This window comes from Bacillus sp. bc15 (assembly GCF_900142585.1).
GTDB classification, from domain to species: Bacteria; Bacillota; Bacilli; order Bacillales; family Bacillaceae_G; genus Bacillus_A; species Bacillus_A cereus.
The window spans coordinates 1,648,903-1,694,611 of record NZ_FRBJ01000001.1; the positions used below are offsets into that span (position 1 = coordinate 1,648,903).

Here is a 45,709-nt window from a genome sequence, read left to right on the forward strand (position 1 = left end):
TTTAGTTCTCCAGTATGACTATCAATGGAATACGCAGCTACACCGCCAGATTCGCCTTCCTTAACAACAGAATAGAGATATTCATTATTTTGGTTAATCGTTACATATGTAGGGTTATCCAGCTTAGCGGCAAGTGTTACATTACTAATTTTTTTTGCTTCTGTGTCTAAAGTAAACTTATATATTCCTTCGCTATTTTCTTTCGTGTAAGTTCCAACATATCCAATAAACTCTTTGTTATCCTTCATTTTCATAACCCTCTCTCCCTATATTTTACGTTCATCATGCTTCTTAAAATATTTTATGTTGAAAGAGTATCCAAAAAAATCGGAGTACTTCTTTATACGTTACCATATTTTCTTGGTAAATAGCTTTTAAACCCACTTTTTTTGATACGCTGCTATACTTTCATATTCTTCTTCCAATTGACGGGACAGACGAATATAGATTGGCGTTAAATCTTTATATTTTTCCACACTTTCCATGTTTGGCTCATGATGAAAATCTGCACCTACCATTTCAGAAACTACGGATAATGTATCTATTTCACCTAAACTATATAAACCGAGGATTGCAGCTCCTAAGCAAGAGCTTTCAAAACTTTCCGGAACATATACGTCTTGATGGAAGATATCCGCCATCATCTGTCTCCAAAGTTCCGACCTTGCAAAGCCGCCTGTCGCTTGAATTTTTTTCGGTTCGCCAATTAACTCTTTTAAAGCGAGAAGAACGGTATACAAGTTATAAATTACTCCTTCTAAAACAGCACGGATAAGATGTTCTTTCTTATGATGCAATCCGAGTCCAAAGAAAGATCCTCGTGCATTTGCATTCCATAAAGGAGCTCTTTCCCCTGCTAAATACGGGTGAAATAATAAACCGTCAGATCCAGGATTCACTTTTGCCGCTATTTCAGTAAGTACTTCATATGGATCTTTCCCTAAACGCTTCGCAAGTTCAATCTCTGAAGTGCCTAATTGGTCACGAGCCCATCTGAAAATCATACCGCCGTTATTTACTGGTCCACCGATTACCCAATGGTCTTCAGTTAACGCATAACAAAAAATTCTACCTTTCGGATCTGTTACAGGACGATCTGTTACAGCACGTATCGCACCGCTTGTACCAATGGTAACAGCCACAACGCCAGGATCTATTGCATTTACACCTAAATTAGATAGTACTCCATCACTCGCTCCTACTACAAAAGGCGTAGAAACAAGTACATTCATCTCTTTGGCAAGCTCTTCATCTAATCCTGTTAAACTGTGCGTTGTTGGAACAAGTTTAGAAAGCTTTTCATCTGTAATTCCCGCAACATGTAAAGCCTCTTCATCCCATTTTAAAGATTTCAAATTAAACATCCCTGTCGCTGACGCTATAGAATAATCAATTACATACTCTTTATATAACTTGTAAAAAACATATTCTTTAATAGAAATGAATTTATAACTTTTTGCGAATAACTCTGCCTTCTCATTCTGTAGCCAAACTAATTTCGAAAGCGGTGACATAGGATGAATTGGTGTGCCAGTACGAAGGTAAATTTCATGACCATTCATATCATTCTTTATTTTCTCCGCCCAGCTTGCACTTCTATTATCTGCCCAAGTAATACATCCCGTTAATGGATTCCCCTTTTCATCTACAGCAATGAGACTATGCATTGCCGAACTAAAAGAGACACAAAGAATATCACTTGGCTGTACACTACTTGATCGTATAGTTTCTTTAATCGTATTTATTACTGCACGAAAAATTTCTTCTGGGTCTTGTTCCGCTGTTTCAGGCGTAGGAGAATATAAAGGATATTCAATTCCATGACTAGCAATAACAGATCCATCAGTAGAAAATAGAACTGATTTTGTACTAGTTGTCCCAATGTCTACACCAATCATATATTTTGAGCTCACCATTTCTTCCTCCTAACAAAAAATCCCTATAGTATCCTAATAATATAAGAACCATAAAAATACATTTATTTTATCTATTCATAACGTTATGTGCTAAAGTTATCTCTCTACATTCATATAAAAATATCCTTATTTTAAACAAACATATCGAGTAGTAAAACTCCTCCAAAAGCGATAAATGAAAGTAACGTTTCTAATACTGTCCATGTTTTAAATGTTTCTTTCACTGTTAAACCTAGGTATTCTTTTACCATCCAAAAACCAGCATCGTTTACGTGTGAAAACATTAATGCTCCTGCACCTGTTGCCATAACGAGTAACTCTAAGTTCACACCTGTTGTATTTTCAACGATTGGCGAAACGATACCCGCTGCTGTTGTTAAGGCGACTGTCGCTGACCCTGTCGCAATTCGAATTAAACCAGCTACTATAAATGCTAATACAATTGGAGATAGAGCTAAATGTTCAGACATTTGAGCAATAGCATTCCCTACCCCACTATCGATAAGAATTTGCTTAAAACCCCCGCCGGCACCAATAATCGCAACAATTGAACCGATTGGTAATAAGCTATCTTCTGTTATCTTCTTAATAGCTTTTTTATCGATACCTTGACGAAATCCAAGAAAATAGAACGCCGCAAAACATGCAATCAATAGTGCAATGATAGGACTACCGATTAATGTGATAATCTTCATCAAAGTATTAGAAAGAGGCACATAAGGAGCTGCTGCAGCTAAAACCATTAACATAACAGGTAACAATATAACTAAAAATGAAACTCCTATTCCTGGTAATTTCGTTGATTTTGTATTTACACGAATCAATTCTGGCTCATTTTCAGGAATTACACGTTTGTGAATCCATTTCGCAAATATAGGACCTGCAATAATCGCTGCAAAAAATGTAATAATGAGTGAATACATTAGTACATTCCCAAGATTCGCTTTATAAATACCAATTGCAACTATGGCCCCTGGATGCGGAGGAACAAGACCGTGCACGACAGATAGCCCAGCAATTGCTGGTAATGCTATTAATAAAATATTTTGTTTCGTTGTTTTATGAATTGAAATTACTAACGGCAGTAATATTAAAATGCCTACTTCAAAAAACACCGGGATTCCAATAATAAAACCTGCAATTAACATAGCCCATGGTAAGTTTTTTATCCCAAAGGATTTAATAAAGAACTCTGCCACTTGCATTCCAGCACCTGACTCTGCCATCATTTTCCCTAAAATTGTACCTAATACTAAAATACCTACTAAATGCCCTAGAACACTTCCCACTCCTGTTTCATAAGCACTCACTATTTTATCCATTGGCATTCCAGACATAATTGCTAAAAACAAACTTGCAACCGTTAAACTAATAAACGCATGCCATCTCCACCACGACACCCCTAAAATAACAATTACGATTGATAATAATGTAATCATTAAAAGGTACATATTCATACTCAATCCCCCTTTATGTAAACCCTTTCATAATTACTATATAATTAAAAGAACCTATATAGTTCTTACGTGAGTAAAAGATACCTTTACATATTGCTATACACTTAAAAGCATCTTCACATCATAATGATTTATATAAAAAGAATCTCCCTTATTAGAGATACACTATAACTCATCTCTCTAATAAGGGGATTTCTCTTTAATAATTATAATGTTATTGTGATAAATGCTTCGCGCGATCAATTTTTCCTTTTTTAAAAGTGAATGACACTTTCTTCTCTGCTGTTTTCACGTAGTAAGACTACAAACTCAGGATCCAGTTTAAACGATGAAGTTACTTAGGATTTGTCCTCTCATGAAAAGCAATTTTCGGAAAGCACCTTCACTTTCATGCATTATAATTTAGGAGCTTTCGCCCAATCCGCAGCAAACTTCTCAATACCTTGGTCTGTTAATGGGTGCATAGCAAGTTGTTCAATTACTTTATAAGGAATTGTTGCAATATGAGCACCTGCCATCGCTACACGAGTTACATGATCTGGATGTCTGACAGAAGCCGCAATAATTTGTGTATCTAATTGATGAACATCGAATAATTCAGCAATTTTAGCAACTAATAATACACCATCTTCAGAAATATCATCTAAGCGTCCTAAAAATGGAGAAACGTACGTTGCACCCGCTCGAGCAGCTAAAAGTGCTTGGTTCACAGTGAAAATAAGTGTAACGTTCGTTTTCACACCTTTTTCAGTAAGATAGCGACAAGCTTCTAATCCTGCTAGCGTCATTGGAAGTTTTATCGTGACGTTTTTATCGCCACCGTTAATTTTAATTAATTCTTCTGCTTGAGCAATCATTTCTTCAGCTGTAACAGCATCTGGAGTTACTTCTGCCGAAACAGACTCAACTTTAGGTACTGCCTGACAAATTTCTGCGATACGGTCTTCAAACTTAACGCCCTCTTTTGCTACTAAAGAAGGATTCGTTGTAACACCAGCTAAAACTCCAAGTTTATATGCTTTTTTTATGTCCTCAAGATTTGCAGTATCAATAAAAAATTTCATGATCAATTCCCTCCAGTTTTTAAACGTTGATGAGTTACATGTTTAATATGCTTATCCCGTAAAAGCCCGATTGGTATGGAATAAAGCCCCTATTTATTAAAGTTTCACTTTATTTCTTTTCTACTGCATGTCCGCCAAATTCATTGCGCAGAGCTGCTACAACTTTTCCTGTAAATGTATCATTGTCTAATGAGCGGTAGCGCATTAATAGAGACATTGCGATAACAGGAGTTGCTGTTTGAAGGTCTAATGCTGTTTCTACTGTCCATTTTCCTTCACCAGAAGAATGCATAACACCCTTAATTTCATCCAGTTTTGCATCTTTAGAAAATGCATTTTCTGTTAATTCCATTAACCAAGAACGAATTACTGAACCGTTGTTCCATACTCTTGATACTTTTTCATAATCGTAGTCAAATTCACTTTTCTCTAGAATCTCAAATCCTTCACCAATAGCAGCCATCATACCGTATTCAATTCCGTTATGAACCATTTTTAAGAAGTGACCACTACCAGCTTTTCCAGCATATAAGAATCCATTTTCTACAGCAGTATCGCGGAAGATAGGTTCAACGATGTCCCAAGCTTCTTGATCTCCTCCGATCATGTAACAAGCACCATTACGAGCGCCTTCCATTCCGCCAGAAGTTCCTGCATCCATAAAGTGAATGCCATCTTTCTTTAATTGCTCATATCGGCGGATAGACTCTTTATAATGTGAATTACCAGCTTCAATTAAAATATCTCCTTTTGATAAAAGTGGTGTAACCTCATCAATAACAGAATCAACAACAGCGTGTGGTACCATTACCCAAAGAATTCTTGGTGATTGTAATGACTGAACAAGTTCACTTAAACTAGATGTACCCGTTGCCCCGTACTCTTTCATTTCTTCTACTGCGCTCGTATTTAAATCAAATGCTACTACTTCATGTTTATGATCCATTAAATTTTTCCCTAAATTTAATCCCATTTTACCTAACCCAATTAATCCTACTTGCATAATATAATTCCTCCTCAAATCATCTTTTATTAAAAATCCATATCACTACAATCTGGAATACCTTTCAGCACTGAAATGTTAGTATGTACAGAAAGGTATTCACAGTCATAGCTTAAGAATTCAACACATTTTTTGTAATTTGAACAACATTTTCTGTCGTAAATCCAAATAGATTCATGACTTCAGCTCCAGTTCCTGAAGCTCCAAATGTTTCAATTGATAGTACTTTTCCTTCTTGTCCTACATAACGTTCCCAACCTAGAGATACACCCATCTCAAGAGATACTCGTTTCGTTACAGAAGACGGAAGAACGGATTCTTTATATTCGTTCGATTGGCGATCGAATAACTCCCAGCTCGGCATTGCAACGATGCGAACAGAAACTTGTTCTTCTTCTAATTTTGCTTTCGCACTAGCAGCTAAGGATACTTCAGAACCTGTCGCAATTAAAATTACATCCGGATTTTCATTTGTTTGTGTTAATACGTAAGCTCCTTTAGAGAGATTCTCTATGTTCGCTTTCGTTTCATTAAACACCGGTAAATTTTGACGGCTCAGTACTAAAACGACTGGACCATCCGTTTGCTGTAAAGCATACGCCCAAGCACTTGCTGTTTCATTTGCATCTGACGGACGGATAACTGTTAGACCAGGAATTGCTCGAAGCGCTGCCAATTGTTCAATTGGTTCATGCGTTGGACCATCTTCTCCTACAGCAATCGAATCATGTGTAAATACGTAAGTAACAGGTAAATTTTGCAGTGCAGCCAGTCGAATCGATGGACGAAGGTAATCATTAAATACAAAGAATGTACTTACGAAAGGTTTTACTCCTCCATGGAGAGCCAGTCCATTCGCTGCCGCGCCCATTGCATGTTCACGTACACCGAAGTATATATTTCGTCCAGCATACGATTCTACCGCGTACACAGCTTCACCTTTTATATCTGTCATAGTGGAATGAGAAAGATCTGCACTTCCACCGAAAATAGAAGGAATCGATTTCACATAATGATTAATAGCTTCCCCACTTGCAACACGAGTGGAAATCGTTTTTTCAATATCAAAGGATAGAATGTCTTTCGCTTCAATTAAAACATCACCTGTAATCGCTTTTTCTAATTCATCTGCTAGTGCAGGGTTCGACTCTCTGTATGAGTTGAACTGCTCATTCCAGTCATTTTCTTTTTCAATACCTTTTTGTTTCAGTTCATTAAAATGAGCTTTTACTTCTTCAGGTACAAAGAAATCTTCCTCATAATCCCAACCATACACTTGTTTTGTCGCTGTTGCCTCTTCTACGCCAAGCGGATTACCATGTGCTTTGTTCGTTCCAGCAACTTTTGGACTTCCATAACCTATAATAGTTCTAATTTCTATAAGAGTAGGTTGATCCGTATTTTCTTTCGCTGATTGAATAGCTTTTGTAATAGCATCGACATCGTTTCCATCTTCAACTCTTACATATTGCCAATGTACAGATTCTGCCCTTTTCTGAATATCTTCAGAGAAAGCAATGCCTAATTCACCATCAAGTGAAATTTCATTTGAATCATACAGTACAATTAACTTGCCAAGTTTCATATGTCCTGCCATTGACATCGCTTCATAAGCGACACCCTCCATTAAGTCACCATCTCCGACTAAAGCGTACGTATTGTGATTTATAATAGAGTGACTATCCTTATTGAACTTCGCCGCTAAATGCGCTTCTGCCATTGCCATTCCGACAGCATTGGCAATCCCTTGTCCTAACGGGCCTGTCGTCGCTTCGACTCCAGAAGTATGACCAAACTCAGGATGTCCTGGTGTTTTACTATTTAACTTTCTGAAGTTTTTCAAGTCATCAATTGAAACATCATATCCAGCTAAATGAAGCAGGCTATATAACAGACTAGATCCATGTCCCGCCGATAAAACGAAACGATCACGGTTAAACCATTCTGGGTGATTAGGATTGTAATTTAAATGATTCGCCCATAATGCATAAGCCATTGGTGCTGCTCCCATCGGAAGACCTGGATGACCTGAGTTTGCCGCATTAATAGCATCAATCGATAACGTACGAAGTGTATTCACTGCTAATTGATTTATGTTTTGTGTCATAGTAATCGTCCCCCTAAATGCTTTCATGAAAGAAAGTACTTATTTTTCCGTCTCTTGATCTAACCACCATTTAAATCCACTTTCTTGCAACAGTTCATTAGACGCTTCTGGACCATATGAACCAGACTCATATTCATGAAGCGGTAATAAGTTTTCCTCGAACGCTTCAAGAATTGGTTGTACCCATTCCCATGACAATTCAACTTCTCTCCAATGTGCAAAGAATGTAGCGTCTCCACTCACAGCATCATGAATGAGTCTCTCATACGCTTCAGGTACTCCCACATCCGCCTGGTCACAAGTAAAGTTAATACGCATCGGTTCAATTTCTCCATTTTTCAATGGATTTTTACTATTTAACTGTAATGAAACGTTCTCACCTGGGCTAATTTCAATTATTAATAAGTTAGGTTCTGCATTTGGATTATTATCTTGATATTGCTGTTTTAACGTATTTTTAAATTCGATTACAATACGAGTAGACTTTTCTTTCATTCGTTTTCCTGTTCGTATATAAAATGGAACGCCAGTCCAAAACGGATTATCGATCCACAAGCGAGCAGCAACAAATGTGTCTATGTTAGAAGAAGGATTTACTCCTGGTTCCTCTTTATATGCTACAACTTGCCCGCCTTTTATCTCTCCTGAAGCGTATTGACCGCGAACGATATGGTTTTGAACGTCTTCTTTTTTCACTTTACGAAGCGTCTCCATTACTTTTCGTTTTTCCTCTCGAATTTCACACGCATTAACCTTTTCCGGCAGATTCATAGCAGTCATCATTAATATTTGTAACATATGATTTTGAACCATATCTCGAATGGCTCCTGCCTGGTCATAATATCCTGCCCTTTCTTCAACCCCAACTGTTTCACTAGCTGTGATTTGTACATTCGCTATATGTTCTTTATTCCAAATCGACTGGAGAACAGGATTTGCAAATTCTAGCGCTTCAAGATTTTGAATCATCGGTTTACCTAAATAATGATCGATACGGTATATCTCGTCTTCTTCAAACGTGCGACTAAGCTTATCATTAAGCTCACGAGCAGATGTAAGGTCGTGCCCAAACGGTTTCTCAATCATCAGGCGTTTCCATCCATCCGTTTTATCAAGTTCGCTTTCCTTAATATTTAAAGCAATCGTCTCGAAAAATTCAGGAGCAACGGAAAGATAAAACATTCTATTACCTTTTATATGTAGTTCTTCTTCCCTTTCACGAACGACTTGTAATAATCTCTCATAGTCTTCCGGCTTACTCACATCTAATGGACAATAGCGAAAATTATCTAAAAAACCTTCCAGTTCCGGAGTACCTTCTTCCCTCTGACGAGAAAACGTCTCTATTGATTCTTTTATTCTTTCTTGAAAATCTTCATGAGATACTTGACGTCTTCCAAGCCCGATAACAGATATTTGCTTTGGAAGCTTTTGATCTCTATATAAGTTATATAGCGCGGGGTAAATTTTGCGTTTCGCTAAGTCCCCTGTCGCTCCAAATAAAACAAAGGTCATTGATTCCAAGTTCAGTCCCCCTCTTGTTGTATAATCCTCGTCAATATACTAAAAATGAATTGTACAGAAGCTCATACTCTTATACTTCCTGTTTTTATAAAAAACAAAGAGTTATCTAATTCCAATTCTTTTTATACCTTTCGCTCTCTCATTGTCCCCAATATTAATAGTGGCAATTCAAAGCATTTCTACTGCAACTTACTTATTTATAGAACTTAACGAAATATTTTATATCTAATTACTTTTAGTAATTAAGTAATCCTATGTCTAGTATATTAACCACATAAATTATTATCGTCAATAAAAATGTCTTGAATTAAATACTATTTATTTTGTAATACTTTTCTAAGTGTATTCCTAGTTACCATTCATTTTCAAAGATAATGATTGATATAATAAATATCAGTTTCATCAAAATCTTCAATTAATTTCCGGTTAAACTCGCGAGCAGACGTTACATTATAATCAAAAGGCTTCTCTATAATAAGACGGTTTAATCCTTTTGTAGTCCACAATCCACTCTCTTTAATATTTAAAGCAATCACATCAAATACTTCTGGTACAACAGATAGATAAAACATACGGTTTTCAGGAATGTTTAATTCTGTTTCACGCTTTTTTACAAGGCTCAGCAAATTTTGATAGCCCACTATATTTGCTGTATCTAATTGACAATAACGAAATGTGCTAATAAATCCCTCTACTCCTGATTGGTCATCAGTAGATATTCTAGAAAATGTAGTAAGGGATTGTTCTACCTTTGTTTGAAATTCTACATCTGACATTGCCCTTCTGCCAATGCCGATAATCGAAATAGATTGTGGTATATTTTGATTACTAAATAGTTTATATAAAGCAGGGTAAATTTTGCGTTTCGCTAAATCCCCTGTCGCTCCGAATAAAGTGAAACTTTAATCAGTGGAGGTTTTGTTCATCCCCACTGATTATTAGCCTTCACCAATCGGGCTTTTACGAGCAGCCCAACTCCCACCTAACTTCTTTGCTTTCGCTGAATTTTGAGGCGGGGGTCTTACTGCCCGGCGAATAGCGGGATAAACATAATGAATAAATCATGCTGCAAAAATAACATCTACCCTTTCTTCAAAAAGCTTTACAGTAGTTTTTAGAAGTACGTTACATTATTTCATTTCATGCACTTTCCTCTTCTTTATATAAAATTCTCACTAACCAAATTCAAAATATTATACTTATTTTTCGTACTTTGCTATGCTATAACCACAAACAGGAGGTATAAACTATGAAAGCACAAATTATCCATTCTTTTGGGGATTCATCTGTATTTCAATTAGAAGAAGTTTCAAAACCGAAACTTTTACCAGGTCATGTTCTAATCGATGTAAAAGCAACAAGTGTAAATCCAATCGATACAAAAATGCGTAGTGGTGCCGTTTCAGCCGTCGCTCCTGAGTTTCCAGCTATATTACACGGCGATGTAGCTGGTATTGTTATTGAAGTAGGAGAAGGTGTTTCGAAATTCAAATCAGGGGATAAAGTATACGGATGTGCCGGAGGTTTTAAAGAAACTGGAGGTGCACTTGCAGAATTTATGCTTGCTGATGCACGATTAATTGCTCACAAACCTAACAATTTAACAATGGAAGAAGCTGCTGCTCTACCATTAGTTGCAATTACAGCTTGGGAATCTTTATTTGATCGTGCAAATATTAAACCTGGTCAAAATGTTCTCATTCATGGAGCTACTGGTGGCGTAGGACACGTAGCCATTCAACTAGCTAAATGGGCAGGCGCTAAAGTTTTCACAACAGCTTCTCAGCAAAACAAAATGGAAATAGCCCATCGTTTAGGAGCCGATATAGCTATTAATTATAAAGAAGAATCTGTTCAAGAATATGTACAAAAACATACGAATGGAAACGGATTTGAAGTTATATTTGATACAGTAGGCGGCAAGAATCTTGATCATTCTTTTGAAGCTGCTGCGGTCAATGGAACTGTCGTAACTATTGCAGCTCGTTCAACCCATGACCTCTCTCCTTTACACGCAAAAGGACTCTCTCTGCACGTTACTTTTATGGCGTTAAAAATATTACATACAGATAAGCGTAATGATTGCGGAGAAATCTTAACGAAAATAACGCAAATTGTAGAAGAAGGAAAACTTCGTCCATTGCTAGATTCTAAATCTTTTACGTTTGATGAAGTTGCACAAGCACATGAATATTTGGAGTCAAATAAAGCAATAGGTAAAATAGTTTTGAAAAACGTTTGGTAACTTTCACTAAATAATACAAATAACAAATGTTTGTTGTTGGAAAATAACAGCGAGATCGCTTCGCCTTATCTTTTTCTTAAAAGGCGTGCCACAACCTTAAAAGCTTTCCATCCTTTACAACAAGTAAAAAAATAACAGCTAAATTTTGAGGCGGGGTCTTACCGCCCGGCAAATAGCGGGATAACATTCAAAAACCTTGCAGAAAAATTCTACAAGGTTTTTGTCTATAAATACAAATTAATCACTATATTAAAATGAAAGAGTTTGTAATTCATCACAATAATATTAAATATACGCTGCTTTAAAGGCTTGTTGGACAGCTTGTACTTCTAATGAGTCTTTACCATATAAGTTCGTTGCTACACGAATACAAGCTTCTTTTAATTCTTTAAAATCAGAAGTCATATTTAATTCATCCGTATTTGCATAATAGAAAATATCAAACATTTTATCTTCTCCAATGCCATGTACGTTTACTCCATTATGGCTTCCACCACTAGCAACCAAGTAAGCTACTTTATTAATAATGCTAGAGTTCGTGTGTACACCACCATGATCGTGGTCAGCATCAATAGGTAAGTTATTATAATGCCTATAATCCTCTGGATATCTAGAAGAGATAGATGATGGGTTTTTCATATCTCTAAAAATACGACCTGATTGTTCTCCCATTGTCCAATTGAACTTTCCGTTATTGGCATACTTTTCAACTGCTACTCCTAAAATATCAGATAACGCTTCATTAATTGCACCAGCTTCTCCTGCGTACTCAAGTCCAGACTCATTTCTTGTAACCGCGTGTGTAAATTCATGTCCTGCCACATCAAATGCTCTAACAATTGGATCTCCGTATACTAGCATAGCTCCATTACTAAATGCATTAAACCACTGCTTAGGATTTCCTTTATTCGTACCATTTGTGTTCCAACCATGAACGACAGAAATTACTTTTTGTCCGTTATTATCAAAGCTGTTACGGCCATATTTTTCTTGATAAAAATCATATACTTTCGTTGCTAAATAATGGGCACTAACTGCTTTAGGATCTGTAAAATTTGTAGAATTACTTGTTACTAAATCATCGAGATAACCCCATACATTTCTTCTATAATTATTATAATCTTTATAATTAGCAGTATATGTTTCAATTCCCTTACCACGAGAATAATCTGCAAGCATGTACGTTCCATCACTTCTTTGTGTAATTCCAAACGTACGATTAATACCTAAGTCATCTTTTCCTGTACCTGTTAATTTTGAAGGATCTGTTGATTTATTTGATGTCGCAGATTGGACAATACTACTCTCTACTTGTATACCCAATTTTTGAACGAGTTCTTTTAATAGATTACCACCAAAAGCATCAATTAATACTGTACCGGATACATATTCAGGTGTAGATGCACTAAAAGTAATTTGATATGCGTTTGTAGCTTTATTTGTATTTTCATCTACATATACCACTTGTTTAATTTCTGGTTCTTCGATAAATGTGAGATCATTTCCATAGATGTTGAAAAGCTGTTTCTTTGCATCCTCTTCTGATAGAGTAATAGGTTGTTTCAAATCTTCCTGTTGTTGTAAATTTTGGGCACTATCTCCCGAAACGCTCGTAAGTACACCATCATCATTAATATGTACTGTTAGTTGATATCCGTATACATCACGTCCTTCATACGTTTGTTGAAGACGTACCAATGTAGTACCATCATAAGATTTACGACTTTGCGTAACATTATAATTAACTTTGGATTCCGTATTAACTTGCTTTGATGATAATGCTTGTTCTGTTTTTCCTTTTAGTGCATCCTTTGCTACATTTTCTGCCGAATTTTGAGAAGGTGCTGTTAAATTACCTGTTCGGAACGTATCTTCCTTTGTTTCCACTTTTAAATCTTCTGTTTCCGCATGTACTCCTCCATAAGGCATAATCGCCGATAACACCACTCCTGTAGTTAAACCTACCTTTACGAAATTATTCATATTTTTACCCCTTTATAATCGTATTATTAAATTAAATAAATGTATTTTAGAATTTTAAGCATAGATAAAAAATTTTAACTATAGCCAATCGTTTTTACATACCTCTACATACATAGGTTAATAGATTGGTTTGCTACTTTTTTAGATTCAATTCATTTCTCAAAAATTATTCATTATATAAGCTATCTTTATATTTATTCATATACGTTATTTTTTGTGGTTCTGATAACATATTTATTGCCATCCACACATTCTTTTTCATTTCTAATTTTTGCATTGGTATCTTTTTTAAAACCGGATTATTTATAATCGCTTCCATTTCTTCATCAATTCTTTGTATAAGATTTTCTTCTGGATTATTTTGCAAAGAAGTATTTTTCAATCCCCATTTTGTTATTATAAATTCATTCGTTTTATTCATAGGATTAATAATAGTAGCTTTACTAGTTAATCGTTTTTTTATTTCATCATGATAGATTTTAATTCTATATCCCTCTTTTAGTGGAATGATATCTTTTACAATTGTTACATTTGTTCCTTCCATTTCCTTCGTATAAATTTTTTCACCTTTTTCATTAAAGACCTCTATCGATGCATATTTTTCACCTGCATAATAGTTATGAGGCGTTTTAGTAGTAATCGTAAAAATAGCTCGATTTTGCTCTAAGTCTGTATTTAATACGGCAAACTGGTCATCTCCTAATCCTAGGAATTGAATCGTTTCATTTACCAACTTACTCACTTTCATTTCGTTAATATCAATCTTTAGACTATTATCTTTTTCTTTTACATAGGCATAATACGAACTGAAATGGTACATACTATTCGTTTTCCCACCTGAAATTTCAACCGTATACACTCCATTTGGTACGTCTTGTAAATTGATATCTGTTGTTTCAATTGTTTTCTCTTGAATAACTGTATTCCCTTCTTTTAATTTAATTTTTCCTCCTTTTAATGTATCTATTTCATTTGTATTTAAATGGATATGCAAATTCCCTTTTAGCCTAAGTGGAGCAATTTGCTGATTCGTAACTATTTCGAAGTTGGAGTTTATCGGAATATCAGGATCAACTATAGCTCTTGCTTTCGCTAATTGTGATTCAGGCACTATATAAGCTAAAGAAGTAACAGCCGGAAAACCTTTCGCCCTATTCATCTCTATTTGTTTGTGATTAAGCTTAAAGCCCCACCTTTCAAAAACAGGTGTAAAATCAACTTGTCCATTCTCACTATAATACTGATTCATTAAATCTGGTAAAGAATGGTCACCTTTTTTGAAAGCAGCATTGCTAGCTAGTTTTCGATAACCTTGATACATTTTTGCAAATGCTTCATCGCCAGCTTTTTGTTTCGCCATTGTTAAAAGAATAAGTTTTTGTCGTAAATCTAAATCATCATAATTTTTATTTTCTTTCATTAAAGCATTATATAAATTCCGTTCTACCTGTTCCTTTTTCCCGAAATTAAACAACCAACCAACTTGATCTGCTTTTTTGCCGTATTTACTATATTGATATTGAACACCAAATAGATTATTAGAAACTTCTCCTGTAAATATTCCTTGATTATCAAAACCAGCTTGGTATCCATGAGCGATTTCATGTAAAGTTCCCCAACTTAGTTTATCTAACCACATCTTTGTACTATCTGTACTATTCGCTGTCCAATTTGTGCCATAATAGGCACCGCCAGCACCAGATATATCTGCTTTTAAGAAATAACGATTTTGACTTTTTTTATTTTCAAACGTTGAGCCATCTAAACCAATAATTGAATCATACATCACAAAAATATCTTCATAATACACAATTAACTCATCCAATGATTGAAAATCTTTTAAAGATCTTACTAACTCTTTATCTTTTTTAGGTACAAATAATTGAAAACTCTCCCCTTGAAGTAACGCATACTCTCCATCAAATTGATCCCATGTACTAAAAAATTGAGATACACTTCCTTGTTGTTTATAAATGGGAAGGGGTTTAGTAGCACTTTCATTCCCTACTTGGTACTCAAGTACAGCGTGCTCTTCACCATACGGAGTATCTATGAAAGGAACTAAAGACGTATCACCTTGGATAGTAACCCATTCATTTCCTACTTGTATGGATTTTTCATTTTTTGAGTCATTAGACAATAAACGTAATGTTAATTTGTCTTTAAAATTAGGATTTGTTTGTCTTACCTTTAATGGTGTATTTCTCTTCAAAATAAATCCTAAATCTTGTCGATCATGATATTTCCCCTTACTTATGCCCGCCTGAAATATCCAAGTAGGCTCTTCTAAACTAGTAATTTTTTTTGCATTTATTCGTTCATCAGCATGTAAGTGTATATTTCCTATGAGGAAAAACATTGTATACATTATGCCTATAACAAGTAATCTTTTCATTTGCATATCTCCTTTTCTATTTTTTATATACAAAATACAATAAAACAAATTCCTCCTTCGTTACTTAAAACTGTAGTCCATAAGTTATTTCCCAGTGTAATTATTATAGTTACATTAATTCATGATTATCAATCATTAAATATATGTAATTTTACATATACAAATATTTAACATTCGACAATAAAATATCTTTGCCTATACTCCTTTATCACTTTCAAAAATGAATTAAAAAAACACGAAGACTTAAATGTCTTCGTGTTTTTTTAATATATATATCGTTACACTTGTGATTGAATTCATAACTAGAATCTTTTTACTCATTCCTTATGAATAATGTTTATTATTTATGAAATTTCACACGCTCTTCAAGTGGTTGGAATTCTTTTTCACCTGGTGCAGCTGTTGGATTACCAAATGGCATTTGTGCAATTAGTTTCCAATTAGCAGGGACATTCCATTCTTGTTTTACCTCATCGTCAATTAATGGATTATAATGTTGTAATGATGCCCCTAATCCCTCTGCTTCTAAACCTGTCCACACGACTAATTGGTGCATACCTGATGCTTGGTGTGACCAAATTGGGAAGTTTTCAGCATATGCAGCAAACTTTTCTTGAAGCGATTTAACGATAGCCTCATCTTCAAAGAATAATACTGTTCCATAACCAGCTTTAAAAGAATCCATTTTTTGTTGCGTTCCTGAAAAATCTCCATCTCCAACTACTTTTCTTAATGTTTCAGTGGTAATATCCCATAATTTATCATGAGCTTCACCAAATAATACAACTAATCGTGCAGTTTGAGAATTGAAAGCGGATGGAGTATATTTCACAGCAAACTCCACGATTTCTTTAATTTTTTCATCCGATACTTGTACCTCTTTATTAATCCCATAGTAAGTACGTCTTTCTTTCAGTGCAGTATAGAAATCTTTTGTCATAATTCCGTTCCTCCTAAGTTTTAATATTCTTCAAAATGATACATCTCGAAGATAATATGCGTTTAAATGAGTTCATTTTTGAATCATTGAACTTCCTAGCACCCATTGCCAGTCATTCTAAATCTAAACACACTGCTTCTTTCAGTTTTCCTAAAAAAAGCCTTATAACATCATTCATAAAATCTAATCATCATTCGGTACTATTTTACCCATTCTCTATTCATGTATCCTGCTTGTTTCATATTTACACAAATATGAAATGTAGCTACTTTAATCACCAAATTTCACATTAATTTAGAGCATCTTCAATTACAGCAATTTCGCTCACTCGAACAAAACGATGCAATTTAAAGAACATTGCAAAATTAAGTACTACCTGTAAAAGAACCCTCTTAGCCGACTATAAGAAAAAATAATAAAAAGCCAAAAACGAACAATAATATGTTCATTCTTGGCTTTTACTTAACCATCGCATTTACTTTTACTATTGCTTCAAATGATTTTTAACTGCCCTTATTACCAATTCGTGATCTTCTTCTGGTGGTAATCCTGAAACTGTTATCATTCCAATAACCCCTACGTTTTTTATTCTGATAGGAAAACATCCACCAAACGCAGCGTATTCTGAAGTATCTAAAAGATATTTTTCATTATAGGAGACCCCAGTTATTTCACTTTGTATCTGCATATAATACGAGCTACGATCATGCAGGGAAACGACTCGTTTTTTACGCTCAATCCATTTCGTATTTTCCTCATTTGTCCCTGTCATCTTGAAATGAAATAATTGCACACCATTTTTCGTTATATCAACAGCAATCAATTTCCCCTCTCGCTTTGCTGTTTCAACGATAAATAAACCTAGTTGCAAGGCATCTTCATTTGTAAAAGAGGAAAATTGAAGTGTTTCCTCCTCTTTTAAAATTTGTTTACTTATTTCATGCAAATTTGAAGTACTCATATCTTTAACCTCCATAATTATTTTATGCCACACCGACATTTTTTCGAAATTATTAGGCCATATAGTACAACCTTTCAATCAATCTGATTCTAAATAAACTACTGTAACATCTTTGGTAACTAGTAGTACCGTAAAGCTTGTTTTCTTCTTACTGGTGCTATTATGAATGACATTCAAAGTTATAAAAAGTACTATTCTACTTATCCCTATCTTACAGAGACTATTATGAAATATATTTAACATCTTAAAAATGTATGTACTAAAGAATAATATTTTTAATCACTAACTTTTTTGATCAATCGTTATAATCCAATTTCATCAAAATTTTTATCAATTATTACACTATCCAACAATAGGAGGAAACAAAGATGGATGAAAATATATCCAAAAGCTGAAAAGCAGTTGAGTCCCTTGAGAGAATAGTTATAATTCACTACATATAGAAATAGACATACAAAAACGCCATCCTTTCCTATAATTCTAAAGAAAGAATAGCGTATTCTTTTCAAAAATGAGTTCTTTTATTGAAAAACTTTGATTCTATATTATACATAAAAGGGCAACCAATGCTAAAACAGCTGGAAGTCCTTGTTTCACAATAATTGATTTATTAGATGTGAAACCTCCGAAAATAGCTGCTATCACCACACAAATCACGAAAAATAATTGGACCATATAACCAATTGGATTGAGCCCAAGTACAAGTCCCCAAATGAGACCAGCCGCTAAAAATCCATTATATAAACCTTGGTTTGCAAACATAATGGCTACGTTTCGATCTCCTTCTAAATGCTTCGGTAATTTGAAAGCACGTTTCGCTACTTTTGAATCAATAAAAAACATTTCAAGGATCATGATAAACAAATGTTCTAATGCTACGATCCCGACTAAAATAGCTGCGATTATTTCCACACTATTCTGCCCCCTACACTCTCTATTCTTTAATATTCTCTACATTTTTTTGCATCTGTAATAGAACATGAATAAGTATTTTGCGTTCTTCTCCACTGATATTTACGAACATTTCCTTCATAAAATATTCCTTTTCTTTCTTGTTAAAATATTAATTGATATATCAATTATTGATACATCAATTAATATACATCTCTCTTTTTATTTTTGCAAGTTTTTTTGCTCAATTGGTTTTATTTTGTTCCAGCAACTTTAAACCAATTCAAAACATCAGTTCGTATTTCTAGAAATCATAATTACTTTAAGTTCATTCTGACAATCATATTTAACTACATATATAAAAGAATTGAGTTATATCTCCATCAATTTATAAAAATTAATTTTTTCTAAAAACAGATACTTTACGTTTTTTATAGTAATAAAAATCATTTTTTGTTTCAGAGGCAATCCATTTTGTTAGCTTGATGGGCATAGGATAGCACCCAGATGACGAACCAATTATCTTTCAAGAAGACGGCTAGAAAACTGGATTTGGTACAGGAGTTGCCTACTTCCCCGATTCAGATGGTACTAATTTAGAGCTTATTGCTCCAAAAGGTCCATTTAGACGTGATTAATTAAAATATATTAATACTGAAAAACCACCTTTATGAGAGGTGGTTTTTTGTTGCTAATGGTGAAGATTAATATTGAGGTCTGATTGAGACCTATTCCTATTCCTTTTCCACATCTTTCATCATACCATCGAAAGAATAGTCTTATAGCTATTTCAAATATTTCGGCAGTACTATATCGCTAGCAAGCTAAAATTTCATGGTACTCAAAAAAAATCTGCTGAATCATAACCAAAAAGTTCATTTTATCATTTCGGGGTAATTCGAAATTCTTAAGTTGTCGGGCACGGGGTACAGCTGAAAAACAGTGTATATTCATTAACTTCAAACTAATTTTGATGTAACAAAATTTGTATTTATACCTTTTTAACGAATTCAGATTTTAATTTCATAGCTCCAAAACCATCAATTTTACAATCAATATCATGATCTCCATCAACTAATCGGATACTCTTTACTTTTGTACCAATTTTTACAACTGATGAAGTTCCTTTTACTTTAAGATCTTTAATTACTGTTACAGAATCACCATCGTTTAAAATATTTCCATTTGCATCTTTAATTACCTTTGTATCTTCACTATTTTCAGCTTCTAATTCTAAAGTCCACTCATGAGCACATTCTGGACAAACAAAAAGATTCCCATCTTCGTAAGTGTATTCTGAATTACATTTTGGACAATTTGGTAAATTAGGCATATTTTTATTTCCTCCACTCGTTTTCGTTTATTCTATTAAATAAATATTATTTTTAATTTCCGTTTTTCGTTTTTCGTTTAAATGTAGGGAAAATATTCTCTTCTTGCTGTTTGATACTTATTTGTTGAATGTATAAAAAAACTACTTGTTCACACCTTGTAAAAAATCTTCTCCAAATTCTCCAAAGCAAACTTTCTTCTTCTCTACTTTTTTAATAAAATGATTAAAAAAGTAGATTAACTCAAACAAACTTTGTATGTGAAGTGAAATTTTTAAAAATCTAATGCATTTTCTTTATTCTTTATTGTATTGATTTCCTGAGATTGCTGAGAAAGCCCTGTACATTCATGAAAAGCAAAATGCTTACACCCTATACATTTTTTTGTATTCAGATGTCCTAAAGCACAATTAATTGCTTCTCCGGTATGATTAAAAAAGTTTTCTTCCCCAATCTCAGCGTACAATCCATTCTTATCTAGATTGGCTTTTAGCTCTGATTGAATTCCAGAAATAAGAAGTACGCCACCTTGTTTTTTGAAGTGCTGAACAATATTCCTAAAGTAAGACTCTCCTGTGGTATCAATAAAAGGAACTTTTCCCATACGTAAAATTAAAACATTAGGTTTATAATGAATAGTCGCTAAAATATTTTGTTCAAATGTTTGAGCAGCCCCAAAAAATAATGGCCCTTCTATTGTATAAATGCTAATTTGTGGGCAATCATGAGCTTTATTTACCACATGTGGTAGCAATTTTTCATTTCTTTTTGTATGATCAGGAAGCACTTTTGATATGACAAGCATATTACTCATACGTTTTGTAAACAAAATAATAGCTAATATAAGACCAATCTCTACAGCTGTTGTTAAACTAGTAAATACAGTAAGTAAAAATGTTACCAATAATACAAGAGAATCTCCCGTCTTCATTTTAAGTATGTGATAAAAATGTTTCTGCTCGCTCATATTCCAAGCTACCACCATTAAAATCGGGGCCATACTAGCAAGTGGAATATGTGAAGCATATGGCGCTAACAGTAGAAGTGTAAATAACACAAATCCTCCGTGAATAACACCCGCCATCGGAGATACAGCTCCACTCTTAATATTAGTTGCTGTACGTGCAATCGCTCCAGTTGCCGGAATTCCGCCAAATAACGGGGTAACAATATTGGCAATCCCCTGACCGATAAGCTCTTTGTTACTGTTGTGTTTACTATTTGTCATACCATCTGCCACGACAGCGGATAAAAGTGATTCAATTCCACCGAGCATCGCAATAACAAATGCAGGACCAATTAACTGCTTTATACGTTCTAATGTGATTTCTGGTATATCAAACTGAGGAAGTGTATTTGGAATCGTACCATATACTGTACCAATAGTAGGTACATAACCTGAGAAAAATACAGTTGCAATTACAGTTGAAATAACAACACCTACTAATGAACCAGGCACTTTTGGTAAAATCTTTGGTGTTATGAGTATAACAAAAAAGCAAATCAAAGCAGTTATAACACTATAAAAATTGGTAGTATTGATATGAGTGAAGAGTTCCTTCAAATTCGCTAGAAATTCCTCATGCTTTTTTATACCTGTTAAACCTAAAAAACTAGCAATTTGTCCCGTAAAAATAATAACAGCAATACCTGAAGTAAAACCAATTGTTACAGGACGTGGAATAAACTTAATTAAAGAGCCTAGCTTGAAGATTCCCATAAGACATAAAATAATTCCAGCTAACAAACCCGCGAGTAGTAAATTTTCGTATCCATAGGTAATTACAACTCCTAAAAGAATCGGAACAAAAGCACCTGTAGGTCCTCCAATTTGATACTTCGAACCACCAAACAGTGAAATGAGTATTCCAGCAATACAGGTTGTATAAATCCCATACTCTGGCTTAACACCAGAGGCAATAGCAAAAGACATAGCAAGTGGAATCGCAACAACTCCAACAATCATTCCTGAAAGAAGATCCTTTTGAAAATGTGCTAATGAATATCCTTCAAACCTTCCTGTAAATAACTTTCTCATTACAAACCCTTCTTTTCTATTTTTAATAGATCTGGATTACAAATGTATTTCTCGGTCCCTTATACAGAAAATTGTCCTTTTCACAAAAAGAAAAACCATCCTAATATTTACTATATGTTTTACTTAAATGACACTCCAATTCACCTATATCTCCACCTTGTTGTACATAGGATTTCAATCTTTCTGCTAGACGTTCTCCGGCCCGACTATCTAGCTTCTTCGTATCAATAAACGATCTAATCCTTACCTTATCTGGAGTAATATCTCTACGAAACATTTGTCCTGGAATTTCACTCCAAAAACGATTCCATTCATCCAGTAATCCTATTTGATCAAATAAAAAACCTTGAATTCCACATAACCAAGCTGTACAAGCAGTATTTCTTTTTCGACATCCAACTCCATCTTGTAAATGTTGGCATGAAAAACAACAAGAATTTCCACTTTTTATACAAACTTCACAAACGTAATGAGCTCCTAATGAGCGAAATGTTTCAATCCCATGTTGGATGATATCTTCTTTCTTAACCTCAATACTCAACCTATCCCTCCTTAGCCATCATTTCACTTTCTGCTCCATCTAGCTCTTCTAACATTGAAATCGTATCGATTAAATGGTTGTTAAAAATCTTCCGTGCAACCACCAATAAATCCACAATAATAGGGTCTCGTAAAGAATATAAAACTCTTTTTCCATCTTTTCTACCAACAACAATGTTTTTTGAACGTAGTACACTTAATTGCTGAGAAACAGCTGAACCTTCCTTATTTAGAATATCTTGAATTTCGTTTACGCTTTTTTCACCTTCTGACAATAATTCTAAGATACCTATTCGCAAAGGGTGTGCTAAGGCTTTAAAGAAATCTGCTTTAAATTGTTGCATTTCGTTTCCCATTGAAATCCCTCCGTTACTTTTCCTCAATTTTCAAAAGTACCATATACACCTTCAAATGTTTGAATATGTATATGGTACTTTTAAAACCTCGAATTTTCAATACAAATTTTACAATATTAAATAAGCATCAAATAGAGATACTATTCAAATTCAGGTTCAAAATTTATTATCCAAAATAAAAGCGCCTAACATATTAGGGATATATAATACGTTAGGCGCTTGATATTTAAAATTTCTCGATTTAGGTCTTGATAATATTGGATGAGTATATAACCAAAACGCTAGATGACTAATATGAATAAACTTATTTGTAAAATTAATTCATTAGAATATTTTAAGAGTAAGTTTTGAAAAAAACTATTCAAAACTTGCTCCTTCTTTTCTCAGATCCAACTATTTTGATACTAAAACCAACAGTAGTGAATTAGAATAATGACTTAATACTTGCTAAAACTGTAAGTACACCTACAATAATAACAAATACGTTGCTCATTTTCCCTTTGTATTTAGCTAGTACTGGCACTTTTTGAATCGCATACATCGGTAATAGACATAAGATAGCAGCAACTAAAGGACCGCTTAGAGAATCAATAAGTCCAAGAATACTTGGATTTGTATAAGCAACAAACCAGCATGATAATACAACGAAAGTAAGGATTACTGTCTTAATTGTTTTTTCTTCAATATCTTTTCCACGTGATTTACCGAACTTAATAATCATGTCACGCATTACTTCAAATGCTCCGATATAATGACCAAGGAAAGACTTTGTAATAGCCACAAAAGCAATAATTGGAGCTGCAATAGTGATTACAGGCGAATTAAGCTCATTAGCAAGATATGAAAGAATTGATAAGTTTTGTTCTTTTGCCATTTTTATATCATCTGGAGTCAAGCTCAATGCACTACTCCAAACGAAGAACATAACAACAGCGAATGTCATGATATAACAAACCTTTTGTATTTGCGCACATTTAGCATCAGTGGCTTCGATTCCATACGTAGCTCTCTGTTTCACAACAAATGATGAAATCATAGGTGAATGATTAAATGAGAATACGATGATTGGTAGAATCATCAATATCGTTCCAAAATAGCCTGTTCCTGTTGAAGCAGTTGAAACAGCTGAAAAACTAAGCATTGACGTATTCCACTGTGGAATTAAAGATATTGCGATAAAAAGTAAAGAAACTATGAAAGGATACACTAACATACTCATTACCTTTACAGTAATATCTTGACCAAAATTTAGTATAGCGATAAGACCAAGAACTAATACAAGTGATAAAATAGCCCTTGGAGGTTCTGGCATGTGCAATTGATGCACGATAAAACTACTTGCAGTATTTGTAAGCGCAACCGAATACATTAGTACGATTGTATAAATTGAACCGAAATATACGATGTTAAAAATGATACTCGCTTTATTTCCGAAATACTCTCTAATTGTACCTGTGATCCCCTCATCAGCAGAATTAGAAGCGTATATCATTTTAGCAAGCGCCCTATGTGAGTAATACATAACTGGATATGCAAGTAATGTAATTAGTAGTAAAGATAATAAACCACCTGAACCTGCATTAATCGGTAAAAAGAGCACCCCTGCTCCAATTGCAGTTCCAAATAGACTGAGTGCCCATGTAGTATCCTGCTTATGCCACTTTTTCGGATCTGCATATTGCTCATTTTTTCGTGCGGTATTTTCAGCTTGAACTTCTATTTTCTTTGCAGTATTCCCGTTCATATAATAACTCCCCCTTGTATCTATTCCTACATCTCTCTTTACGCCTAACAAATATTCCCTTTTCGGAAAATGAATTCCTTACAAGTTGCCCCACTTTGTATGTCCTTCATCATAATGAATCCAAATTGAAACATTCGCTAGTTAGCGTCCTAATATAATTGTTAGCGTTCACAAAAAAGTTTACTCGTAATATCCGCTCTTTATATAAAGACCTCTTAAGAGAACAATATAGAATAGACTTCATAAATACGTTGCAACATTTCTAATAACAGTGTATTACTTTAATGGTTTCTCTTTTTTACTTTTAACAGTAATTTTAGCTAAACCGGCCTCTCTTCATTTGCGAGGCATTTCTTTCTCAATTCTATACATTACCTTCATAACTTCGGTAGCACTGATGATATTGCTTACACAAGCCACTGAAGCACATTACATACATTTCGCCTCTAATCACACACCTTTCTTACTAGTAATCGCATTTTTTATATTTTCTCCAGAGATAATAAAATTTCTCTCGACGCCCTCATTATAACGTGTATATTTATAAAATTAATATTTTTATATTTTCAGAAATATTAAAGTGGAATAATTTTATATGGATAACATTTTACAGTTAGCATGTAGCCATTGTTTTTATCGCTTAAAGCTGAATTAGTTAGTAAAAAAATACAATAATACATTGTTTTTCTAGGTTACTCATTATAAAGATACTTATATCCCCTTTATCAAAAAATTTCATTTTAAACATAAAAGATATTCTAATAAATAATTAATGTAGGTAAAAAGAAAAAATTCCAAAATAAAAAACCAAATTTTAGGATATGTATTATTAATATTGAATTCATATACATTTTAAAAAGATACACTGAGTAAAAAACAAAAAAGCTGCCCCATATGGACAGCTCATTTACATAATTATCGTTATCAGGAATATCTCTATGTTTGTAATGAATCGTTTTTACATCATTTCCTTTTATGTGAAAAGTAATTGTGTCCTCTCCATAAGGCGGATTGTGTGCACCCTCAAAAGTTTAAATTTTAAAATCCCTCATTAACTAGCTCTTTTATCGAGTTTAATTTTGAAGAAAGCTCGATAAACCATTCTTCATCCCCTGTTAATAATGCAAGATCTATAAGATAAAGGATTTGTTCCTTATTTATTACCTTTGATTCAGGGAGTTTGTTAACGTGTTTACTAAAGAGTAAAATCGCTTCGTTTATTGTGTACTGGCCGTCACGTTTCACAATACTAACTGTAACTATATCCTCTACATCATCAAGTGATACAATATAACCAACTATTAATTCACCTTCATTTGATATTCCACGAACCCAATCTCCTACTTTTAAAACATGATTATTATTTGACATCATACCGTTTCACCTTCCTATAAATATTTTTTGTGACAATAAAAAAGATATAAAAACAATTATACTGTAATATTTTTCATTACATTTAAGTGTTAAGAACTCACGGCTATATAATAATTAAGCCGCTTAACGCTCTTGATTGATAAGGTCAACAACTTCTTTCATTGTATAATTCTTTAAGTATTCACCTAGATGCTCTTCAGCACCTAAGAAAATAGCGAAAAGAACTTTTCGCATGTTCGAACCTACAACACACTGATTGTTTGATTCTGGACACTTCGGCTGCAAAGCACCTTCAGAGGTTATCTGATAAATATGCCAAAGATTAATTTCATCTAAATCGCGAGCGAAAATAAAACCGCCACCAGTCCCCTCTTTCGATTGTATAAACTTATGTTTTTTTAACAAACTTAGTACTTTGCGAATGCGTACTGGATGTACACCTGCACTTTCTGAAATAGCATTACTTGTTGACATCCGATCTGGCTGTAAAGCTAAATAAGTTAAACTGTGTATGGCCAAGGTAAAGTCGCTGTTCATGATTTTCCTCCTACGATCAAAAATATTGTTTCTCATATATTAACTGTAGCCATAAATATTACAGATAGGTTAGAACGTTAAAACATATAGAATACTTCTTGCCATAAAAAATTAATTCTCTTATATTCTATCCGGTCCCACCTATATCTGATAACTTCATTTAGCTTTTTAAGTTGAAAATAAAATTAAACACTCCACTGTTTCTTCACTTGTTCTTCTGCCAACTGTTTAATTTTTGTCCCAATCGTATCTTTACTCACAATAACATTTGTTTGATAATTTCTATCATTATAATTAACTGTAACACATACTTCAATCATCTTCTGCTTCCTCCTTTCAAGAAAATTTTCCATAAGAAATATTATTTATTAATTAGCCAACTTTTGTAATTCAATGTTTAAAAATGTTCGGACGCTACGTGGTAAAAATTTACGAATTTCTTCTTCGTTAAAACCAATTTGCAATCTTTTTTCGTCCAGCATAATCGGGCGACGCAACATTAGTGGATACTCAATTATTAATGTATAAAATTCATTTAGCGAGAGCTCATCAATATTTATATTTAAGTCCTGAAAAGTTTTGGATCTAGTTGAAATAATTTCAGTAGCCCCTTCTTCAGTTAAACGAAGAATCGATTTAAGCTCATCAACTGTCATAGAATTTGATACGATGTTTTTTTCAATATAATCAATTTGATGCTCTTCAAGCCATGCTTTCGCTTTTCGGCATGAGGCACAGCTTGCTGTTGTATATAGAATTACCATATTTAACTCACTCCTTTAATGTTATGAAACGTACATTTTAAACATCGGTTATTGAAATGTATTAAAAAAAATTACAGTTTAGAATCAAATACAAGCAATATTATTTATTCGAGAATATTTAATTTATCTACATTTTACAGACGATAACAACTCACTTCTAAAAACTATACTGTAATTTTAAACTTTACAGTTCTATAAATCAAATGTTAAGTCTTGGATTCATTCTATTAACGTATAATAGGAGCAGTTGAGACAATACCTGCCTCAACCGATTTTTATATCTCTTTATAATTTTTTGCAGTAATGACTGTTTCAAACTCAAAGGTTTCGGGTAGATGATCTGCATAAGAATATTCAAAAGTTCGTCCATCCGTTAAATAAGCTACTTGTTCAACTCGCATTAGGAAATCCTGATTTGTTAAGTTCATAAACTGCTTTTCCCTATCATCTGGGCGAATTCCTTTAACCCTGACAACAGATGTCCCTACTTCAAGACCAAGTTTATTTTGAATATGTGAGTATATCGACTCCTCTAAAACAGAAGCCTCAACACCTGGGATAACCGAAATTGGCATCCATGTATGCTCCATAATCGTCGGAATGCTGTGAATGATGCGGAGGCGAATGATTTTATAAACGAAATCACCGATTGAAACTCCCAATTTCTCAGCAACTACTTCATCAGCCCCAACAATCGCAAACTCGATAATTTTACTTTCTACCTCACTGCCGTATACAGCTTTCGTACCCGTTAAAGTTTGAATCATTCGTGCCTTTTCCTGTTGACGCCAATCTTGCACCACTGTTCCACTTCCGCGCCGGCGGATGATGTAGCCATCTCTAACTAATAGATCCAGCGCTTTCTTAATAGTAAGGGCTGAAACACCAAATTCTTCAGCAAGGACGGGGCTACTCGGAATTTTTTCGTTGATTTTATATTCACCATCTAAAATTTGCTGTTTAATCTTTTGATAAATGCCGAGGTATTTTACTTGTGTTGATCCGCTTGCCATTTCCATACCTCCTTTATACTGCAAACTCTCTTCTATTCATTCAAATGTAAAGCCTCAAGTTTGTAAACTGAAGGTGATGGGGCAGCAAATCCATTTTCTAAGATTTCAATATTCGTTACCGCTTCTTCGTCTTTCACAAGTTTTGGTGCACCATTTATAATTGTTTCATACGCGGCATCATAGAAACGACCGTAATCACCAAGTGGCGTTTTAATTTGTTTTTCAATCCAGTCACCATTTGCATTACGATACTTAGCAACTCCATAGTACATCGGTGAATCTTCACCAAATCCTGCACTCTCAGGCATAACACCCGCTTTCAAATCATTTTCCTGCTGATCTTCACCATATTTAATAAATGATCCGTTTGTTCCATGAACGATAAAGCGTGGATAATCTTTTGCTACGACATGGTTCGTTTTCAGCTTAATCTTCAACTGATTTCCGTAATGTAAACCAACATCGAAATAGTTATCAACCGCACCTTCCATTTCATTATTACGAATATCGTATGTCACCGTATCTGGACGGCCGAATAGTGAAATCATACGGTCCATCGTATGAATACCTAAACTGTAAAATGAACCTTCTTCTTTTGGAGCTTCATGAGTGATTGAACCAGGACGGAAATAATCAATATGTGATTCAATCTCAATAATATCACCAAGGAACCCTTGTTCAATTACTTGCTTCACAGCTAAAAAATCACCATCAAAACGGCGGTTTTGATAAGGCATAACGACTACACCTTTTTCTCGTCCTAAAGCTAATAATTCTTTCGCATGTTCCACTGTATCGCAAAATGGTTTTTCAACGATAACTGATTTTCCAGCAAGTATAACTTTTTTCGCTAATTCGTAATGCGTATGTGCTGGCGTACAGACCGTCACCACTTGAATTTCCTTGTCATTCAACAATTCGTCCAAATTAGTAGTGAAGTAAACACCTTTTCCCTTATATGGAGCCGCTAATTTTTCATTTATTTGACGTACAAAAATCGTTTTTATTTTTATATTATTACGCGTGTTTACATAAGGTAAGTGATAGCGGTTAGCTGACTTTCCAAATCCAATAAAGCCCATTGTTAATGTCATATTTTTCAACTTCCTTGCTCATAAATTTTCGTTTCTACATTTATTATATAGTTTACTTTTTAAAAGTATATAGTTTTAGTTCTTAATTTGTATATAAAATGAAAAAGTAGGGATAGAAACCATTTCGATTTTCATCCCTACTTCTTTACTATATTTGTGTAATACCAGACATTAATTGTTTTAACTCGCACGTTCTCTTTTTGTCTTTCTTTAAATGACAAAGGATAACTACTTTCCACTTTCCACCGATAACCTCTAAAGTTGCCTCTACAGGAATATTGTATGTTTTCATATAAAAATCTCCTTTAATAATTTTATAAGACAAATAAGCTAAAATATTTAAATATTACTTTTAAGTATCTATAGCACCTTAAAGTACATACTTTTTATTGTGTTAAACATGTTTCATAATAGCATACGTAAACAGCAGATGAGTAGTACGGCACCAAAAAGTACCTGTATTACTTTTTAGTATCTATATCACTTTAAAGTACGTACTTTTCATTATGTAAAATACATTTCATAATAGCATTTGTAAGAGTTGAGTGAGTCATGCAGTGTTAGAAATTACCTGTTAGTACCTGTACTTTAAAGTGAGTATTTTTATCATACATTTTGTCAGACGATGAAATGACATGTTTTCATTTTCACATCCATTCACAATGAATAAATAATTTTCAAATATATTTTAGGAGGATATCTATAATGAGTAAATTACTAAAAGAAAAAATCGGGTTTGGTACAGCACCACTAGGAAATATGTACCGTAATATCCCAGAGGAAGAAGCACTCGCTACAGTGGATGCTGCTTGGGAGAATGGCGTTCGTTACTTTGATACAGCTCCACTTTATGGATCTGGATTAGCGGAAATCCGTCTTGGTGAAGCACTGTCAAAAAGAAATCGTGATGATTACTTTTTAAGCACCAAAGTAGGTCGAACGATTTCAGATGAACTAGAAGATCCATCTGCACGTGATTTAGGTGAAAAAGGCGGACTTTTCGAATTTGGTCGCAAAAATAAAATGATCAATGACTATAGCGCAGATGCAACACTTCGTTCTATCGAGCAAAGTTTGAAACGTTTAAAAACAGATCGTCTAGACTTTGTTTTCATTCATGATTTAGCACAAGACTTTTATGGTGATGAGTGGATTTCACAATTTGAAACAGCTCGAACAGGAGCATTCCGTGCGCTAACACGTTTACGTGAAGAAGGAGTTATTAAGGGCTGGGGGCTTGGAGTAAACAAAGTAGAATCAATTGAACTTATGCTTGATTTAGAAGAAGCGAAACCAAATATATCCTTACTAGCTGGTCGCTATTCATTATTAGACCACGAACGTGCATTGCAACGAGTAATGCCTGCAGCTGTAAAGCATAATATGGATATTGTTGTTGGTGGCCCATATAGCTCAGGTATTCTTGCTGGAGGCGCTCACTTCGAATATCAAAAAGCATCGCCAGAAATTATTGCAAAGGTTGAGAAAATCAAAGCTCTTGCAGATCGTCACGACATCAGCATCAAAGCTGCTGCATTACAATTTTCACTAGCAAATCCAGCAGTTGCTGCCGTTGTTCCTGGTGCAAGTAAACCGGAACGAATTGTAGAAGACCAAAACGCCTTAAATACAGTAATTCCAGCAGCATTCTGGCAAGAAATGCGCGAACAAAAACTAGTAGCACCTAATGCACCACTACCAATCAACGTAAAATAATAATGAAACTTTAATCAGTGGGAGCATCCCCCACTGATTATTTACCCGTAAATACCGGGATGAAAAGGAGCGTAATGAATATGGCACATACTACTACATCTATGGAAATTTTTTCTTCACCGGAACAAGTATGGCAATTAATCGGAGGTTTCAACTCCCTTCCAGACTGGTTACCTTATATACCTAGCAGTAAATTAACTGAAGGCGGTCGTGTACGTCATCTAGCTAATCCGGATGGGGATACAATTATAGAACGATTAGAAGTATTCAATGATAAAGAGCGCTACTACACGTATTCAATCATGAATGCACCATTCCCAGTCACTAATTATCTATCTACAATCCAGGTGAAAGAAGGTACTGAAAGTAACACATCGTTAGTAGAGTGGTCTGGTACATTCACTCCTGTTGAGGTTAGTGATGAAGAGGCAATAAATCTATTTCATGGTATATACAGCGATGGACTGAAAGCATTGCAGCAAGCATTTCTAGATTGATTCATGTAATTGATTGAGACGAAAAAGTTAATTAACAGTCAAACATTCGACTTTGTGGTTAAGTTCATTATGAAAGATAAACAAATACAAATTTCATGCCTGCTTGTTAATGACAAGAAATAAAAAATACTACCTCCAAATGGAAGGTAGTATTTTTTTATTAATCAGGAAAAACAATTAATCCCTCTTCTTTTTCCTCCTGTTTTAAATCTTCTTCTGGGAATGTTACAGTTGAATTTTTATCCCCTGTTTTTTTTGTTTCTTCACCTGGAAATACGAAAGTTGAATTTTCTTTTCCTTCATTTTTTTCTACGTTATCTGGAAATACCATAGAATCATTGGTAGTCAAATCACTATGAAAACCAAGGTTAGACAAAATCGCTTTTAAATCTGGTAAAACCCCTATTTTATCAGATGATGGGTCATTAGACTTTGTGCCTGTATTAGGATTACTTAAAATTGCTCTCAATTCTTTTGGTGTATATGCCTTACCTAAATGTTCTTTAGCAATCCCTTGAATTGATACAGCAGCCCCAGCGATTATAGGCGAAGCGCTAGAAGTACCACGGAAATTAGAAGTATAACGATTCATTATGTTCTGATCTGTAACTTTTTGTCCTTTACTATTTTGATTTTGATATGTATCTAATGTGTCAACATACTCTCCCCAACCATATACATCAATTCTACTACCATAGTTAGAGAAACCTAAACGTTTATGAGGAACTCTTGCAGTAGATGCTCCAACTATAATAGCTCCTGAATCTTTAAAGTCTGGACTATTTCGATTTAAAATCTGTTTACCATTACGGTCTTTAAATTCATCTAAATCAATCCCACCATTACCAGCTGCTTCTACAATAATAATGCCTTTATCTGTACCTTTGCGAATTGCGTTAAATATACTCGGGTATACTTCTACTGGTAAAGGGTCATCTCCATATCCATCATATTTAAAGGATTCTTCTATTAATAAAACATCTCCAGCCTGTAAAGAATCTACGGCACTTAAAATAGCATCTCTTACATCGATTCTCCCATTATCTCGAATCACTGAAATTACTTTTGCCTTTGCTTTTGGTGCAATCCCAATGTTCCCAATCCTATTGTCAGCTGCAGAAACAACACCTAGAACTGAAGTACCGTGAGAAAGATCATTACTCATTTTTCCAGACATAAATTCAATATTTTGACCGACTAAATCTTCATGATTTAATAACCAGCCTTCTTCCAAATCTACAAAGGTTGCTCCTTGACCATCTCCTCCTTTAATTCCCCAAGCATAAGGAGCATTAATTCCTAAAGGTGCCTCTTCAAGATATCCCTGTCTCGAAAATCTAGGTTCATCATAAGGATTGATTGATAATACAGGCAATCTCGAGCTAGTTGTTGTGTTTATACTCTTATTAGAACGAAATTGTATTTTACTAGAATCGTTATTGGCAGCATGTACTGTATTTGTTACAAATGTCGTACCTACCCCAGCAAAAGTTGTAATTGCAAGTGATGATATCAACATACCTTTAAAATTTTTCATCTTTCCACCTCTAGTTTTCTATTAGAATTAACATATTTAATAATGTGTATGAACCGAAAAGCTTTTTATCTTATTATAAAAATTAATAGATTTTTATAACTTTTTGATTTACATAAAAACTCCTTTCATTCTTGTAATTCAATGTGTATATTTCAAAATAACAAACTAACTGTAACTATTATAGTTACACCTTTATTGATTTTCAACTACGAAATATAAATTTTTAAAAATAAATTTATATTACTTTAAAACAGAGCTAACCTTTTACGCATATAAAAAAACAAAATATCTGTGCAAATTACAGCGGTGAATAAGTTTATAGACTGCAAAAAAACAAGAAAAAGCAAAACACTAAGTGCTTTGCTCCTTATAAAATTCCTTTTAACTTTTCACCAATTAACCTCGCTACATACTCATAGCCTTCTGGTCCAAAGTGTAATCCATCTTTTTCACCATTTTCTACAAATCTTTTATAATCCCGTTCTTGAATCATTTCAGCGAATACGTTTAGAAAATAACTTCCTGTTTCCCTCGCCACTTTCCCCACCACGTCTGCATACTGACCAAGCACTCTATTTGTTCTATTACGCTGTCTTTCTTCATCAACTGGTGCAGGACTAATCAGTAGTACTTTATCTGATGAAATATGGTTCACAATCTTCTCTAAGTTTTCTTTATATGCTTGTAATGACACTTGAGAAAAAGAAACCGCATCATTCGTACCAAGAAAAACTGTTACGAAATCTGGTTTATATGATATTACATCTTCTTCAATCCTATTTAACGCATCGAATGTATTATCCCCTGGAACACCTGCATTCACTACTTTCCACTTCGGAAACATCTCTTGCAAACGTGGTGTTAATCTCGGCATTCCATCAAAAAATGTTTCATCAGCTGTAATACTATCTCCAAAGCATACTAACGTTTTCATTAAGCTACTCTCCTTTTACGTATGAAACAACTTTCCTTCTATTGCTTTTATATATCTTTCAGCAGAACGTTCAACTGCCTCATTTGCATTTTCTTTTACTACTCGATGAAAAGCATTGTATAAACGATTAAACTGTAACGGCTTCACTCGGTTCACCATTTCTTCCACTTTTCTCGCTGGTAATGGAATTAAGTTTGGATAGCTATACATAAAACTTACCCACCGCTCATCCGCTACAACTTGAATAATATCACCTGTTAACAAAATCCCTTTTCCATCATTACCTTCTTCCCAATGCAATACAGAACCACCACTAAAATGTCCTCCAAGACGATGTACAGTAATCCCATCCGCTAATTGTAAAGACTCACCAGACCAATAAATAATACGACTACTTGGGCGCATCACCCATTCTTTATCATCTTCGTGTATATAAATTGGTACATCAAATGTCTCTGCCCATTCTACTTGCGTTGAATAATAATGAGGATGAGACACTGCAATCGCATCTAATCCACCAAGCTCTTTTATTTTCGCAATTGTCGTTTCATCTAAATACGTAATACAGTCCCATAGTAAACGATATGACTCTGTTTTCACTATAAATGCCGTTTGACCGATCGCAAATCCTGGTTTTGTCGTAATACTATAAAGTCCATTTTCCTCTTCGATTATTACATTTTTATATGTATCATCTGTTTGCAAATTTTCTAAAGTCGTCCAAGACTGCCCTTTCGGATTCACATATTGCCTCTCTTCATCACAAATATGACAACTCACCGGTTCCTCTACACTCGCTGCATACTGCACACCGCACGTTGTACAAACGTAATTTTTCATCATAATTCCCCCTATCCCTATATTTTTATTAAACTGATTTTTGTTGATAATAATCTACTTTTTTATTTTCAATTAATAAACTTATAAAAGTAAGTAAATAAACAACTGTAACTGACAATGGAATTACAGTAAATCCTTTTTCGCTTCTGCAACATTCATCTCACTATCTCCCCAAAAATATTTGTGCTATAAAGTCACCTCAACCTCACCCATCCAATAACGCCAAGCTGCTAAATAATCTTCTAAATCTTTCGGGTGGTGCCGTAAACACGTATCTATACGCAAATATAATCCTATGACTATTTCTTCATATAAATCACGGTCTTTTTTATGAAATACACATTGTTTCATCGCATAATCGATTGTTTCTTTTGTTAAATCTTCCGGGGTTGAACAGAACGCATAAATTAAATCATATATAGGATCTCCTAACACTGGTAAAGGATCAATTACACCGTGCAGTTTATTCTCTTGAAATATAAAATTATGAAATCCAAGATCACCATGCAATAAAAATGGCTGATTTATTCCAGTCCCCCTACTTGGACTATTTGCTAACTTAAAAACCGTTCTATACTCTTCCTCACTTATGTAACGTCTTACATTTTCATGAGCTTCCATCACATTTGTCGTTAAAAATTCATTCCAAGATTGAACTGGGCTTTCTTTCCATCCCCAGCCATCAACCTCTGTAACTACTTCATACTTATTGATTACTTCCTTTACAAGTTTACTAAGAACACTCCGTTTATGGCCTAGTTTGAAAGAAGTTGTGCCCTCAAGGAATGAGTAAACAATATAGCGATTTAAAGGTTCCTTATATAAAAGCTTTGGAAATAATTCGTCCTTTTTATAAAACTGAAGAAAATAAGCTTCTTCACGTATGACATCCGATTCATTCAACTTTATAACGTATTGTTCATCTAACAAATATATAGTACTTGTCGTTCCCCCGTTTAATGCTTTTACGCTATTTGGATAATGTGAAATAACTTTTTCCTTAACTAGTTGTGCAGTGATTATTGAAATGTCCATTCTCTCACCCTTCAACTCCGAATATTTCCTTAATTCAAAAGACAACTTTACTATCATTTGACAAACAAAAGTAAAATCCTTTCAATCGCCCTGATATAACAAACAACAATTTTATTTTATTACAATGACTTTCTTCAATATTCCATTTATGATAACGTGATTTTATCACTCTAAATGCTCTTCATATACTCTAATAATTTCTATTGCAGGGTCTCTGTCTTGTAATTTATGAGCCAAACTTTCTACACCAAACACTTCTGTAAACGTATGACTACCTACAATTAAATTAATTCCTTTAAATTTCGCATGTTGCACTGTATATAATGTTTTTTCACCTGTTATGTACGTGTCACATCCTTTTTCTAATGCACGTTCAATCAAATTTGTATTATTTCCTGCACCGGTTAAGATTGCAATCCGTTTTACTGGTTTATCGTGATTTCTCCAGCTCTTCACTTTCTCTTCCATTTTTTCTTCAAGTTTTCCAACTAAGTTTGAAAAAGGAATCGCTTCTTTATATTCTCCTATTCCCGGTAGTTCTTCTTCCTCATACGTGGAATATTCCAGTATTGTATCTATCCCAATTCCGTTAAATAACGATGTACACGTGCCAAACTTTACAAAATCTAACGGCAAATGAATCCAAAAATGATTCATTTCATATTGCTTCAATTTCTCAATACATGCCTCTTCCATACCAAATAAAAAACTCCACGGCGCATGATGTGTAACTATCATATCGACTCCATTTCGATACGCTTCTTCAATAGTTTCTAACGTTAAATTTGTTGTGTAACCGATTTTGTGAAATTCATCTTTACTTATATAAGTAAAACCATATTCATCATCGCCATATTTATGAAGATGCTCTCCAAATAGTGATGTTATATGTTCATTAAATTGCTTTATATTCATTTTTATTTCTCCTTTCATTTACTTTTATATTTCATAAATAAGGAAATACTAAATTACAACGTTACATACATATAGGAGGACAATATGAAACCTGAATTTTTAAAAGCTGTACATGATGCAATCGGAAATGTCGAACACATTCATATAGAGGAAAGCGGTGCTGACAGCTTACTTATTCATCATGATGATGCACAGCAGTTACAACAAGTTGCTAAGGCGTTAGAAAATAATAATTTCCGCTCCGCTTTAAGAACAACTGGAAATGCTTCGTACATTGAAGTATTGAACAGATAATGAAAGTCCGGATGTATTCCGGGCTTTCTTTTTATCCCGCTATTCACCGGGCAGTAAGACCCCCACTGATTAAAGTTTCACTTTATATTGAAACTTCAAACTCTTTCACATACACCGCTGTTCCAGCAATATCTATTTGTAACTTCTCGTTTTCTATCCCTTTCGTTACATAAACAGTTACACGACCATCTTTATTTATTTCCTGTCCTTGCTCAACGATTAAACTCAATTCATGTTCAAAACCTTTCTCTAAATACTCCGCATAATACGCTCCCATTACACCTGAAGCTGTTCCTGTCACTGGATCTTCAATCGTCCCAGCGTAAGCTGATGAAAAATGACGGCCGTGCATTTGTGCTAGTTCATCATAAGTTTCTAGACAAATTGGGTGAATAGAAGCATTAGGTATTTCTTTTAATACTGATGGAAATGCAGCATTATTAGGTTTCATTCTCTCACATGCATTAAGATTTTTAATCGGTACAATTACAGTCCAATTACCAGTACTTCCATATACAATCGGTAAACTTACATCTAAATCATTTATTTCTAAACCGATACTATGAGCTAATTCTTCTGTTGAACCTGTAAATTCTTTAAACTGAGGTGCTGCCTGTCTCATTTTAATAAAGGTTTCTCCATTTTCATTTACACCTATTTGTATCGGTAAAATCCCAGCCTTCGTTTCAATCGTAAGGTTACTTTTCTCTTCTAATAAACCTTTTTCGCGCAAGGCAAATATCGACCCTACTGTCCCATGACCACATAAATCCATTTCAAAACCAGGTGTAAAATAGCGCATTCTTATATCTCCTACTTCTGAGGAAAGAACAAAAGTTGTTTCGTTATATCCAACTTTTTCAGCAATAATTTGCATTTCCTCTTCCGTTAATCCATCTGCTTCTAATACAATACCTGCTGGATTTCCCTTATTTGGTTTATTCGTAAATGCGTCGTAATGAAATACGTTTATAGTCTTCATTTTCTTTTCCCCTTATTTGTCCATTTCTTTATTTTTATAATCAATAAGAAAATCGATCTAACCAACTTTCATAATCAGCTTTTTGAAATGGACGGATAATGAGTCTATCCGTCTCTACTTCTAATAACGATAGCTTCATTTAATTTCATCCCTCGAAATATTAATTGAATTTTCTTTATTATCTTACACAAAATACAAAATCTAGTAAATCATTATGTTTTTGATACATAAAAACCCAGTCATGCTTTATACATAACTGGGTTCTCCATCGTTTCATAATTTTCTATTTCACAAGAACTGCATCTCGTAATTCCCTCTTCAACACTTTTCCTAAAGCGTTTTTCGGTAACTCATCTATGAATACTACTTCTGGTATTTTATAGCTTGCTAATTTCTCTTTACAATACTGAGTAATACTTTCTTCTGTTAATGTTGTTTCGCCATCCTTCACAATGTAAGCTCTTGGAACCTCTCCCCAAAAGTCATCTGGAACTCCAACTACTGCAACTTCTAAAACACCATGTATTTCATGAATAACATCTTCTACTTGATCTGGATATACGTTGTCACCACCGCGTATAATAACGTCTTTATATCTTCCCATAATATGCAGGAATCCATCATCATCTATCATGCCAGCATCACCCATGTTAAACCAGTTATCTTTTACTACCTTCTTTGTCGCCTTTTCATTATTCCAATATCCTTTAAACATGTATGGACTTTTCACATGAATCTCTCCAACTTCATTTGTTGTTAGTTCATGTCCTGTTTCCGGATGAACAATTTTCACCTCTACATTTTTCAAGGTCTTTCCTACAGAAGACATCTTTTCTTTTCCCATCATTGGATGCCATGAGGTTACAACCCAACCTTCTGTACTACCATAGCCTTGCACCATATATATGCCTTTTTCCATATATTTTTGAATGAGTGTTTCTGGCACTTTTGTACCACCGCTTTGTGCTACTTTAAAGGTTGAAATGTTACGTTCTTTTTTATTTAGTTCATCAAGCATGTAACTATAAACGGCTGGGAAAGCAAGCATCGTAGTAATTTTCTCTTCTTCAATCTTATCCCAAATAAGAGCAGGATTCGAATCAGCTAAGAAGATCATCGTAACGCCATGATAAATACAATTTAAAATAGAAAGCACGCCACTCATATGAAACAATGGATGCACAGATAAAAAGCGTTCACCTGCTGGGATTTCTCTTTGTCCCGCAATTTCAGCAAAATAATGATGTAAGTTTTTATGTCCAATTACACATGCTTTTGCCTGTCCAGTCGTTCCTGATGTAAACAAGTAAATGGCATCGTCTTCTTCATGAACTTCTACGTTCGGTTCTGTCGTTGGCTGTTTTTGCAACTCTAATTCAAATGAACCAAAGTCTTCTTTTGTTGTTTGAATTACATAAGGAATTTCTTTAACAGCATCAACCTTTAATAACACTTCATTAAATTCTTCATCAATAACTAACACTTTTAATTTCGCTTCTTTTACAATCGTTTCTAATTCATAAACAGTCAGCTGATGATTTAGCGGAATAAATACCGCTCCAATTTTTAAACTTGCCATCATAACGCTTGGAAATGGGTGATTATTTTTGCATAGTATTCCTATACGATCTCCTCTTTGCACACCATTATGTAACAAATAATGTGCAAACTGATTTACTCGTTCATTATATTGCTGAAACGAATATCTTTTCTTCCCCCCTACAAGCGCTTCCAAATTTGGTGATTGCATTGCTCTCTTTTGTAATAATTGTCGCATCGTTCTCAAGTAAAACTCCCCTTTATATATGTTAGGTTTTTTATTTTACCAGATTAACTATTAATTTACTAAAGATTACACTTAGTGAATATAAGAAGAATATAAAATATCCATTTACTTTACAAGTAAATGGATATTTCCCATTATATATTAGAATACTTCTTGTTCATCACATATTGCACATACTCAGGTGCACTTTTATCAATCTCTTCATCGCTTAGTTTATATTCTGCACCATATAAATAAAAGGAAGGTATAAATTCCATACCTGTGTATAAGCATGTAGCTTGGAATGGTTTCGTCAACTCATCCATTGTAATTCCACTATTTTCATAGTCTTTTTCTAATCCACCTATAGAAATAGCTACACCAAATTCTTTCCCCTTCACTTTATCTCCTTGTGATCCGTACGCAAATCCATATGTTAATACATCATCGAACCATTTTTTTAATAATGGTGGTGAGCTGTACCAGTAAAGCGGAAATTGAACTATATATCTGTCATGTTCTACTAATAACTTTTGCTCTTCTTCAATATTAAACTCCCAATTCGGTGCCACTTTATACAATTCATGCACCGTAATTTCATCCGAATATTTCTCAAGTTCTTCAATCCATCTTTTATTAATTTTTGATTTTTCAATATCAGGATGTGCTACAATTACAAGTGTTTTCATCTTTTTTCATCCCCTTTATAAATTATTCAACCCTTTACGTATTAGTATGAATGAGTCACATATAATTGAAAAGTACGTACTTTAAAGTGCTATAGGAACCTTAAAGTACCTGTGGAGGTGTTATATGAATCAAAATGATAATTGCCCAATTGCAACAACACTCGATGTAATCGGTGGAAAATGGAAAGTTCATATTTTATGTATTTTGTCGGATGGAAAAATGCGAACAAATGAAATTAAACGAGAAATCCCAAACATTACACAAAAGGTTCTTACACAACAACTTCGGCAACTTGAAGCTGATGGGATTATCTATCGTACCGTATATCAAGAAGTTCCACCAAAGGTTGAGTACACACTAAGTGAATATGGAAAATCTTTAATGCAAATAATGGATAATCTGTTTGAATGGGGAAAAGATCATCAGATTAAAAGATTACATGACTAAAAAAGCACTATATACTTTGTTTAATCCTCTACGTTCATATTTTTTATTTCTATAAAGTTTATTTTCATCATTTTTTAGCTAACTTGTTTTCTTAGATTGATGGACGTGACCCCACATCCATCAATCTAAAAAGATACAATTAGAAAAATGAGATTTCTATAAAGTTTCGCATATAAACACTACTTCCGTCTCATTAAACGCTCGCTCTACTTTTTCTAATCTCAATTGTACGTAAGCTATAAAGAAGCACCCCTAAACCGAGAATTTTTTCATTATTAGACGCATTAGAACCTAAGGTAATAGTAGGTACATTTAAACCCATAAACCTTTCACTCCGTTCTATAGGCATATAAAAAGATACTCCTTAAAAATAAAAAACGCTATTCTCTCTGTAAAATCATAGAAAAGAATAGCGCTTTTTATTTTGAAATAGAAATCATCATTTAAACTAAACATGCTAATATTGATTTTGTGCGATTGTCAGTTACCTCATAATAAATTTCTAATCCTTTCCGAGTACCTGTAACCATTTTAGCAGCTTTTAGTTTAGATAAATGTTGACTAATTGTACTTTGAGGCATTTGTAAATCCCCATACATTGTTGTTACATTAGTAGGACCTTTTGCAAGCATTATTTTTACTAAAGATAGACGAACTGGATGCGCCAATACCTTTAACACCTCAGCGATTTCTTGAAACATTTCTTTTTTTTCTTTCATCTTATTTCTCCCCTTTTATATACATATTTATGTTATCCATATATATAATTCGGAGGTATATGCGTTTTTGTGTCCGTCATTTAAAAAAAATATAAAAAAACTTTAATCCGAAACTAAAGGATTAGCTTAACATAATGTCTCACCATTAATGATGAATAGGAATCTCATTATAGAAGCAGCAGTTTTTATACCACAACTCTACATTCAACTAACTAAAACCAATGAAAAAAAGAGCAGATAGTCTGCCCTTTTATGATGCCTCCTTATGTTCCGTGGAATGTTTAACACTCCCCAGTCTCTTTAGTTTATTCCACCCTACCGCTACTCCTCGAAGCGATGAGAATATAGATTTAATGACAACATAAGTCATAAATTGGCGATAAATAAAACGTTGTAAAATTAACCATGCCAATGGTTTTGGGTTCTCTTCCTCTAATTTAAATGCGAACAGAGAAGCGAGAAGATCCATTAAAAAGAAAACAAGATAAAATCCTAAAACTTTTAGCGGATTACTACTAAATAGTCCTATAATCATTAATATATCTGCAAAAGGAGCAATGAATTGCAGCACATATTGGAATAACCACATATTAGGCAGTGCAATAAATCCTAATGTTTTATGCTTTGGATTACATAACGCTTTTCGATGTTTCCAAAGACATTGAAGTGTACCATATGACCAACGATACCGCTGTTTAATGAGACTTTTCACATCTTCAGGTGATTCCGTAAAAGCATGCGCTTTTTCTTCATATACAATTCTATGCCCTTGACGTAAAAATGTAATAGTAAGATCCGTATCTTCTGCTAACGTATCTTCGCTTAAATATCCAGATTCAACTACATTCTTTTTGCGCCACGCCCCAATAGCTCCTGGAACTACTGTAATACAATTTAACTCATCAAAAGCTCTACGTTCTAAATTAAACCCTGTAATGTACTCAACATGTTGCCAAGTAGTTAACAAATTCCGTCTATTCCCCACTTTGACATTACCTGAAACTGCAGCTACATTCTGATCTTCAAAGTGTCTAACCATTAGAGAAATGGCGTCTTGCGCAATAATAGTATCCGCATCTAAAGTGACAATGATTTCTCCTCGCGATTGTTGAAACCCTAGGTTCATTGCCGATGATTTCCCGCCGTTTTCTTTCTGAATGAAACGAACTTTAGGGTGTTTATAAAATGTTTCTTTCATTACTTTTGACGTACCATCTGTCGATCCGTCATCCACAACAATAACTTCAAATTCTCTATAATTACTATCCAAAATTGAGTGAATTGTCTTGGCTATCACCTTTTCTTCATTATATGCTGCTATGACAACACTAACAAAAGGTTGATAGGACGAATTAATATAGCGAGATAACGTTTTTCTTTTCTGCTTCCATGCAAAATAAATTAAGAATAAAAATCGAAAAATCCCTAATCCAATAGCAATATAAAAAATAGTTGTTAATATATGCTTAAAATATCCAGCTCCTGAAAAGACAGCTTTATTGTAAAGTAAATATTGCTTCCCCTCAGAAGAAACAGGAGGCATAATTTCATCTCGTTCTTTATTCATTAAATCTGAAATTGTTACAAAACTATATCCATGCTTTTTTAGGTCTTTAATAATGATTGGGAGCGCCTCTACTGTATGTGTACGATTCCCTCCCGCATCATGGAGAAGAATAATATTTCCCTCTCCCTTATAAATGGGATTAAGAGCACGCTTTACTAATTCATTTGTTGATGGTGTTGCCCAGTCTTCGGGATCAACTTTTTCCGCTACCATTGTATAGTTCATATTTTGTGCACGTAAAATAGGCAATATTTCATTTGATGAATCCGGGTTAGCATCCGCTTCATATGGCGGTCTAAATAAAACCGTAGAATGTCCAGTTACTTCCTGAATTAAACGTTGCGTCGTATTAAGTTCTACTTTCGTTCGTAGTAAAGACGTATCAGCTATGTTAGGATGCTTGAAAGTATGATTGCCAATTTCATGCCCTTCATCGTATATTCTTTTTACAATACTAGTATTTAGTTGTGCGTTTTCACCAAGTACAAAAAAAGCAGCTTTTATTTGATTCTCTTTTAATATATCTAAAATTTCTGGCGTATATTTCGGGTCTGGTCCATCATCAAATGTTAATACTACTTGTTTCCCATTTGGTTTTCCATATCGTTGCACTTCATATGCAGATGGTAAGGATTGATATACTTCATCTGTAAGGTAACCATCTTTGCCTACTTTAAAATCTCTCAATCCATTTTTTCTTTCATTCTCAATCTGTAAAATTTCACCTTGTCCAGAATAATTTACTTCATCTAAACTATTGATTTTATGTAATACATTAGGATTTTTTTGTGCCTCAATCGGATTTTTTAAAACTTTCCATATTGTAGGGTCTTCTGCTCCTAGTCTCCATAACGCAAATCCCTTTGCATTATTGTCCATTGCGATTTTCACTTGATTATAAAGAGTTACACCGTCTAAGAACCAAGCAGTATGTTCTTTCCCTTCTGTTTTATACCTAAAATAAGGGTTTCCACTCATTTTATCCCATTGAATTTTCATATTTGAATCATGAGCCATTGCCATAACTTCTGAGAAAGTTAAAGACTTCGCAGCTTCTTTACTATTTACTTGCCAATCATATCCATAGTTACCGAAAGCAACTATAAACTTATTAGACGGAATATTCAGTTCTTTCAATGTATGTTGGAACCATTTATTTGAAGCAATTGGTCCTGGTTCCCCGGTTCCATAGTGCTCATCGTACATCATTACAATCATTCGATCTATTATTTTTGCTAACGCACTATAATCAAAAGCCTTATCATTAGCTGGAACATCTTGTGTAACGAGCAAATCATGTTCATGAAATTTCGTAGTAAGTTCTTTCATAAAATTTGTTAAGTTTTCTCTATCACTTTCAGGTACGGCCTCAAAGTCAATATTGATTCCTGAAAAATGATTCTTTTTAACTTGGCTTACTAAATCATTAATAAACTTTGTCTTTACATCATTTGAGGAATTCAGTAACTTATGAATTAGCCCACTATCAGGACCAGAAGCTTCCTCAGTATAGTTAGTAAGCAAAGGCATAATCTTCACTTGATTCTTTTCTGCCAACTTTACTATCTCAGGTTTTATCTCACTTCTAATCGTTAAATCTGCTTTTAAATGATACCACTCTGGTACTAACGTAGTTAATGAATCGATATTTTCTTTTAGAGAAGCGGTACTATTTTCATCCCAGTTTACATAAAAACCATACACTTCTTTAGGATGTTTACTATCCTTCGGCGGATTCACCAAATTTTTATTATCCTTCGTTTCGGTATTTAGGTTAAATTCTTCCTTCTTTAACTGCTGATCACTAAGTTTTTGATTAATTGGTACAAGTTTAGTATCTTGTTGTACAGCGGTATTCATATTTGGAATTTCTGGTGTTGAAAAAATACTTTGAAAGAAAAAATAAAATACAACACCTACACTAACTATTGAGATACATAGAAACCAAATAAAGGCTATGTTTCTCCTTCCTTTCGGATCATAAAAAACAGGTTTTTCTTTATCTTTCTCTTGTTGAATGTTTTTCTCCATTATATTTTTCACATACTCCTTCTTAATAGAACTATAAAATAATAAAGTGCAACTTTAATCAGCCCTCACCAATTGGGCATTTACAAGCAGCCCAACTCCCACCTAACTTCTTTGCTCCAGCCAAATTTTGAGATGGGAGTTTTACTGCCCACAATAGCGAGAGAAATCCTTTTAGCTTTGAAATGAATCTCTCACTTCCATATTCTATTGATTCTTCTTTTCATTCCCTTGCTGGTGGCCTCTATTTTCTTGTTGAGACCCCCTACCATTATTCCCTTGCTCGTTTCCACCATTTTCTTTCTGGGATCCTCTTCCATTGTTCCCTTGCTGATTCCCATTATTTCCTTTTTGAGATTCTCTATCGTTGTTCTCTTGCTGATTCCCATTATTCCCTAGTTGAGACCCTCTTCCGTTGTTCCCTTGCTCGTTCCCATTATTCCCTTGTTGTGATCCTCTTCCGTTG

General features: G+C 34.1%; 40 protein-coding genes and 5 pseudogenes (1 of these 45 cut by a window edge). 6 read left to right on the plus strand and 39 right to left on the minus strand.

Annotated features, from left to right (window positions below):
• The 8 genes and pseudogenes from BUA87_RS08410 to BUA87_RS08445 all read right to left on the minus strand — a co-directional run.
• On the minus strand, positions 1-254 hold the start of the coding sequence (locus BUA87_RS08410) for a lactonase family protein (RefSeq protein WP_072939147.1). 814 nt of this gene lie to the left of the window's left edge; the window shows 254 of its 1,068 coding nt (coding positions 1-254); its start codon is at positions 252-254; its stop codon lies beyond the left edge, outside the window.
• A 120-nt stretch (positions 255-374) separates the two neighbouring features.
• Complete coding sequence (gene gntK, locus BUA87_RS08415) at positions 375-1,916, minus strand: gluconokinase (RefSeq protein WP_000254948.1); 1,542 nt, start codon at positions 1,914-1,916, stop codon at positions 375-377.
• 131 nt (positions 1,917-2,047) lie between these two features.
• Complete coding sequence (gntP, locus tag BUA87_RS08420) at positions 2,048-3,373, minus strand: gluconate permease GntP (protein WP_072939150.1); 1,326 nt, start codon at positions 3,371-3,373, stop codon at positions 2,048-2,050.
• A gap of 395 nt (positions 3,374-3,768) precedes the next feature.
• The gene (gene fsa / locus BUA87_RS08425) at positions 3,769-4,437 is read right to left on the minus strand and encodes a fructose-6-phosphate aldolase (protein ID WP_000667692.1); all 669 of its coding nucleotides are present in this window, start codon (positions 4,435-4,437) and stop codon (positions 3,769-3,771) included.
• Between the two features lie 109 nt (positions 4,438-4,546).
• Entirely contained in the window at positions 4,547-5,440 is an 894-nt protein-coding gene (gnd, locus tag BUA87_RS08430) for a phosphogluconate dehydrogenase (NAD(+)-dependent, decarboxylating) (protein WP_001195925.1), read from the minus strand.
• A gap of 112 nt (positions 5,441-5,552) precedes the next feature.
• The gene (gene tkt, locus BUA87_RS08435) at positions 5,553-7,547 is read right to left on the minus strand and encodes a transketolase (protein ID WP_000193055.1); all 1,995 of its coding nucleotides are present in this window, start codon (positions 7,545-7,547) and stop codon (positions 5,553-5,555) included.
• A gap of 39 nt (positions 7,548-7,586) precedes the next feature.
• Positions 7,587-9,071: a glucose-6-phosphate dehydrogenase gene (gene zwf, locus BUA87_RS08440; protein WP_072939153.1), complete on the minus strand. Its 1,485-nt coding sequence runs from the start codon at positions 9,069-9,071 to the stop codon at positions 7,587-7,589.
• A 365-nt stretch (positions 9,072-9,436) separates the two neighbouring features.
• Positions 9,437-9,952 (minus strand): annotated as a pseudogene (locus BUA87_RS08445) (glucose-6-phosphate dehydrogenase); the annotation flags it as partial.
• Between the two features lie 368 nt (positions 9,953-10,320).
• On the opposite strand from BUA87_RS08445, the gene BUA87_RS08450 reads away from it, so the two are divergent.
• Positions 10,321-11,316: a zinc-dependent alcohol dehydrogenase family protein gene (locus BUA87_RS08450; protein ID WP_000647254.1), complete on the plus strand. Its 996-nt coding sequence runs from the start codon at positions 10,321-10,323 to the stop codon at positions 11,314-11,316.
• A gap of 285 nt (positions 11,317-11,601) precedes the next feature.
• On the opposite strand, the gene BUA87_RS08455 is transcribed toward BUA87_RS08450, so the two are convergent.
• The 5 genes from BUA87_RS08455 to BUA87_RS08480 all read right to left on the minus strand — a co-directional run bounded on the left by BUA87_RS08455 (position 11,602) and on the right by BUA87_RS08480 (position 18,507).
• Positions 11,602-13,299: a M4 family metallopeptidase gene (locus BUA87_RS08455; protein WP_071714600.1), complete on the minus strand. Its 1,698-nt coding sequence runs from the start codon at positions 13,297-13,299 to the stop codon at positions 11,602-11,604.
• A gap of 166 nt (positions 13,300-13,465) precedes the next feature.
• Positions 13,466-15,694 (minus strand): putative mucin/carbohydrate-binding domain-containing protein, encoded by a 2,229-nt coding sequence (locus tag BUA87_RS08460; protein ID WP_071714601.1) that lies wholly within the window; start codon positions 15,692-15,694, stop codon positions 13,466-13,468.
• Between the two features lie 340 nt (positions 15,695-16,034).
• Positions 16,035-16,634, minus strand: coding sequence for a nitroreductase family protein (locus tag BUA87_RS08465; RefSeq protein ID WP_000158938.1), 600 nt, complete (start codon positions 16,632-16,634; stop codon positions 16,035-16,037).
• A gap of 484 nt (positions 16,635-17,118) precedes the next feature.
• A complete protein-coding gene (locus tag BUA87_RS08470; RefSeq protein WP_072939160.1) occupies positions 17,119-17,634 on the minus strand; it encodes a heme-degrading domain-containing protein in 516 nt (171 codons plus the stop codon).
• 501 nt (positions 17,635-18,135) lie between these two features.
• Positions 18,136-18,507 (minus strand): DUF1304 domain-containing protein, encoded by a 372-nt coding sequence (locus BUA87_RS08480; protein ID WP_000402471.1) that lies wholly within the window; start codon positions 18,505-18,507, stop codon positions 18,136-18,138.
• 470 nt (positions 18,508-18,977) lie between these two features.
• On the opposite strand from BUA87_RS08480, the pseudogene BUA87_RS08485 reads away from it, so the two are divergent.
• Positions 18,978-19,124, plus strand: a pseudogene (locus BUA87_RS08485) (VOC family protein); the annotation flags it as partial.
• A gap of 353 nt (positions 19,125-19,477) precedes the next feature.
• Here the strand turns inward: BUA87_RS08485 and BUA87_RS08490 are convergent.
• The 13 genes and pseudogenes from BUA87_RS08490 to BUA87_RS31720 form a co-directional block, all read right to left on the minus strand.
• The gene (locus BUA87_RS08490; protein ID WP_001133198.1) at positions 19,478-19,819 is read right to left on the minus strand and encodes a zinc ribbon domain-containing protein YjdM; all 342 of its coding nucleotides are present in this window, start codon (positions 19,817-19,819) and stop codon (positions 19,478-19,480) included.
• 272 nt (positions 19,820-20,091) lie between these two features.
• Positions 20,092-21,855, minus strand: coding sequence for a SulP family inorganic anion transporter (locus BUA87_RS08495; RefSeq protein WP_072939163.1), 1,764 nt, complete (start codon positions 21,853-21,855; stop codon positions 20,092-20,094).
• A gap of 100 nt (positions 21,856-21,955) precedes the next feature.
• Complete coding sequence (locus BUA87_RS08500) at positions 21,956-22,396, minus strand: hypothetical protein (protein WP_000021461.1); 441 nt, start codon at positions 22,394-22,396, stop codon at positions 21,956-21,958.
• A 1-nt stretch (position 22,397) separates the two neighbouring features.
• Positions 22,398-22,751, minus strand: a complete 354-nt coding sequence (locus BUA87_RS08505) for an ArsR/SmtB family transcription factor (protein ID WP_000526189.1) — start codon at positions 22,749-22,751, stop codon at positions 22,398-22,400.
• A 424-nt stretch (positions 22,752-23,175) separates the two neighbouring features.
• A complete protein-coding gene (locus BUA87_RS08510) occupies positions 23,176-24,495 on the minus strand; it encodes an aromatic amino acid transport family protein (protein WP_001014190.1) in 1,320 nt (439 codons plus the stop codon).
• Positions 24,496-25,412: 917 nt separating this feature from the next.
• Positions 25,413-25,535: pseudogene (locus BUA87_RS31715) on the minus strand (DUF3888 domain-containing protein); the annotation flags it as partial.
• On the minus strand, positions 25,534-25,869 hold the full coding sequence (locus BUA87_RS08520) for an IDEAL domain-containing protein (protein WP_000987462.1): 336 nt from the start codon (positions 25,867-25,869) through the stop codon (positions 25,534-25,536). The gene BUA87_RS08520 and the pseudogene BUA87_RS31715, both read right to left, overlap by 2 nt.
• 123 nt (positions 25,870-25,992) lie before the next feature.
• The gene (gene saiR / locus BUA87_RS08525; RefSeq protein WP_001083465.1) at positions 25,993-26,406 is read right to left on the minus strand and encodes an Rrf2-family transcriptional regulator SaiR; all 414 of its coding nucleotides are present in this window, start codon (positions 26,404-26,406) and stop codon (positions 25,993-25,995) included.
• A 185-nt stretch (positions 26,407-26,591) separates the two neighbouring features.
• Positions 26,592-26,726 carry a BA3454 family stress response protein gene (locus BUA87_RS08530; protein ID WP_016512517.1) on the minus strand — a complete coding sequence of 45 codons (135 nt, stop codon included), beginning with the start codon at positions 26,724-26,726 and terminating at the stop codon, positions 26,592-26,594.
• A 48-nt stretch (positions 26,727-26,774) separates the two neighbouring features.
• Entirely contained in the window at positions 26,775-27,170 is a 396-nt protein-coding gene (spxA, locus tag BUA87_RS08535) for a transcriptional regulator SpxA (RefSeq protein WP_072939169.1), read from the minus strand.
• Positions 27,171-27,445: 275 nt separating this feature from the next.
• Positions 27,446-28,183 carry a GntR family transcriptional regulator gene (locus tag BUA87_RS08540; RefSeq protein WP_000146278.1) on the minus strand — a complete coding sequence of 246 codons (738 nt, stop codon included), beginning with the start codon at positions 28,181-28,183 and terminating at the stop codon, positions 27,446-27,448.
• Positions 28,184-28,215: 32 nt separating this feature from the next.
• Positions 28,216-29,277 carry an oxidoreductase gene (locus tag BUA87_RS08545; protein WP_072939174.1) on the minus strand — a complete coding sequence of 354 codons (1,062 nt, stop codon included), beginning with the start codon at positions 29,275-29,277 and terminating at the stop codon, positions 28,216-28,218.
• Positions 29,278-29,414: 137 nt separating this feature from the next.
• On the minus strand, positions 29,415-29,516 hold the full coding sequence (locus BUA87_RS31720) for a hypothetical protein (protein WP_229193679.1): 102 nt from the start codon (positions 29,514-29,516) through the stop codon (positions 29,415-29,417).
• Between the two features lie 466 nt (positions 29,517-29,982).
• Here BUA87_RS31720 and BUA87_RS08555 point away from each other — a divergent pair, with 466 nt between their 5' ends.
• Together BUA87_RS08555 and BUA87_RS08560 are read left to right on the plus strand one after the other, a co-directional pair.
• Positions 29,983-30,993: an aldo/keto reductase gene (locus BUA87_RS08555; protein ID WP_025117971.1), complete on the plus strand. Its 1,011-nt coding sequence runs from the start codon at positions 29,983-29,985 to the stop codon at positions 30,991-30,993.
• 80 nt (positions 30,994-31,073) lie between these two features.
• Positions 31,074-31,490, plus strand: a complete 417-nt coding sequence (locus BUA87_RS08560; protein WP_000951538.1) for an SRPBCC family protein — start codon at positions 31,074-31,076, stop codon at positions 31,488-31,490.
• 160 nt (positions 31,491-31,650) lie between these two features.
• Here the strand turns inward: BUA87_RS08560 and BUA87_RS08565 are convergent, their stop codons facing one another.
• From BUA87_RS08565 to BUA87_RS08585, 5 genes are all read right to left on the minus strand, one after another.
• Entirely contained in the window at positions 31,651-33,027 is a 1,377-nt protein-coding gene (locus tag BUA87_RS08565) for a S8 family peptidase (protein ID WP_072939178.1), read from the minus strand.
• A 367-nt stretch (positions 33,028-33,394) separates the two neighbouring features.
• Positions 33,395-33,961 carry an SGNH/GDSL hydrolase family protein gene (locus BUA87_RS08570; protein WP_000855203.1) on the minus strand — a complete coding sequence of 189 codons (567 nt, stop codon included), beginning with the start codon at positions 33,959-33,961 and terminating at the stop codon, positions 33,395-33,397.
• 15 nt (positions 33,962-33,976) lie between these two features.
• The gene (locus tag BUA87_RS08575) at positions 33,977-34,804 is read right to left on the minus strand and encodes an MBL fold metallo-hydrolase (protein ID WP_072939181.1); all 828 of its coding nucleotides are present in this window, start codon (positions 34,802-34,804) and stop codon (positions 33,977-33,979) included.
• Positions 34,805-34,987: 183 nt separating this feature from the next.
• The gene (locus BUA87_RS08580) at positions 34,988-35,836 is read right to left on the minus strand and encodes a phosphotransferase (RefSeq protein ID WP_000355254.1); all 849 of its coding nucleotides are present in this window, start codon (positions 35,834-35,836) and stop codon (positions 34,988-34,990) included.
• A gap of 165 nt (positions 35,837-36,001) precedes the next feature.
• On the minus strand, positions 36,002-36,751 hold the full coding sequence (locus tag BUA87_RS08585) for a Nif3-like dinuclear metal center hexameric protein (RefSeq protein ID WP_001022452.1): 750 nt from the start codon (positions 36,749-36,751) through the stop codon (positions 36,002-36,004).
• 84 nt (positions 36,752-36,835) lie between these two features.
• Between BUA87_RS08585 and BUA87_RS08590 the strand changes: the two genes are divergently transcribed.
• The gene (locus BUA87_RS08590; protein WP_000801651.1) at positions 36,836-37,045 is read left to right on the plus strand and encodes a hypothetical protein; all 210 of its coding nucleotides are present in this window, start codon (positions 36,836-36,838) and stop codon (positions 37,043-37,045) included.
• 82 nt (positions 37,046-37,127) lie between these two features.
• Here the strand turns inward: BUA87_RS08590 and BUA87_RS08595 are convergent, their stop codons facing one another.
• The 4 genes and pseudogenes from BUA87_RS08595 to BUA87_RS08605 form a co-directional block, all read right to left on the minus strand.
• A complete protein-coding gene (locus BUA87_RS08595) occupies positions 37,128-38,027 on the minus strand; it encodes a PhzF family phenazine biosynthesis isomerase (protein ID WP_000849316.1) in 900 nt (299 codons plus the stop codon).
• A 46-nt stretch (positions 38,028-38,073) separates the two neighbouring features.
• Positions 38,074-38,166, minus strand: a pseudogene (locus BUA87_RS31535) (N-acetyltransferase); the annotation flags it as partial.
• A gap of 144 nt (positions 38,167-38,310) precedes the next feature.
• Positions 38,311-39,804: a class I adenylate-forming enzyme family protein gene (locus tag BUA87_RS08600; protein WP_080017696.1), complete on the minus strand. Its 1,494-nt coding sequence runs from the start codon at positions 39,802-39,804 to the stop codon at positions 38,311-38,313.
• A gap of 143 nt (positions 39,805-39,947) precedes the next feature.
• On the minus strand, positions 39,948-40,481 hold the full coding sequence (locus tag BUA87_RS08605) for an NAD(P)H-dependent oxidoreductase (protein WP_072939185.1): 534 nt from the start codon (positions 40,479-40,481) through the stop codon (positions 39,948-39,950).
• A 124-nt stretch (positions 40,482-40,605) separates the two neighbouring features.
• Between BUA87_RS08605 and BUA87_RS08610 the strand changes: the two genes are divergently transcribed.
• Positions 40,606-40,929 (plus strand): winged helix-turn-helix transcriptional regulator, encoded by a 324-nt coding sequence (locus tag BUA87_RS08610; protein WP_001072981.1) that lies wholly within the window; start codon positions 40,606-40,608, stop codon positions 40,927-40,929.
• Between the two features lie 193 nt (positions 40,930-41,122).
• On the opposite strand, the gene BUA87_RS31250 is transcribed toward BUA87_RS08610, so the two are convergent.
• The 4 genes and pseudogenes from BUA87_RS31250 to BUA87_RS31725 form a co-directional block, all read right to left on the minus strand.
• The gene (locus tag BUA87_RS31250) at positions 41,123-41,278 is read right to left on the minus strand and encodes a hypothetical protein (protein WP_002101139.1); all 156 of its coding nucleotides are present in this window, start codon (positions 41,276-41,278) and stop codon (positions 41,123-41,125) included.
• 94 nt (positions 41,279-41,372) lie between these two features.
• Entirely contained in the window at positions 41,373-41,648 is a 276-nt protein-coding gene (locus BUA87_RS08615) for an ArsR/SmtB family transcription factor (protein ID WP_000660066.1), read from the minus strand.
• A gap of 250 nt (positions 41,649-41,898) precedes the next feature.
• Positions 41,899-45,246, minus strand: coding sequence for a trifunctional glycoside hydrolase family 18/polysaccharide deacetylase/glycosyltransferase family 2 protein (locus BUA87_RS08620; RefSeq protein WP_072939188.1), 3,348 nt, complete (start codon positions 45,244-45,246; stop codon positions 41,899-41,901).
• Positions 45,247-45,450: 204 nt separating this feature from the next.
• Positions 45,451-45,709, minus strand: a pseudogene (locus BUA87_RS31725) (hypothetical protein); the annotation flags it as partial.

Coding starts and splice junctions, on each gene's coding strand:
- gntK (WP_000254948.1), bottom strand. CDS start 1,916: ATGGTGAGCTCAAAATATATGATTGGTGTAGACATTGGGACAACTAGT.
- gntP (WP_072939150.1), bottom strand. CDS start 3,373: ATGAATATGTACCTTTTAATGATTACATTATTATCAATCGTAATTGTT.
- fsa (WP_000667692.1), bottom strand. CDS start 4,437: ATGAAATTTTTTATTGATACTGCAAATCTTGAGGACATAAAAAAAGCA.
- gnd (WP_001195925.1), bottom strand. CDS start 5,440: ATGCAAGTAGGATTAATTGGGTTAGGTAAAATGGGATTAAATTTAGGG.
- tkt (WP_000193055.1), bottom strand. CDS start 7,547: ATGACACAAAACATAAATCAATTAGCAGTGAATACACTTCGTACGTTA.
- BUA87_RS08450 (WP_000647254.1), top strand. CDS start 10,321: ATGAAAGCACAAATTATCCATTCTTTTGGGGATTCATCTGTATTTCAA.
- BUA87_RS08455 (WP_071714600.1), bottom strand. CDS start 13,299: ATGAATAATTTCGTAAAGGTAGGTTTAACTACAGGAGTGGTGTTATCG.
- BUA87_RS08460 (WP_071714601.1), bottom strand. CDS start 15,694: ATGAAAAGATTACTTGTTATAGGCATAATGTATACAATGTTTTTCCTC.
- BUA87_RS08465 (WP_000158938.1), bottom strand. CDS start 16,634: ATGACAAAAGATTTCTATACTGCACTGAAAGAAAGACGTACTTACTAT.
- BUA87_RS08470 (WP_072939160.1), bottom strand. CDS start 17,634: ATGTCGGTGTGGCATAAAATAATTATGGAGGTTAAAGATATGAGTACT.
- BUA87_RS08490 (WP_001133198.1), bottom strand. CDS start 19,819: ATGCCTAATTTACCAAATTGTCCAAAATGTAATTCAGAATACACTTAC.
- BUA87_RS08495 (WP_072939163.1), bottom strand. CDS start 21,855: ATGAGAAAGTTATTTACAGGAAGGTTTGAAGGATATTCATTAGCACAT.
- BUA87_RS08505 (WP_000526189.1), bottom strand. CDS start 22,751: ATGGGAAACGAAATGCAACAATTTAAAGCAGATTTCTTTAAAGCCTTA.
- BUA87_RS08510 (WP_001014190.1), bottom strand. CDS start 24,495: ATGAACGGGAATACTGCAAAGAAAATAGAAGTTCAAGCTGAAAATACC.
- BUA87_RS08520 (WP_000987462.1), bottom strand. CDS start 25,869: ATGATGTCAAATAATAATCATGTTTTAAAAGTAGGAGATTGGGTTCGT.
- saiR (WP_001083465.1), bottom strand. CDS start 26,406: ATGAACAGCGACTTTACCTTGGCCATACACAGTTTAACTTATTTAGCT.
- BUA87_RS08530 (WP_016512517.1), bottom strand. CDS start 26,726: ATGATTGAAGTATGTGTTACAGTTAATTATAATGATAGAAATTATCAA.
- spxA (WP_072939169.1), bottom strand. CDS start 27,170: ATGGTAATTCTATATACAACAGCAAGCTGTGCCTCATGCCGAAAAGCG.
- BUA87_RS08540 (WP_000146278.1), bottom strand. CDS start 28,183: ATGGCAAGCGGATCAACACAAGTAAAATACCTCGGCATTTATCAAAAG.
- BUA87_RS08545 (WP_072939174.1), bottom strand. CDS start 29,277: ATGACATTAACAATGGGCTTTATTGGATTTGGAAAGTCAGCTAACCGC.
- BUA87_RS08555 (WP_025117971.1), top strand. CDS start 29,983: ATGAGTAAATTACTAAAAGAAAAAATCGGGTTTGGTACAGCACCACTA.
- BUA87_RS08560 (WP_000951538.1), top strand. CDS start 31,074: ATGGCACATACTACTACATCTATGGAAATTTTTTCTTCACCGGAACAA.
- BUA87_RS08565 (WP_072939178.1), bottom strand. CDS start 33,027: ATGAAAAATTTTAAAGGTATGTTGATATCATCACTTGCAATTACAACT.
- BUA87_RS08570 (WP_000855203.1), bottom strand. CDS start 33,961: ATGAAAACGTTAGTATGCTTTGGAGATAGTATTACAGCTGATGAAACA.
- BUA87_RS08575 (WP_072939181.1), bottom strand. CDS start 34,804: ATGATGAAAAATTACGTTTGTACAACGTGCGGTGTGCAGTATGCAGCG.
- BUA87_RS08580 (WP_000355254.1), bottom strand. CDS start 35,836: ATGGACATTTCAATAATCACTGCACAACTAGTTAAGGAAAAAGTTATT.
- BUA87_RS08585 (WP_001022452.1), bottom strand. CDS start 36,751: ATGAATATAAAGCAATTTAATGAACATATAACATCACTATTTGGAGAG.
- BUA87_RS08590 (WP_000801651.1), top strand. CDS start 36,836: ATGAAACCTGAATTTTTAAAAGCTGTACATGATGCAATCGGAAATGTC.
- BUA87_RS08595 (WP_000849316.1), bottom strand. CDS start 38,027: ATGAAGACTATAAACGTATTTCATTACGACGCATTTACGAATAAACCA.
- BUA87_RS08600 (WP_080017696.1), bottom strand. CDS start 39,804: ATGCGACAATTATTACAAAAGAGAGCAATGCAATCACCAAATTTGGAA.
- BUA87_RS08605 (WP_072939185.1), bottom strand. CDS start 40,481: ATGAAAACACTTGTAATTGTAGCACATCCTGATATTGAAAAATCAAAA.
- BUA87_RS08610 (WP_001072981.1), top strand. CDS start 40,606: ATGAATCAAAATGATAATTGCCCAATTGCAACAACACTCGATGTAATC.
- BUA87_RS31250 (WP_002101139.1), bottom strand. CDS start 41,278: ATGCCTATAGAACGGAGTGAAAGGTTTATGGGTTTAAATGTACCTACT.
- BUA87_RS08615 (WP_000660066.1), bottom strand. CDS start 41,648: ATGAAAGAAAAAAAAGAAATGTTTCAAGAAATCGCTGAGGTGTTAAAG.
- BUA87_RS08620 (WP_072939188.1), bottom strand. CDS start 45,246: ATGGAGAAAAACATTCAACAAGAGAAAGATAAAGAAAAACCTGTTTTT.